Below are 57,671 nucleotides of genomic sequence, written 5' to 3' on the forward strand. Positions count from 1 at the left end.
TTATAGGCGATTGCCCACCGCGGCGCTTTTACCGTATAGCCGATTTCTTCTTGAGCAGCGAATGCATTGACTTTGATGACGATGCCATCGATATCGTATGGCAAATCTTTTCTTTTCGCTGCGATTTCTTCCGTGAATGCCCAGACTTCTTCGATTGAATCGAAAAGTCTGCGTTCCGGATTGGTCCGCAAACCAACTTGAGCCAATCGGTTCAGCAGCGCATCTTGCGTTTCCACAGCCAATTGTTCGAAATTGGTTGCGCTGTACAGATAGATGTTCAGGTTGCGGCTGGCCGCAATACTGGAATCCAGTTGACGCAGACTGCCGGCAGCGGCGTTGCGCGGATTCGCGAAAATCTCCAGGCCTTTTTCATCACGGTCCGCATTCAATTGGACGAATGAAGCTTTTGGCATGTAGCATTCGCCGCGGACTTCGAAAGTCAGCGGTTCATTCATGCGCAACGGGATCGATTTGACCGTCCGCAAGTTCTGCGTGATGTCTTCACCGGTGTTTCCGTCCCCACGCGTCGCGCCTTGGATGAACAAGCCGTTTTCGTACTTCAACGATACGGCCAAACCGTCGATCTTCAGCTCGCATATGTATTGCAAAGGCTGGTCGGTCAATTTGCTGATCCGTTGATGGAATTGCAACAGTTCTTCCTGATTGAAGGCATTCCCCAAGCTCAACATCGGTGAATCATGCTGAACCTTTGTGAAGCCAGGCAGGATGGTTCCACCGATTCGTTGCGTCGGTGAGTCCGTGGTGATCAGCTCAGGATGGGCTTTTTCCAATTTTTCCAGTTCTTGATACTGCTGGTCGTATTCTTTATCTGAAATACTGGGCTTGTCCAGTACATAATACTCGTAACTATAGCGGTTGAGGAGCGTCTTCAACGTCTCGATGCGCTCTTGGGCTTCGGTCAGACTTTCTTTCGCCATGAATGGTTCCCCTCCTAAATTATGCTTTTTCGATCGGTGCAAAGGATGCCAACAAGCGTTTGATGCCGATGTCTTTGAAGGCGATATCCAACGTCAAACCGTCGCCTTCTCCGCTCGTCTGAACGACAATGCCTGTGCCCCATTTCTTATGGCTGGCTTTGTCCCCAACAGCCCAGCCAAGGCTGGCTGCACCGCTGCTTCCGGTTTGCTTGACAGACTGCGTCGTTTTTTCACGCGGTCCGTCCGAAAATGGCTGACTGAAGGCTTTCTCCTGGCGGGTGTCGCTTGCTGTTTTCCAGCGGCCGCCCGAGCTTGCCGGTTTTGAAGAATACATACTTGACGTGGATCCCGAACTGTCCTCGCGGTCCAGAACGGATCCGTCCAATTCATCAAGGAAACGCGATGCCGGGTTGGACATCGTGCGTCCATAAAGCATGCGGGAATAGGCATTCGTCAGGAACAGTCTTTGCTCCGCCCGCGTGATGCCGACATAGGCCAGGCGCCGTTCTTCTTCCATCTGGTCCTCATCCATGAAGGAGCGGGACGACGGGAAAATGCCGTCTTCCATCCCGATGATGAAGACGATTGGAAATTCCAATCCTTTGGCTGCATGCATCGTCATCAGCGTCACTTCGCTCTGCGGTTCTTCCTCGATCTGATCCAAATCGGAAACCAGCGCCAAATCGGTTAGGAAGGAGGTCAGGTCAAAGTCGTCTTGATTCATTTTATCGAACTCCTGAGTTACCGACAGGAATTCATTGATGTTTTCGATCCGCGCTTCCGACTCCAGCGTCTTCTCCATTTCGAGGGCTTCCAGATAAGTCGTCTGGGAAAGCAACTCCTGCACCAATTCCGTGATTGGAAGGAATTCCTGCATTTTATGCAGATTGTCCATTATGGTAGCGAATTTCTTCAATTCCTTCGCGGCTTTTCCGGATACGCTGGACATTGCCACATCATGAGCAGCCTGCAATAAGGTCAGGTCATGCATATTTGCGAATTCGCGCAGTTTTTCGACACTAGCATCACCGATTCCGCGTTTCGGCACATTCACGATCCGGCCGAAGCTCAAGTCATCCGATGGGTTCACGATCAGGCGCAGATAAGCCAAAAGGTCTTTGATTTCTTTGCGGTCGTAGAACTTGCGCCCGCCGACCATCTTGTAAGGGATGTTCGACTTCAGGAGGTTCTCTTCGATAACACGCGACTGGGCGTTCGTCCTGTAGAGCACTGCGAAATCCCCGTACTGGCGTTTGTTTTCTCGGACTTCCTGCTGCATCTTCGAAATGACGTAACGCGCTTCGTCGTGTTCGGATTGGCCCCGGTAATAGACGATGTTCTCCCCGTCCGGATTATCTGTCCACAACTCTTTTTCTTTCCGGTTGACGTTGTTTTGGATCACGTCGTTGGCTGCGCGCAGGATTTTTTTGGTGGAGCGGTAATTTTGCTCCAGCAAGACCACTTTTGCGTCCGGATAGTCCTTCTCGAAGTTGAGGATGTTTTCCATATCGGCACCGCGCCAACCATAGATACTTTGGTCCGCATCGCCGACGACGCAGATGTTTTTGAATTTGTTGGCCAACAGCTGCACTAATTGGTATTGAGCGTAGTTGGTATCCTGGTACTCGTCCACGTGGATGTAATGGAATTTATTTTGGTAGTAGGACAGCGTTTCTGGGTATTCCTGAAACAGCTTGACCGTCAACATGATCAGGTCGTCGAAATCCATCGACTGGCTGTTTTCGAGCGCTTTTTGGTAATCCTTGTAGCACTCGAAGACGATATTGTCGATGTATCCGCCGGCCAGATCGCCGAATTCCTTCGGTGTCTGCAGCTCATTTTTTGCTTGGCTGATCCGCCCCAGAATCATGCGGTGATCGTATTTTTTGGAATCCAGATTCTTTTCGCGGATGATGCGTTTCATCAATGTTTCGGTTTCGCTTTGGTCGCAGATGGTGAAGGAGCGCGAATAGCCGAGCTGTTCGCTCTCTCTTCTTAGGATCCTTACGCACATGGAGTGGAAAGTGGATACCCACATGTCGTTGCCGACTGTTCCGACCAAGCGGATGACCCGCTCTTTCATTTCTTTTGCCGCTTTATTCGTAAAGGTGATGGCTAAGATGTTCCAAGGGTTTACTGATTTTTCTTCCAGTAGATAGGCCATACGATGGGTCAGCACACGCGTTTTGCCGCTGCCTGCCCCCGCCATGATCAATAGTGGCCCTTCCGTCGCCAAAACGGCTTCTGCTTGCCTTGGGTTCATTCCTTTTATGAGATCGTGTTTTTGTTGCACAATTGCCATCCTTTCTTTTGTTGCCTTTGTTTCAGAGTGTGTATGGGTATGTTCTTTTTTGATAGGTTCAAGGCGATGGTGCAGCCTTATCGATTCTGATTTGCATCATGGTTTAGTCTATCATTTTAGAGCCTGTCTATCAATGAATCCCCGGATATTTTAGAGAGTTTTTAACCCTTGTTCCCCTTGGTGCATTTCAGTTTCGTCTCAACCTATTATGCCACTCTTTTCGGCTGTTTATAGCAAAAGAACTTCCTTTTCAAAATGTCAGGGGTTACACAGAAGGCGGTAGTCAGTATTCCGATAGAAGACACCTATTTTATATTAGCCTTTAGTGTGGATTTCATGAAAATAAAAGTCCTGCCACTGAATCATTTGCTTGATTCAGTGGCAGGACTTTCTTTATACAATAATGATGGCTAGCTTCACGGGTTAGCCCTTCGGAAAACGGATGAAGGACCCTCTTGTCTCTACGAGCCAAGACATACTGTTCGACTAACCTGCTGACGCAGGAAGTCTCTCAGCATATTGCGCTCTACGATGCTCAGTCGGCACGATTTCCTAAAATTCTTTCAGGGCTGAACGAACCCGTTCCGCTTTTATTCTACTATTGGGCCAGGATATCGTTTGTGTCTTTCAACGTTTCGAAGAAGAAAACAAGGTATTCGCCCATCTTATCGTAATCTTTAGCACCTATACAGATGCTCACTTCTTGATACAAGGCGAGCAATTTGGCTTCGTTTTGATAACGCGCTTCATCCATCAGGTCACTGTTGTCGGAATAAGTGCCATGGATGTCCCGGGCTGTCGTCAAAATCACTTTCTTCAGGAATTGATTGTCGCTTTGTTCGATGAATGTCTCAAAGAGTCGGTATTCATTCTTGAAGTAACCTGTCGCATCACGGTAATTCAAATACTCCACTTGTTTTTCCAGAATCTCATCAAATTTATTGTGATCCAAGGCGATGTCGTTTTCCTTCAGATATTGTAAGTAATTCATAATGAGACCAGCGATCAGTTCCAGGCGTTCCAATAGACCCTCGTTTGAGATCTTCTTCTCGGCCACGATATAGCCTTTGTAGGGGATGGATTTCACCATCCCTTCTTCCTCCAGCAAAAGCAGCGCAGTGCGAATCGGTGTCCGGCTCATGAACAAGGCTTCCGAAATAAGTTGTTCGGTTATTTTGGTTCCCGGAGGCCAGCAATTGCTGTCGATTTTGTCCTTTATGTAGTCGTATGCCTTATTGAATAGCCTATCCTCCATCAATTGATTCCTTCCTTCATATAAGAGAGCGGACACCTGTTTCCGTTACTCTGTAGATTTCAACAAGCCGTTTTCTTCCAATTCGTTGATGAGGATATCTGGGCTGTCACCCAATAATGTGACGTGTCCCATTTTCCGTTTCGCGCGGTGTTCTTTTTTTCCGTAAAAGTGGAAATGCCAATCTGGTTTGGTCAGCAGCAGAATCAGCGCTTCATCAAGTTTTTCTTCCATGATGTTGAAAGTCACGCTTGTATCGTACAACTGGATTTCCGGAATGGGCAACCCACAGATGCAGCGGACCAGGACCTCATATTGAGAGATGCTGCATCCGTCCAGCGAATAATTGCACGAATGGTGCGGTCGGACGACCAAACGGTTCACATACAGCGTTCCTGAAGAAGTCATGAATGTCTCGATCGTCAAAATTCCGGTCAAATTCATGGCCTTCGCAGCCAGCTTGCCGATATGCTCTAGCTCTTTCTGGAAGGTACCGCCTACTCTTGCTGGCGTTATTGTCTTCACCAGTTTTTGTTCCCGGTAGACTGTTTCGGTGACTGGGAATGAAGTGAACACATTGTTCGCATCCTGTGCGACTGTAATAGCCAACTCCATCTCAAATGGGATCCAAGCCTCCAAAATGCACGTTCCTTTTTTCAGTAAGGCTGACGCCCTTCCGAAATCTTCTTCACTGTACAAAAGATGTTGCACCGGTGTAGCCATTTCAATACGGATCGGCTTCAGCACACACGGGAAGCCGATACTTTTGACTGCCTCTTCCATGTCTTCGATGGTGGTTATCGTCGCATAAGGCGTTACGTTTATGTTCAATGATTCCAGAAACGCCTTTTCGATTAATCGGTCTTGCGTGATGGAAAGGCTGTCCGGATCCTGCGGTATGCTGATATAAGGATTGATTTGCGTCAGCAACATTGTATCCACGGCTTCGGATTCAAAGGTCAGGACGTCCGATTTTGCTGCGAGATCCGTCAGCGCATCAAAGTCCGTATATCTCTTGGTTATCTGCCAATCAGCTATTTGCCCCGCCGGACAGGCAGGGTCGGCGTCCAAGATGCCTATTTGGTAGCCCATTTTTTTGGCTTCCAAAGCAATCATACGGGCGACGTGTCCTCCGCCAATAATACCGATTGTTTTCCCGGGTAAAATTTGATTCGGCATGTGATCACACTACTCTCTTGGATTTTTCATTAGAATTTGTTAAAAAAGTCTTTACCAAATCATTTTATCACTATATTCAACGAATGTCGCCATGCAAAAATTCTCCGTTGGTCGAATTTTCGTAAGAAACCAGAGGGGATGGGGCAAAAAAAGCGCGGACATCAGGCGCCTCTTGAAAAGGGCACAATCTGTCCGCGCGTTTCTGTTTGTATGCTTCAACTATCATATTCATAAAGTGCATTTTGTTCGATGACCGCAATCAATTTGGTCGCGTAATCCGGATCGGTCGCATAGCCACAATCCTGGAGAGCTTGAGCTGCTTCCTGATAAGTGACTGCCTGCAGAACGGGAGCGTATTGATTCGGATCCCAAGTTGTACCGTTGACGAACAGCAACGCATGGTCTTCGACCGATTCTGTCCAGCTGCCGTAGACCCTGAATTTTGCTTGAATGGTGACCCACTGGCCATTGTAATATTCATTGGTCGTCAAAAGAACCGTATTTCCCTGATCCTCACCCTTCATGCCGTAAAGATTGTTGTAGACGGCAGACAGTTCGCTCTCTCCCCAGTCTGATTCGAGTATCGCTTGAGCGATGCTGATGCTAGCGTGAACACCATACGCTGCTTGCATCTGTTGTGCGGCAGGAGCGATGGTGGCGATGAAGTCGGTTCCCTGATTATTGTCGTACTCCGGGATATCCGGTACGATCGGAGCAAAATCGCCGATAAACGACAGACTTGCCATAAAACTGATCGACAAGAAAAATAAAATCTTGACGGCCTTAGCAGATGCTGATTGCGGTTGTTTTCGAGCCCGCTTACTCTTTCGTGCCATATTTTCCTCCATCTATTTGGTTGTGCTGCTTTACCTGCTATTGTTTACTGATCCCTAGTTCTTCATTTTGCTTCAGAATGGCTATGTATTCTTCCAACGTCAGATTCTGTTCAGTCATGTACACAGCATTCTCTACGCCCACATACCGGAAATGCCACGGTTCAAAATTGATGCCGGTGATGTCTTCTTTCGCTTTTGGGAAACGTAAGACGAAACCGTATTTGGGTGCATTTTCTTTCAGCCACAGCCCTTCTGGATAGTTTTCCAAATCCGGGAATAAGCCTGAATTGCCTTCTTGATTGGCTAACGCAGTCGATGTGATATCCACGGCGAGTCCGGTTGTGTGTTCGCTGGCATTAGGCAAGGCGATATATTCTTCCGTCTTTACGCGTGCCTCTTCTTCCGACAAACCTGAGGCTATATAATTTTGATAGTTGACGTCATAGTTTGCTTGCTGTTGCTCGATGGAGCGGTAACCTGAAATCGTCGTGAAATCCATTCCGGCAGCTTTCCCCGCTTCCAATAGTGCCAAGTATGGGTCCTTAATTCTGCTGTCGATCGGATAGCCGCTTTCTGTCACGTATAACTCCATGGCGATTTCTCCAGCAAGCGGATTGTCCCTGTTCACCAAAACCAGATTCCAATCAGCTGATGAAGCGTCAGGGGTCACAACCACTTTGGGCTCATCTTCGTCAACTGCATCTTTGGAAGCGGCTTGCGATTCTCCGGAGTGATTGCTTGTTGAAGAATTCTGCTGACTGATTGCTGGCTCATCATCACCCGTTGTGCATCCTGTGAAAAAGAGCATCGCCAGCAAGAGTCCCGCAAGGAAACGCAGTCTTTGTGCGTACCGCTCAGGTGTATGGGAGTATTTTTTTTTCGTTTCCATCTTCTACCCTCTTCTGGTCTGAAATTTTTTGTTATGCCTATTTTAGCACAAATGCCTGTCAATCCACACTGAAAAAGTAAGCCTAAGCTCGAATCCAAGCGAAAAGCCAAGATACTATCATCTCGGCTTTTCGGTTTATATTAAATTATTCAGTAATTTTTGTGATGGTATCGGGCGTATTCTCATTGAACCATTCCAGCAGATTGGTTTTTTTCGAATCGATCTGATGGCGGATGATGCTAGGCAAGCGCAGGTCGATGATATCTTTGTAACTCCAGAAATCATAATTGCTCTCCAGTCGGAGGGTCGTGATTGCTGGTTTGTGGATCTCTGAATCATGGACCGTCTCATCGGTGGTGTACCATTTGAAATCAGCCAAATCCGTCGCTATCCATTTTTTTGCGACTTGATATTTCAGGAATTGATATTCTCTTACAGGGTTTTCTGCCACTTCAGGAAGAATTTCGGCATTGCGGCAAACTTTCTGGACAAGCATCCACTCATAATCGGTGAACAATTTTGAAATGATCTGCATGTTCTCGGGTTTTAAACCATGCTCTCCTTTTTTCCAGCGATCCCAGCTCTGCGGCGAGATCCCTAGTTGATTGGCATAAAAAGCTTTTTCACTGACATATTGCTCTTTGATCGTAAACAAGACAATTGTTATAAGTGCATTATTCATTTATGTGACCTCCAATCTATCATGTTCTTATTATACACTTATTACGTGATAAAAGAAATCATTTGCCCCAAAAAAACCGCCCACTCCTTTTTGTTAGAGTGAGCGGCTATTCTTTTGCATGATGTCGGTTACTGAATGCTAGCGTTCACGCACTCTAAACTCTCTCAGGTTTATAAATAATCGATCCGATTTCGTAGCCATGCTCTTCGAGTCTGGCGCGGATGCCGTCGATGTCTTTGCTTTCCAACTGAATGACGACTTGGACATAGCCCATTTTGCGGTACGTCGCGATCTGTTGGATGTTGATGTTCTCATCGGAGAAGATATCCGTCAGGTCCTCGAGCACGCCTTTTTTGTCTTCATGGATATTGACGACCACGCGGACGCCCGGTGTGTAGTAACCTAGTACATCGATGAAGGCAGAGAAGATATCTTTTTCGGTGATGATGCCGATCAGGCGGTTGCCTGTCTCGACGACTGGCAATACGCTGATGCCATTCTCACGCATCATTACGGCAGCTTCTTCCAAAAGAGCTTCCTTATTGATCGTTACGACACGTTTTTCCATGATGTCGGCCACTGTCGTTTTGTTCAACAGATAGTTGACTTCATGCATATCCAAACTGGTCATGCTGGAAGGTGTATTGCGTTCAATGATGCCCTCCGTAATCAAACCCACGATAGCCTCGCCTTGAACAACCGGCAGACGGTGGATCTTATGCTCTTTCATCAAATCCAAAGCTTCGATAATTTTTGTTGAAGGTTGAATCGTTACTAAATCCGTTGACATATAGCTTTGTACATCCATTGTTTAGCCTCCTAAGTAAGCTTTCTGAACTTCGTCACTTGCTAATAATTCTTCCCCGGTTCCGGTCAATACGATATTTCCCGTCTCCAATACATAACCGCGATTCGCAATTTTCAGCGCAACGTTGGCGTTTTGTTCGATCAAGAGGATCGTCGTGCCTTGTTTCTGGATATCCTGAATGATATGGAAAATTTCTTTGATGAAAATGGGCGCCAGCCCCATCGAAGGCTCATCCAAAAGCAACAGCTTCGGCTTCGTCATCAAAGCGCGGCCCATCGCCAACATCTGTTGTTCTCCACCGGACAAGGTGGCTGCATCCTGATTTTTTCTTTCGCGCAGAATCGGGAATCGTTCGAATACCGCTTCGAGATCACCAGCAAGGTTCTGCTTGTCTTTGCGGGTAAAGCTTCCCAGGTCAAGGTTTTCTTGAACGGTCAAACCTTTGAAGACATGGCGGCCTTCCGGTACTTGGGCAATCCCTTGTTCAACGATTTTTCTGGTCGCGATATTATGGATGGGTTTCCCCAAATATTCGATTTCTCCTGAAGACGGCTTCACCAAGCCAGAAATCGTACGCAAAATGGTGGACTTCCCTGCTCCGTTGGCTCCGATCAAAGTTACGATTTCGCCTTCATTCACTTCAAAGCTGATATCTTTGATGGCTTGGATCATGCCATAGTGTACGGATAGATTTTTTACTTTCAGCACGTTAGTCGCCTCCTAGATAAGCCTTGATTACGGCTGGATTTTTTTGGATTTCTTCGGGCGTTCCTTTGGCAAGCAGACGGCCATATTCCAACACATAGATTCTTTCGCACACGTTCATGACCAAGGACATATCATGCTCGATCAAAACGACGGTGATTTTGAAATCTTTCTGTATTTTGCGGATCAATGCGGTCAATTCGGCAGTCTCCTGCGGATTCATGCCGGCTGCTGGCTCATCCAGGAAGAGAATTTTCGGATTCGTCGCCAAGGCGCGGACGATTTCCAAACGACGTTGCTCCCCGTAAGGAAGATTTTTCGCTAAAACATCGTATTTCTTTTCCAATTCGAAAATGGCCAACAATTCCAAAGCTTTTTCACGCATTTCAGCTTCCTTGCGATAATAAGTCGGCGTGCGCAGCAAGCTGTGGAAAGTATTTTCACCCATGGTGCTGTGCATCGCGATCAGCACATTGTCGATGACCGTCAGCTCCTTGAAGAGACGGATGTTCTGGAAGGTACGCGCCAAGCCGAGGTCCGTAATTTTGTATGGTGCTTTTCCGTTCAACAACACTTTTTTGTTGTCGATTTCTAATTCGATTGTACCTTCTGTGGGAACGTAAACGCCAGTCAGCAAGTTGAAGAAGGTCGTTTTGCCAGCACCATTGGGACCGATCAGACCGACCAATTCATTTTCTTCGATCGCAAAATCGACATTGGATACAGCGGCCAAACCGCCGAAGTTTTTGGTCAATTCTTTTACTTCTAATAGGCTCATTATTGGACCTCCTTCTTAGCAGAATCTTTTTTCGCAAAGCGCTTCAGCAAAGCGGACATCATGAATTCACGGTTGCCCAACAATCCGCCTGGACGGAATACCATGATGGCGATGATGGCCAAAGCATAGAAAATCATCCGCAGCTCACCGAACGATTGCAGATACGTGTTCAGGACACCCAACACAACGGCTGCTACGACTGTGCCGGTTACACTGCCGATACCGCCGAACACGACGATGATCAGCACGTCGATCGATTTTTGGAAAGTGAAATCGCCCGGAGTGATTACGCTGAAATAAGTACCATATAAGGAACCTGCGATACTGGCAGTCGCTGCACCGATCATGAAGGCGATGACTTTGTAAGTCGTTGCGTTGACACCCATCGACTCCGCAGCAATCTCATCTTCGCGGATGGCGATGGTCGCACGACCAGGGCTGCTGTTGATGTAGTTGACTGTGACGATGGTCGTCAAGATCAAGATCACGAACAAGACCATGATGAAACCAGCATTCGATTCGAAAGGAAAAGAAATGCCGCTGATTCCGCGCGCGCCATTGGTCAGCTCACCCATATTCAGAATCAGAATGCGGATGATTTCCGCTACACCCAAGGTCGCAATCGCCAAGTAGTCGCCTTTCAGACGGAGCGTCGGTATTCCGACGATCAAGGCCACAATGATGGAAATGATCATGCCCACAATCAATCCGACAAAGAAGCCGGCCAAGCCCTCCATCAAATCTCCGATGATGGCGCCGCTATAGGCTCCGATTGCCATAAAACCGGCATGCCCCAGTGAAAACTGTCCGGAAAATCCGATAACCAGATTCAGTCCGATCGCCAGGATGATGTTGATCAAGATAGTGACTAAAGTGATTTGGTAGAAGGGAGAAATCATGTTTGTGCTGACGCCCATGAACAGTACGACAGCCATCACAGCGATAAGAATGAGCCAACCTAGATTTGTTTTATTGAATTGTTTCATTTTTATCACCTACACTTTCTCTTTTGTATTTTTCCCGAAAATTCCGGAAGGTTTAACGATCAGGATGATGATGAGGATTAGGTACACGACTGCATCTTTGAACATTGATCCGCCATAAGCGCTGACCAAAGTCTCGATGATGCCGATGACATAACCGCCGACCATTGCTCCCGGGATGATGCCGATGCCGCCGAATACTGCCGCAACGAAGGCTTTCAGCCCAGGTGTCACACCCATCAACGGGGAGATCGAATTATAATAGATTCCGACCAATACCCCTGCTGCTCCGGCTAAGGAAGAGCCCAGGACGAACGTAAAGGAAATGACGTTATCCACGTTGATCCCCATCAATTGTGCTGCTTCAGGATCGGTACTGACTGCCCGCATGGCTTTCCCCATCTTTGTGTATTTCACGATGACCTGCAAAATAATCATCAGAATGAGCGTCGTCAGGAAAATCAGGATTTGCTGCGAGTTGATGGTCACACCACCGAATGTCCAATTCCGGACTATCAACGCTGTCGGGAAGGCCTTCACTTCAGGCCCCATAATATAGATCATGACATTTTGCAATAAATATGAAACCCCGATGGCTGTAATCAGTGTCGCTACCCTTGTTGCGCCCCGCAACGGTTTGTAGGCGACCTTCTCGATGACCACCCCTAAAATGGCACAAAAAATCATTGAAATCAGAATAGATGGGAAAAGACCAAGACCAACGTTTTGGATCAAAGCATATCCAAGGTACGCGCCCACCATATATATATCCCCGTGGGCAAAGTTAATCAATTTGATGACACCGTATACCATGGTGTACCCTAGCGCAATCAAAGCGTAGATACTCCCCAAAGATATACCGTTTATCAGTTGTTGAACTAAATTTTCCATTTTACACCTCTCTTTTCTTCTGCTGCACAGAAATCTTTCTTTCATTATACTGTATTGTTCGCCTATAGTTTACTATTATTCACATACGATGAGGGATTCCTTAATGATGAGGTTAAACATAAAGAAAGGTGCTAAGCAAATTCTGCCAGCACCTCATTGTGTTACTTTAGAATCAAACGGTCTATTCAGGTTTCAATGCCGCAATTTTTGTGCGCCAGCGTCTTTTTATTTAGCTGGTTCCACAACAGAGTTGCCGACTTCTACACCATCTTGTAATTCAATAACGAAAGCGGATTTGATAGGGTTGTGGTTCTCGTCAAATGAGAATGTACCCGTTACACCTTCGAAATCTTTAGTTGCCGCTAAAGCATCTGTGATTGCTTGAGGATCTGTGCTGTCAGCAGTCGTGATTGCATCGAATACTAATTGCGCAGCATCGTAAGCCAAAGCTGCGAATGAATCTGCAGGTTTGCCGTACTCTGCTTCAAAAGCAGCCAAGAATTCTTGTACTTTAGGGTCTTCACTGTTCGGAGTGAAGTGGCTAGCGTAGAATACATTATCGACATTGTCGGCACCCGCCAATTCAACCAATGTTGAGTTAGCGAAGCCATCCGGTCCAAGGATCGGTTGCATGATACCCATTTCGCGGGCTTGCTTGATGATCAATCCGCCTTCTTCATAGTATCCAGGCAAGAAGATGACATCATAATCCATTTTCGCAATGTTCGTTAAGATTGCTTTGAAGTCTGTATCGCCGGCTGTGAAGTTTTCTTCAGCAACGATGTCTCCAGTGAAGGTTTCTTTGAATGCATCCGACAAGCCGATTGCATAGTCAGTAGAGTTATCCACTAAGATGACAGCTTTTGTAGCTTGTAAGTCTGTTTGAGCGAACTCTGCCAAGGCTTTACCTTGGAAGGAATCTTGGAAGCATACGCGGAATACGTATTCCAACACGGAATCGCCATCCATTGTTACGCTATCCCCTGTAGCAGCAGGAAGGATTGCTGGTACTGTCGCTCTTGTGACTGCTGGAGATTGCGCATTTGCTGCACCTGTTGTAGCTGGTCCCAGGATTGCGACAACATTATCTTCAGTAGCTAAACGAGTCGCAACCGATGTTGATTCTGAAGGCTCGGATTTATTATCGTAAGATATGTATTCAATCTCTTTGCCCAATAAGCCATCTGCAGCGTTCTGTTCTGCAACTGCCATTTTGATTCCTTCGTCCATCAGCGTGCCGTATGCACTCGCACCGCCTGATAATTCGAAGTTACCACCCAATTTGATTGTATCGCTCTCTTCTGTCGTCGCGCCATTGCCGCATGCTGCAAGTACGAATACAGATGCCAAGCCCATCAATAATTTCTTTTTCATCTAAATAATCCTCCCCATCTCACTATATGTTAATAATTAGTTGCAAATCCAAAGAAAAGGCCCTCATCCTTCTCCTTAAAATTTAATGTCATTAGTATAGAATATTCTGACAATTTAAGCAACCCAATTTTGGCCTTTTTTGGCAAAAAGCGAATGTTCTTTTTTTACCCCACTGTAAAAAGGCGCTGTTGCAACAAATCCAACAAAACAGCTTGTCCGAAAAAGGACATTGTTTGTCCAAAAACAGTTGCTCTTTCTTTCTCCTTTTTCAAAAAGTCACACGGAATAAAACCGCAAATGCAGGTGTATTATTTGCACAATAATACGAAAATGACTTGAAATAAATTCTGAAATGCTTATGATTGAGATATTATTTGTTTTCGAGAGGAAGTGCAGTACTTACTATGTTTCATTTGGATAAGGAGAAGTTCCGCGTAGGCATGCGTACGATCAAGTCCGGCGTTGCTGTCGGGTTTTGTGTCCTGCTGTTCAAATTATTGGACCGAGGTTCTCCGATGTTGGCCGGCTTGGCGGCAGTCTTTGCTTTGCGTGAAGATTGCTCACAGTCACTCCACCATGGAATCCGTCGAATCGGAGGCAATACTGTCGCCGGTATCCTGGGAGTTACCTTGATTGCTGTCAAAGATTTTCTTGGACTGGATTTTTCTGTGGATTTCTTTGGCACGATCATCGCTGTCATCACCCTGATCATGGTCTGCAACATCTTGGACATGTCCACAGCTATCGTCGGCGCGACAGCTACCTTCCTTGTTGTTTTCTACAATATTGACGATACCGAAAAAATCACCTACGCCATCCAAAGGGTACTGGACACAGTCATTGGCACGTCCATCGCCATAGGGGTCAACTACCTGTTGCCTGGCGCGCCTCAAACACCATCCGAAAACTGATCAACTGCAGAATAAAAACGCGCAAGCCGCCATTTTTTGGCCGCCTGCGCGTTTTTTCATTCTATTCGACTGATTTGAGTGCTTCGATCATGTCCACTTGTTTGAGTTTGCGGTGCATGATCAGCATGACGACGCTTGAGAACAATAACGACAACAATCCTGAATATAGGTAGCTGATCGGCATGATGGTCGGTGGGAACATCATAAAGTCGATTTCCACCATTTTAAGAACGACTGTACTCAAGATCTTCCCGAGAACAAAACCGAACAAAATGCCCAGCAAGGTTAAGATTAAGGACTCCCTGTAGATGTACATGCTCACTTCCACATCATAGAACCCCAAAACTTTGATGGTCGACAATTCCCTGATCCGCTCCGATACGTTGATATTCGTCAGACTGTAAAGGACAACAAAAGCCAAGGCGGCTGCTGACACGATCAATACCAAGGTGACGATATCGAGACTCCCTAAGGTTTCAGCGAAGCTGCGGTCGACGGAATTGATGAACGTCACCAGTGCGACGGCTTTTTCTCCCATCGCTTCGGATCCGAAGCTCCGCTCCCAACTTTCCGGTTCGTCAAACAGCAACAGATCCGTTGTCGGTTCCGCGGCTTGGATGAAAACTTCTTCGTAAAGGGTTGGCGTCAAGTAAATATAATGGTTGACGTAGTTTTCGGTGACAGCCTGGATCGGAACCAGGTAGGTCTGCATTTCATCATTCCGGATTTCGATGCTATCCCCCGGCCCGACGCCTGCCAAGTTCGCCAATTTTTCCGAGATGACGGCTCCCTCATCCGTCAAAGCGATCGGTTCTTGCGTCGCGCGGTCACGCAGGCTGACAAAATCCGACAGATTTTCGGTGTCTAGCGGAGAAAAAACCGTGACATTTTGCAGGTTCACACCTTTTTTATCCAATTTATAGCTCTCTTGGACCACTTTGAGATGATCCGTTATTTCAGGAGTCGCAGCAATCAGCTCATCATACGAAGTGGTTTCTTCCTCGCTTGCTTCCGGACGCATTGCCGTGATTGCGTTGTAGCGCATCACGTCGTTGAATTGTGTGTCCGCCAATCCAGAGATGGAATTCTTGATGCCGTATCCGGTCAAGATCAAGGCAGTACATCCCGCGACACCCAGAATCGTCATCATATTGCGCGCTTTGTAGCGCAGCAAGTTCCGTACTGTGATCTTCGAATTGAAACTCAGGCGATCCCAAACGAATGTCAGTCGCTCCAAAAGCACACGTTTGCCGTTCTTCGGCGCTTTCGGACGCATCATCGCAGCAGGATTTTCCCGGAGTGACGTATGGGCGGCCCATGCTGCCGGCCCGATAGTGCAAAGCATTGCGATAGCTATGGAAATCAGTGCGTAGGACAGGTAGTAGGTGATTTTTACGGAAGGCAGGCTATACATGGACCCGTAGGCATCAAAAATGACTGCAGGGAAAATATTATATCCGGCCACCAAACCGAGGGATGTCCCCACGATGCAGGCGATCGCTGCATAGATCAAATATTTTTTTGCGATATCGAAATCACTGTAACCGAGTCCTTTCAACGTACCCATCTGCTGGCGCTGTTCATCCACCATCCGAGCCATCGTCGTAAAGCTCACTAGGGCCGCAATCAGGAAGAAGAACACCGGAAAAATTTCTGCGATGGCCGAGATGCGGTCAGCATTATCGCGGAATTCCTGATAACCAGGATTGCCGGATCGATCCGTCACATAGTAGACCGGTTCAATCAGATCGGTCAAAGCTCGCTTCGCTTCCTCGACCTGCCATTCTCCGTCAGCTATCTCCAGTTCGGCATCGGCGCGTTCAGCTGTGAAGGTGCCCCAGCCCTCTTGATACTCTGCTTCGCCCTGCTGGATTTTCTGCCAAGCTTCCGCTAGGGCCTGTTCACCACTCGCGCGTTGGCTTTCCAACTCAGACCAGCCGTTGTTGATCTGTGCCTGTCCGTCCTCCAGTTGGGCCAATGCCGATGCCAATTCCAATCTACCGTTCTCCAAAGCCGCTCCTTGCTCGGCGAATTGGGCGTCTGCAGCCTCGATTTGAGCTTCGGCATCTGCCATGAATGCCGCAATCTTTTCTTCCAGCAGTTGTTGCTGCTCCAGCAATTCTTCCCCTTTGGCAGCCAACTCGGCACCGGCTTCCTCCAAGAGGCGCTGTTCATCCAATAGAGCAGCCTCTTCACTGGCCCGTTCCGTTTGGAAAGCCGCGCCAGCTGCGGTTAAGGCTTCTTGCCGGCTCGCTAAGGAGGCGCCCTCTTGCTCAAGTTCGCTTTGACGGCTTGCCAAATCCGCTTCATTTTGCGCCAGAGCGGCCTCTTCCGCATCCAAAGTAACCTGTTGATCGGCCACAACAGCTAAGCGATCTGCCACACTCGGGTCCGTTTCCGGATCCAAAGCTGCCAAGGTGTCCCTTTCTGCATCGATGGCGGCTTGGCGTGCCGAAAATTCCGCTTGTTTGACTGCTTTTTCCGTTTGGAAGGCTGTCATGTCAGCAGTGAAAACAGTCAGTCCGTTCTGATAATCAGCGCCATCCGTCTCCAGACTCGTTTGTTCAGCCAAAAGCAGTTCGCCTTTTATCGCTAAGGCGGTTGCCCGTTCCTGCAACTCCACAGCTTTGGCTTCCAGTGAGGCTTGGGTCGCTTCAATTTCGGCTTGCCCATCGAGTAATCCTTGCGCCAACTCAGCTATTTCGCGGCCTTCCAGTGTGTCGGGCAGGCTCGCCAACAACACGTCCAACGAGGCATCCGAACCGGTTTGCCCTTGCAGGGAGTCTTTCTGCGCTTCCCAAGCTGCTTTCGCCTCGTCGTAGAGCGCTTTGTTTTCGAGATAGGTCGAAAAGCCCGCGCGGTATCCGGCCATGCCAGCATCAATTTCGGATTGACTGGCGGTTAAGGTATTCTCGGCTGCTGCTATTTCGTCCAGAAACAACTGGCGATTTTCTTCGTAAGCCGCTGTTCCCTCATCCAATTGTTTACGGGCATCCCGAAGTTCTTGCTCGGCTTCCGCAAGCTTTTTTTTCCCTTCCTGCAGTTCATCTTCAGCGTCTTTGATCTTCCGCTGCCCTTCTGCACGGATTTCGTTGATGCGTTCCAACGGTCTCCCGTTCAAGGCGAGTTCCACGTCATTAGCCAAGTTGTCCACCTGATCGTCATAGCTGTCCGTATAGCCGGTTTCCGCCACATCAGGAGCGATTGTGAGGTAAGCCTCCGTGTAGATGCTGCCGAGGATGTCCGAATCAGGCACGACCACGAAAGCATCCAAACTGCCTTTCCCGACGTTCGTAGAGCCGCGCATCATCGTTTCGATGTACATCGGCGAGTCTACGAAACCGACGACCGTGTATTCCTGCTCTTTCAAGGAAATGCGGTTTTCCTTTTCTTCCTCAGTGAGCCCTTCTTCGGATTCATGGCGGAAGATGACGGTATCCCCAACTTGATAAGTGTTCATCAAATTCTGTTTCGCATCCAAGGCGATTTCCCCGCTTGCCTCCGGCAGTCTGCCATCGACGACCGCATATTCATTGACCGGATCCGCGCCGCTTTGCAACGGGAAGACTTTTACGAGGAAGTCACTGCCTTCCATTTCGATATCCACCGTACGCATCGGATGAACAGTGGTATCGGCCGTTTCCGCCAAAATGGCGATGTCCGCTTCTTCCAATCCATACGTGGACAACACCTTCAAGTCATACAGGTTGTTTTCTTCATAATAGTGATTGGCGGTATCCAGCATATCCGGACCCGCCGCTTTGATGCCGGCAAAGAAGGCCACACCCAACGTGATGATGGCCAATAACGCGAGGAAGCGCGCCTTACTTTTGCCTATCTCTATCCAAATGTCTTTCCGGAGCGCCTTTTTCTTCATCATCGACTCCCCCTCCTACCATTCGATTTCTGATACTGGTTTGGGATTCGGATTTTCATGGACGGCCCTTACTTTGGCGTTGTTGATTTCGATGATCCGGTTCGCCATGGCTGCGATGGCTTGGTTGTGCGTGATGACGATGACGGTCGTTCCGGTATCGAGGCACGTATCCTGCAGCAACTTGAGCACTTGTTTGCCCGTTTCGTAATCCAGTGCCCCTGTTGGCTCGTCGCAAAGCAACAGTTTGGGCTGCTTCGCCAAAGCGCGAGCAATGGCGACGCGCTGTTGCTCGCCTCCTGAGAGTTGCGCCGGAAAGTTGTCCATGCGCTCGCTCAAACCTACCTCACGCATGACTTCGGCAGCGTCGCGGGCATGGGGTGATATTTGCGAGGCAAGCTCCACGTTCTCCTTCGCGGTCAGGTTAGGCACCAGGTTATAGAATTGAAAGACAAAACCGACATCACGCCTTCTGTAGGTCGTCAATGCTTTTGAAGTGAACTGGGAGATGTCCACCCCATCGATGCTGATGTGCCCTTCATCGGCATCATCCATCCCTCCAAGAATATTCAGAACAGTGGATTTCCCGGCTCCACTGGGCCCCAATATCACGACAAACTCTCCTTCGTTGATGTCGAAGCTGATTTTGTCGTTGGCTGTAATCCGTGTCTCGCCCATCTGATAAAATTTACTGACATTCTTTAAGGAAATGTATGCCATTATGTATCCCTTCATTTCTTGATTGATTTGTATTTTGAAGCTTTCCGGAATAATTATCCGCAATATACTTACCTATTGTAATAGTACAATCTTATCCAAACTGGCGCAGAAATGCAATTGGTTCCTTACTGCTGTATTTTCCCAATCACAGATAAGTATACAAAAAACGACCCGGGAAAACTGAACGTTTCTCCTGAGGTCGTTTCTCATTGCCTGAACCGTCCTATTCGACGATATTGCTGGCGATTTTTTCCAATGTGCGCGGCCGGTCATGCAGATAGCCATGCGGGTAGCCCGCCACCATCCCCGCGACAGGAGTGAATCCTTCCGGAATCCCCATTTTTTCGCGGATTCCTTCAGCGTCCAGCGTGCCGTCCATGATGACTCCCATCACGAAACAACTGCCCAACAGTTCAGCGGTTGCCTGCAGGTGCATATTTTCTACGATTGCGGCTGCGCTTGCGATGCTGCCTGGTTTAGCCGGTTCCTTGGCGGAAACAACGAAAAAGGCAGATGCTCCGTACAAGGGGTCTCTGTCCATATTGCCGGTCACTTCCTTCGCAGCAGATGTAATCGCTGCCAAAATTTCCGAATTTTTTATGACTGTGATGTGATAATCCTCAAAGCGACCGCGGCTGATCGGTGCATTTTGCCCAGCCTGCAGCATAATTTCGATTTGTCCTCGGGATAGCCCGAACGTTTGGTAGCTTCGTGTTGTTTGTCTCGTATGCATTACTTTCATGAAATCCATTTCTATTCCCTCACTTCTTCAAAAATAACTGTACTATACGGCTATTATACCCTTTCAGGCAAAAAAAATGAACGGAAATCAAGGCTTACAGAAAAAAATCATTCTGCAGGATTGCTGATTAGCATTTCAGCAATCAAAGCCCCGTTTCCGTCCAAGAGGGAGGAGTTCTTCTGCGGGTACAGAAAAGGAAAAAGAAACGATTATCTTTGGGTATGAACACAGTATAGCCGCGATCTTTGAATATTTAATGAAGGAAAGCCTGTTTTTTCGTGATCATTCTGAAAAGAAAGCCATTTTCAGATGGACATATCTGTGATAAAGTAAGTGCAGCAAAAGAACGGAGAAATTATATAATATGAAAACACGCATCATTATTGTCGGTGGAGGTTCGAGCGGTCTGATGGCGGCATGCACAGCTGCCGAAGCAGGGGCTGAAGTGACGCTCCTCGAACAAAATCCAAGTCTCGGGAAAAAATTGCTTTTGACAGGCGGCGGACGCTGCAACGTCACCAACAATCGTCCCGAAGAGGAAATCATCCGGCATATTCCCGGAAACGGAAAATTCCTGCACAGCAGCTTTACTCAATTCAGTCAATATGACATCATGACCTTCTTTATCGAACGCGGCGTCGCCCTGAAGGAAGAGGATCACGGCCGGATGTTCCCTGTCACGGACAAGGCCAGGACAATCCTCGAAGCATTCATCGAGGAACTGAAGCGGCTGCAGGTCCAGATACGGACCAACATAAAAGTGGAACGCATCCTGATCGAAAACGGACAGGTGACCGGTGTCCTTTTGGAGGATGGCGAAATCCTCCCGGCGGATCGGATCATTCTGGCAACCGGCGGGAAGGCTCTACCGCGCACAGGATCCAAAGGCGATGGCTACAAGTTCGCCAAAGCAGCTGGACACACCATCACCGAATTGTACCCGACCGAAGCACCAATCACATCCGATGCAGACTTCATCCGTTCAAGCGAACTGAAGGGGCTGTCCTTGCGCAACGTTGCCCTCAGCATTAAAAATAAAAAAGGCAAAACAGTCGTGTCCCACCAGATGGACATGATCTTCACCCATTTCGGCGTGTCCGGTCCCGCCGCTTTGCGTTGTTCGATGTTTGTCCATCAGACAATGAAGCGCGACAAAACCGAGACTGTAACGATGTCCTTGGATGTCCTGCCGGAACTTTCATTGGGTGCCGTCGAGCAACAGTTGCAGAAGCTCATCAAGGCCCAACCGGAAAAGAGCGTTAAAAACGGTTGGAAAGACCTGATGCCAGAGCGTTATCTGCTGTTCGGTTGCAGCCAAGCCGCTATCGATCCGCAGAAGTCCCTAAAGGAATTGACGCCGAAGGAAATCAAAGCTTTCGCCGACTTCTCCAAAAATTTCTCCTTCGAAGTGAACGGCACGCATCCATTGGATAAGGCCTTTGTCACTGGCGGAGGCGTCTCCACGAAGGAAATCAATCCGAAGACAATGGAAAGCAAACTGACGCGGGGGCTTTATTTCTGCGGCGAACTGATCGACTATAACGGCTACACAGGCGGCTACAACATCACCGGCGCCTTTGTTACAGGGCACACTGCCGGGCAGCATGCGGCTGCAGATTGGGAAGAATAAAAACATCCATTCGCAAAGAGAACGGAGCCACCTCATTTAGAGGCAGCTCCGTTCTCTTTTCTCTATATTGTAGGAATAATATAAATTTCTCTGTACTCAAAAGTGCGTCACCATAGGTGCTTCCCAAAATTGCAAAATGTTCCATGCCATCCAAAGCGTTGGCTAGCTTCACGGGTTCGCTCAGCTTTTCCTATCTCGCCAGTTTCTTGATGATGAAGACCTTCAGGTAATCGCTGGTCTTGCTGCCTGCAGGAACAGCGAAGTCGCTCGGCAGATGGAAGGTTTCCAGTATACGATAGTCACAATGGCTGTTCTTGAAGGCTTGGTCGATGTCCTGTTTGAAATTCTTTTCCTTGTAGTTGGCGGCGTTGGAAGAAACGATCAGTGTACCATCCGGTGCGGTGATCTGGATCAGCTCCTCCAACAACTGGGTGTAATCCTTCGTGACCGAGAAAGTCCGCTTTTTGGTGCGGGCAAAGCTCGGCGGATCGATGATGGTCACGTCATACTGCAATTCTTTGCGGATGGCGTAGCGGATGAAATCGAAGACATCCATGACATAGATTTTTTGCGCCTCGCCATCCAGGTTGTTGACGGCGAATTGTTCTTTGGTCCGTTCCAACGAACGGTTCGCAACATCGACACTTGTTGTTTCGATTGCTCCACCCATGGCTGCAGCGACAGAGAAAGCGCCCGTGTAGCTGAAAGTGTTCAATACCCGTTTTCCTGCCGCATAACGCTCCGTCAGAGCACCGCGTACGTCGCGCTGATCCAGGAAAATACCCGTCATCAGCCCATCATCCAGATACGTCGCATAGTTGATGCCGTTCTCCTTCACGATCAGAGGCGTCGGGGCTGCTTCACCCGTGACGAAGCGGCTGATCAGGCTGTCTTTCCGTTGGTAACGGAATTTTTCATAGATGCCCTTCGTTTCCGGGAAGACCGTTTGAAAGGCAGCGATAATGGCGGCTTGGTAGCGGAAAATGCCTCCGCTGTACCAGGATACCACCGCAAAGCCGTCATAATGGTCGATGGTGACACCAGGAATGCCGTCACCCTCCGCATTGAAAATCCGATAGGTAGTCGTTTCCGGGTCCGATTGCAGATCCGTGCGCTTGCGTTTCGCATTTTCAAACTGTTTTTTGAAGAACGCTTCATTGAAACTATCCGCGTTATCCAACGAAAACACCCATCCGACGCCTTTGTTCTGTTTGGCCAAATAGGCTTTTGCTACGAATGCTTGGCGAGAATCGACCAGTTCGACGATTTCGCCTTCAGAAAAGCTGAGTTCATTCGGAAAATCCTCGAACTGCAGCAAGGGATTCCCTGCCTTAATTTTTTTTTCGCTTATTTGCGTAATGATTATTTTTTTCATTGTTTTCTTCCTTTATAGTCAATTGTCCGTTCTGCACTACTGTGTTTTTTTGAAGATACCCAGATGCCGTAGCCGATTGCTGCACCCAACGTATTGAAGAAGACATCATCGATATGCGTCACGCCCGTCTGAAAGATGAGCTGGAGAAACTCGATCGTGGCGGAAAAAAGAAAGCCGACCGCCGTCACTTTGAGGAAACTGCATTTTTTCCTGAACAGATACGGACCCACGAAGCCCAACGGCATAAACCAGACGACGTTCCCCCACGAATTATACCAGGCCGAAAAACCGGAGTCCCCGTAAAAGAGTTTAACCGTATCCACCAACGGCAGCCAATGGATCGCCGACCAATCGATTTTGTGATACTCGACAGTCCAGAAGGTCTCTTCGTTGCGAAAAACCGTCAGTTGAAGCAGCAGCACGATGTAGATAAACAGAGCATGCAACAATCCTTCCTTATATAAGGAGATTTTCTTGCCCGTCTTGCGGTGCCTGTGCAGCAGATAGGCTACCCGCAGGACCAGAAAAATCAAATAATACAGTATAGTCTTGTCCACGCTGTTGAAAACTAATTGTATGAGCGGAAAATGATTGACGGATGATTCCAGCGAAGCAGCCACCCACTCATACAGTCCTTTTAAAAATATCATAATCTATGCTCACCTTTGTCAGTTTTGTTCCTTTAATCAGATACATGGAAAGACCCATTTTCTCGAAAAATCCTGAAAAAAGCAACCGTTCTTGTTAAAAACTTAGGAAAAACTTTACGGTGCTTCGATTGACTATCAAAAGCATTCAGAATATAATAACACTAGCTCATTTTACATAAAATTCACAAACAACACACATTACCCTTAAAAATTCACATGAAATTTACATGTGTTCCACAAGATATCATAGGAGGTCTCTTTTTTGAAACAAAAATTATCTGAACAGTTGCAGACGCGATTCGGGTTTTTCCTGTTCGCCGTCGTCCTTTTCTGGCTGAAGACCTATTTCGCTTACCACACAGCGTTCTCTTTAGGCGTAGACGGCTGGTTCCAGCAGCTGATTCTTTTTATCAACCCGATTGCAACGACTTTATTGATTCTGGGGATTTCCCTTTTTGTAAAGAATCCTAAAAAAGGTTACCGGAGTCTTATCGCCCTGTATTTTTTCAATTCCTTTCTGCTGTTCGCCAATGTCGTCTATTATCGTGAATTCACGGATTTCTTGACGCTTAAGACCATTTTCGGTTCAGCCAACGCAACCAAAAACTTGGGTTCGGGCGTCATCGCCATGATGCAGCCGATCGACCTGTTCTATTGGATCGATGCTTTCGTCCTCGTCTATGTCTATAAGAAATTCGTCAGCAAAAACCGCGACGAACGCAACTTCAAGAAAAGATGGGCATTTGCGACAGTTGCAGCCTCGATTGCGATTTTCGCCGCTAACCTGGGTCTGGCTGAAATAAGCCGCCCGCAATTGTTGACCAGAACATTTGACCGCAACTATATCGTCAAATACTTGGGAATCAATATCTACACCCTCTATGACGGAATCAAGACAGCCCAAGCCAACCAAGTGCGCGCAAGCGCGGACAGCTCGGATATGGCTAGCGTCCTTGATTATCTGGGTGAACATTACGCCGAACCAAATCAAACATACTTCGGACAAGCGGAAGGCAAAAACGTCGTCTACATCCATCTGGAAAGTATGCAACAGTTCCTGATCGATTTGTCGCTTACCGATGAAACAGGCACAACTGCGGAAGTGACACCGTTCCTGAACAGCTTGTATCACAGTAGCGATTCCTACAGTTACAGCAACATTTTCCACCAGACTGGACAAGGAAAAACGAGTGATGCCGAACTGATGCTGGACAATTCACTGTTCGGACTGCCTCAAGGATCAGCCTTCACACAGATTGGTGCGGACAATACATTCCAATCGGCACCGGCCATCTTGAGCGAAACCTTTGGCTACACATCAGCCGTTTTCCACGGCAATGTCGGCTCTTTCTGGGATCGCGATAATGTCTATAAATCTTTTGACTATGATTATTTCTTTGATGCCGACAGCAGTTACACGCTGACGGATGAAAATTCAGTCGAGTACGGTTTGAAGGATAAATTGTTCTTCCAGGAATCGGCTCAATACTTGGAACAATTGCCGCAGCCTTTCTACGCGAAGTTCATAACTGTATCAAACCACTTCCCGTTCCCCGAAGACGAGATGAACAACACCTTCGCCTTGGATACCGGCGACGAAACGGTTGACGGTTATTTCAATACCGTCCACTATGCCGATGAGGCCTTGGCTGAATTCTTCCAATATATGAAGGATGCAGGGCTTTATGATAATACGATTTTCGTATTGTATGGCGACCACTTCGGAATTTCCAGCTCACGCAATGAAACGGTCGCGCCTCTCATCGGAGGGAATGCAGACTTGTGGGGTGCCTATGACGACGCCATGATGCAAAAAGTGCCGTTCATCATTCACAACCCTGGTTCCGGTACCGGACAGATCAGCGATGTCTATGGCGGTCAGATTGATATCTTGCCTACTGTGATGCATCTACTTGGTGTCGATACTTCAGCCTATGTGCAACTGGGGCAGGATCTGTTGTCAGCGCAAAATGAAGGAATCGTTGTTTTCCGTAACGGCAGCATCGTAACAAGTGAATACACTATTTTAGGAAATACTGTTTATCATACCCAAACAGGTACGCTTGCTTATCAGACTGAAGAAGTAATCCAAAAGGTTGCTGAAATCCGGGCCCAAGCTGAACTGCAGCTAGCCATCTCCGATCAGATCATCAATGGCGACTTGCTTCGCTTCTACACTCCGGATGGATTCATGCCGGTCGACAAGAGCTTGCACAGCTATGTGGATTCTCCAGCCGAACTGGAAGAGGACATCGCGGAATTGGGCGATCTGAACACTTCCTTGTACTACACGAACAACGGTGTCTCAAGCGTTCCGCTTTATCAGACGGATGCCCCAGAGTTTCCGGCCAACCAAGCCGCTACTGAAGGAACCGTAACGGAAGAACAACCCGCTTCTGAAGAAACCCCAGCAGAAGAACAGACAGAAACAGTTGAATAATCAAAAGATCTGCCGGAATTTAAAATTCCGGCAGATCTTTTTTTAACTATTTTTTTCGAGTGCTGTTTTGGTGGGCAAGGTAATCGTGAAAGTCGTTCCCTCGCCGGGATTGCTCTCTACGTCGACAGTTCCTTTATGGTTCATCACTAAAGATTGAACAACTGCCAATCCGATCCCCGACTCGCCAAATTTCGTGTTCTTCCTGGAAACATCCACTTTATAGAATCTTTCCCAGATGCTCGTGATATCCTTCTTCTCGATGCCGATCCCCGTGTCCTTGACCTGGATGACTTGCTGTTCCCCATCTGGGAACGACGACAGGGTAATCGTGCCGTTTTTCGTGAATTGGATAGCATTCTGTGTGAGGTTCACCATGATCTGGATAAAGCGATCATAGTCCGCGTAGATTCGGTCTGCTTGATCCACATGCACAATCATCAGGTCATCCTTCGCCTGTGCTTTTGCCCGCATCTGCTCCGCGACATTCTCCAATGCCTCCTTCGCAGAAAACTCTTGCTTCACTAAAACGATCTGATTAGAGCGAATTTTTTCATAGTCCAAGTTTTCATTCACCAAACGGATCAGCCTTTTGGTTTCTTTCTGCATCAGTTGCATGCTCCTGTCCCGCCGTCCTTCTGGAATCATGTGGTGCTGGATCCCTTCAAGAATGCCATTGATTGTCGTGAGCGGCGTGCGCATCTCGTGGGCAACATCCATCATGAACTGACGCCGCAAATTCTCTTGGCGTTCGACTTCTTCGTTGGAGGCTTTCAAAGACCTTGCCATTTGGTTGAAATCCTCCGACAGCTCATCAAATTCATCTTTGTGATGATTCTCCAGCGAGATATCAAAATTGCCTGACGCAATCTCATGGGTGGCCCTCCGCATGCGTTTGATGCGCCTGGTCAGATAGTTGGCGATGCCGAGGCTCAATACAATCGCGATGCCCCCGGAAGTCAGCACTGCGACAAGCAGGTTGTGCTCAATTTCGTTGATTTCGTCCTCTATGCCTTTTACCGGCGAGCCTACCGCTATGAAGCCTGTGAACTCGGCCGTAGTCGCATTAAATAGCGGGAGATAAACCGTCAAGAAACGTTTTTTTTCATTCAGGAAGCCGCGATCCCGCTCCGTCAAAGAAATCCGTTCCCCTTCTGAGAGCCTCTCAAAATCCTTCGTGCTGATTCCGCTCGTATACAGATCTGTCGCTTGCGGATAGACCATATGATCCTCCGCATCAAAGATGGCAAACGAGACATCCTGGTTGGACACCAAGGTAGAGCCGCTCTCCAGTTGCTGGATCGTCATGTTCTGATCGATGATCGATTCGGCATAGCCATACAGCTGCGCCTCTTTCTCGTCGTAGATATTACTGGTGACGTATTGGATGATCAGGATGCCGGTCGTACTGACAGTTATTAGAATCAATGCGAAAAAAGCAAGGGTTTGTTGATAGACGTACTTCATTTTTCCTCTACTCCGCTGTCGTCGAATTTGTAGCCGACTCCCCAAACCGTTTGGATCACTTGTGGTCCGACCGCTTCTATTTTTTGTCTCAATTTCTTGATGTGGGCATCGATTGTCCGTTCATCCCCGTAATAAGGATCTTCCCAGATCCGAGTCAAAAGATGTTCCCTCGAAAATACTTGTTTCGGATGTTCGGCCAATAACGCGAAAAGTTCGAATTCTTTCGGCGTCAAACTTTCTATTTGGTTCCCGTCAAGATAAGCTTCACGCGTGATCGTGCTGATTTTAACATGATCAGTGAGCACATCGAAATCATCCGTGGCCTGCACTTGCGAGTGATCGACCGAAGCGCGACGGTGCATCGCTTTGATGCGGGCTATCAGGGTCAGTGGGCTGAACGGCTTCGTGACGTATTCATCCGCACCGATTTCCAGACCGATGACTTGGTCGCTTTCCGAATCGCGCGCCGTCAGCATGATGATCGGCACAAACTGGGAAATTTTCCTTATTTCACGGCAGACCTGCATTCCATCCATGCTAGGCAGGTTCAGATCGAGGATGATCATATCCCATTTTTTGTCTGCAGCCGCGAATGCCTCCAGGCCCTCTTTCCCGTCATGTTTGAATGCAGCTTCCCAGCCTTCATTCTCAAAAAACATCGCCATCATTTCGCAGACGGCTTCATTGTCTTCTATCATCAAAATTTCCATAGCGATTCCCCTTTTCATTTCTTTCATTATATCTTTTTTTCCGATAAGCGGCATCATTTCCCGTCTACGATACCACGTACCTTTGAATTTTCTATGAATAAATAAGGAAATCGCCGTTTAAAGCACAAAAGCCCCGGAATCCGGGGCTTTTGTGCGGAAGCATCAGACTGCTTCCTGTTCTCTTTTCGCTTCAACAAAATACAATTCTTCCACGACCAATTCGATGACATAGACGTGTTGCTCTTGCTTATTGACGTAGGAACGCGAAACCAAATGGCCGTTGACACCTATCTGGTTCCCTTTGGCGCAATACTGTTCAACCAGATTGGCGGTTGCTCCCCAAAATACGACCGGGATGAAATCCGCTTGCGGTTGGCCTTCATCCGCTTTCCTTAGGCGCTGCACCGCCAGCGTATTGTTGCAGACTTGCCTTTCCCCATTCACCTGTTGCACTTGGATGGGCCGCACCAGCCGCCCGATCAATGATACTTGATTCATCTTTTCATTCCTCCTTCTGCTTGACTTACTGTCTATACTATCCGCAAAAAAGAAGGCTTGATTTTTTATAAAAAAATAAACCAGAAGACTTTTCTTTGTCTCCAGGTTTATTTGTCTGTATCATCGAACGGCTTTCCCCATCCGCAGCGAATCTGCATAATCATTGATTTTTCGCAAACGGTGATTGATGCCGGATTTGGAGATGACACCGCTCGGGATCATTTCGCCAAGTTCCTTCAGGCTGATGTCGGGATTCTCCAACCGGATCACGGCGATTTCCTTCAGCTTGTCAGGCAATCTCCCCAACCCTACAGTTGCTTCGATGAATTCGATGTTGGCGATCTGTTTTGCAGCCGCATCGATCGTCTTGTTCATATTCGCGTTTTCGCAATTCACCAAGCGATTGACGGAATTGCGCATGTCACGGATAATCCGCACGTCCTCAAACTTCATCATCGCATTATGGGCACCGATCAATGCCAGAAAATCGGCGATCTTCTCGGCTTCCTTCAGATAAGTGATGAATCCGTTGCGGCGCTCGATCGTCCGCGCGTTCAGGTCAAAGTGATTCATCATATCGCAGATGTCCTGATTGTGGTCCTCATAATTGGAATAGATTTCCAGATGATAACGGCTCGTTTCCGGGCTGTTCACCGATCCACCGGCCATAAAGGCCCCGCGCAGGTAAGAGCGTTCCTTCTGGTTATTGTTCATGATGTCATCGGAAACCTGCGTCTTGAAGGACAGCCCGTCGAAAATGCTCAGATCGCTCAGCAATTCCGTGACGCCCTGTTTCAGGCGCACAATATAGACATTATTCTTCTTCAGCTTCATTTTGCGGCGCACCAACAGTTCGCTTTCGAATGAGTAGTGATCCTTCAAGAGAACGTACATCCGTCTGGCGATTGCCGCATTTTCTGTCTGGACATTCAGGACAAATGACTGATTATAGATGCTGACCGATCCGCTCATCCGGATCAACGCGGTCAATTCGGCTTTCGCATGTTCGCGGTGCACTTCCAATGTTGTTAATTCTTTTTTTACTTCAGATGCAAAAGACATATGTGCCTCCTTTCCGACAGCTTCTTTCAATCAGAAAAAAGGTCAACAGATTGTTTTGATATTGGAAATCAGATTGATCAGTTCCGAAACGACTTTATTGCCGTCATGATACACGCCGCCGTTTTTCATATCCAAGAAGTCCGCTGAAATGACCCGGCAGTTTTCTTCGCGCAATCCTTTGAAATCGTGCCGTACCTGCAACAGATATTCCTCGTCCGCCTGTTGGTTGAGGTACTCATCCGGCACTTTCTCCGTGTTCACCAATACGGTGTCGATGAATTTCGCTTTCAGATGATTATGCAATACCTTGATATGATCAGCATCGGTGAAACCCTCTGTTTCGCCCAATTGCGTCATGATATTGCAAATATATACTTTCTCGGCTTTGGTGTCGATGACTGCTTGACCCAGATCAGTGATCATCAGGTTAGGCAAAATGCTCGTATACAGGCTTCCCGGTCCGAGGACGACCATATCCGCCTCCAGAATGCTATTGATGACGTGACGGGAAGCTACGGCCTCCCTTGATTCATCCAACGGTTTGACATACACCCGTTCGATTTTTTTGCGGCCATTTGCGATTTTCGACTCGCCCTTGATGACCGTACCGTCCTTGAACTCTGCGTAGAGCGAGAGCGGCTCGTCAGCTGCGGCGTAAATTTTGCCTTTTACGCCCATCATGACCGACAACAACCGAATGGCATCAAAAATGTTCCCTTTCATTTCAGTCAGAGCCACGATAATAAGGTTTCCGATTGCGTGCCCGGAAACGAAGGAATCCTTTGAATCGAAACGGTACTGGAAAATGTCCTTTTCTAATTTAGGCATATCGGAGAGCGCAATCAGACAGTTGCGGATATCCCCGGGAGGTACAATGTTGATATGATCGCGGATGATGCCGCTGCTGCCGCCGTCATCCGCCACCGTGACGATGGCGGTGATATCCGTATTGTGGTTCTTCAGTTCTTCCAGAATAACCGGCAAGCCCGTTCCGCCGCCGATAACGACGATTTTCTTCGTTCTGCTCGGATTTTGACTCATGACCGATTCACCGTCTCTTTGCGTTTATTCCGATCGCGGTGGGTTGTATTGACTTGATAGCCCGCGCTCTTCAATTGCAGGCTGGTGCGTTCCGACAACGCGACAGAGCGGTGTTGGCCGCCTGTGCAGCCGATGGCGATATTTACGCTGGTTTTGCCTTCTTTTTTGTAGCCGGGAATGATGTATTCCAACAGGTCGATGAATTTTTTGTAAAAAATTTCCGTCTCCGGTTGCTTCATAACATAATCATAGACCGGCTTATCCAGCCCCGTCAACGGACGCAGTTCATCTACGTAATGCGGATTGGGCAAAAAGCGGACATCCATGACGATGTCGGCATCAATCGGTAAGCCATACTTGAACCCGAAAGATACGACTTCGATATGGAAAACATCTTTATCGTCGACTTTGAATGTATCCAGCAGCCGTTCCCTTAATTGGCGCGGTGTTGTTTCGCTCGTGTCGATGACCAACTGCGACCGATTGCGGATGTCCTCAAGCAGTTCCCTTTCTTTGTGGATTCCTTCCAGTACGGTTCCGCCTGATTGTGTCAGGGGATGGCTTCTTCTCGTCTCTTTGTATCGGGAAACAAGCACATCGTCCTTCGAATCAAGGAAGATGACTTTGGTTGTGATGAAGGAAGTATTGTCCAAACTGTCCACAGCAGACATGATTTCATCAAAGAATGCCCGGGAGCGCAGATCAATCACTAAGCAAATCCTGCTTATTTTACCCGATTCCTTTACAAGCTCCCAAAATTTCGGTAATAAACTTGGGGGCATATTGTCTATACAGAAATAGCCTAAATCTTCAAATGTCTGTAGGGCCACCGTTTTCCCGGCGCCGCTCATCCCCGTAATGACTACCAATTCGAGAGTGTCTGCCATTATAATTCCTCCAGTTCAAAAAGTCTTTACAATCATTATAACATACCGGGTGTATCATTTGTCTATTTCTGAACATTTTATCGATTCTTACGTTTTGGCTTAGGTATTCAAGCAGAAAAGCTTCCTTAGTTTGCTCCGCTAACGAAAGTCATGCTCTTAAACGTGTTCTGATTTGCAGGGGATTCCGTCTAATCTGGCTAGCCTTCATGGGCGAAAACAGACCCATTACGGCTAGCCCGTTCAATGCTCACCCCCTACCGCAGACCATCACGCTCTTTCTTAAACGCGTTCTGAATCCCAGAAATCTGTGCCTAAGCTGACTACCACACACGGACACAAAGCGTCCGCTTTGTGTTAGTCCTCTTAGTGCTCGAATTCTACCCGGGATTTGTCATGGCTCTTGCGATTTTTAATCGCTTAGAGACATGATACACTTGGGCGTTTGCGCCCACAGTGCTTCCTTTAAAATCTCTTGGATTTGTGTTTGAAGTGGCGGGCGGCGGCTACTGCGTTTTGCCAGCCGGCGTAGAGGTCATCGCGCACTTCAGTAGGCATATTCGGATGGAATTCGCAATCAGGTTCCCAATTTTTGATGATGTCATCGGTATCCTTCCAGAATCCTACTGCCAAACCCGCCAAGTATGCAGCACCCAGTGCGGTTGACTCCATCACTTTGGATCGCGTCAAAGTTGTTTTCAGAAGGTTGCTTTGGAATTGCATCAGGAAGTTATTGTGGGCTGCTCCTCCATCGACTCGCATATTCGTGATGACCAGTCCGGAATCCTTCTGCATTGTGTCCACGACATCCTTTGTCTGATAAGCCAACGATTCGAGCGTCGCACGGATCAGGTGCGCTTTCGAAGTCCCTCTCGTCAATCCAAAGAAAGCACCACGCACATCCTGATCCCAATAGGGTGCCCCCAAGCCAACAAACGCAGGAACCATATAGACGTTCTCGTTCGATTCAAGCAATTCAGCATATTCTTCCGACTCGGCTGCCGTCCGGATCAACTGGGCTTCATCGCGCAGCCATTGCAGAGCGGATCCGGCCACAAAGATGCTCCCCTCAAGGGCATAAGTCACTTCGTCGTTCAAACCGTAGGCGATCGTCGTAAGCAAGCCATTTTCCGATTTCACCGCTGTAAGGCCTGTGTTCATAACAATGAACGCGCCGGTACCGTAAGTATTTTTCACCATCCCTTGTTCAAATCCGGTCTGCCCAAAAAGAGCGGCTTGTTGATCGCCGGCGATTCCGGCTATCGGGATGCGCGAACCGTAAAAATCATTTTCTTCGGTGTAACCATATATTTCCGATGAAGAACGGACTTCTGGCAGCAGTGTTCGCGGAATATCCAGCAAATCCAGGATTTCCTGATCCCATTTCAAGTCGTAAATATTGAACAGCATCGTTCTGCTGGCATTGGAAACATCCGTTACGTGCACTTTTTTACCTGTCAGTTTCCAAACGATCCACGTATCAATGGTGCCAAAAAGCAGTTCGCCCTTTTCGGCCCGATCACGAGCATTCGGGATATGATCCAGCAACCATTTGATTTTAGTGGCGGAAAAGTAGGAATCAATGATCAGTCCGGTCTTGTCTTTAATGAAATTATCATAGCCCGCTTTCTTAAGACTATCCGCAATTTCCGAAGTCTGACGGGATTGCCAAACGATCGCATGGTGGATTGGCATTCCGGTCACGCGGTCCCATATGACTGTCGTTTCGCGCTGATTCGTGACCCCGATGGCCGCGATTTCCTCCGGCCTGATGGCGCCTCTGATCAAGGCATCCGCTATGACAGACTGGACACTGATCCAAATTTCATTCGCATCATGCTCCACCCAACCAGGTTCGGGGTAATATTGCATCAATTCTCTTTGCGAAGATGAGATGATTGTGCCTTTCTTATCCCAGATCACTGCGCGCGTACTGGTCGTGCCTTGATCTATCGACATCACATATTGTTTTTCCATTTACCTTCACCTTTCTTGTTTTCCATCTGATTTCGGCAAATTCACCAGCAAACGTTTTCATTCTTCTGTATGCATCCTGTTTGCCTATACTTCTATCCTAGCATTCTTTATTAACGAATCCCAATTATTTTTCTTCGCTTCAATCCTGATCTATCACTTAGAACCAATTATATTGAACATGCAACTTATCAATTTAACAATATTAATAATAGACGAATTTTTAAATATAAAAATTTATCAAAAATATACCGTCATCCCAATGATGTACACCCTCTCATTTACGTACGTTTTTCACAAAGTTTTAGCCTTGTCATTTGCAAAATGGCTTCCTTGCGCGGTAAGGTAGAGTAAGGAATTTGTGAAACTAAAATAATTAAGAGGTGAAACCATGATAGAATTCAAAAATTTAACCAAGCGATTCCCGGGCGGGAAAATTGCAGTGGACTCCCTTAACCTGACATTCAATGATGGAGAGTTCATTGTATTCATCGGAACAAGCGGCAGCGGCAAAACAACCTCCATGAGGATGATCAATCGCATGATCGAACCTTCTTCGGGTGAAATCCTGATCGATGGAAAAAACATCAAGGACATGAATGCGGTGGAATTGCGTCGCCAAATCGGCTACGTCATCCAACAAATCGGTCTGATGCCACACATGACCATCTTCGAAAACATCGTCATGGTTCCAAAATTACTGAAATGGTCTGTGGAAAAACAAAAAACAATTGCCGAAGAGCTGATCCAAAAAGTCGATCTTCCATTGGATTTTTTGGAACGCTATCCATCTGAACTATCCGGGGGCCAGCAACAACGTATCGGTGTTATCCGTGCTTTGGCAGCCAATCAGGACATCATTTTGATGGATGAACCTTTCGGAGCACTGGATCCGATCACCCGTGATTCGCTGCAGGAACTTGTCAAACAACTGCAGCAGGAATTAGGCAAAACAGTCATCTTCGTCACCCACGATATGGATGAAGCTTTGAAACTGGCAGACCGGATTGTCATCATGCAGGAAGGAAAAGTCGTCCAATTTGATACTCCCGACAATATCCTGATGGACCCTGCGAACGAATTCGTCGAAAACTTCATCGGCGAGGAACGCCTCAGCCAAGCACGCACGAATTTCCGCACAGTGGAACAAATCATGATCCGTGGCCCGGTATCCGTTTCGACTGATCAAAATCTATCAGAAGCCATCAAACTGATGCGCACGCGTCGTGTCGACAGCTTGTTTGTGACCGATGCTGACGATGTCTTGTTGGGCATGTTGAGTGTCGAAGCGATCAACCAGAACCGCCGCAGACCGGTCACTGCAGGCGAGATCATGAGCGAAGTTTCTTTTGTCCGCGAAGGCACGCTCGTTCGTGACGCTTTGCAGCGGATCCTGAAATTGGGTTACAAAAACATTCCTGTCGTGGATGCAAAAAACCATCTGATCGGCTTGATCACCCGTACTTCCATTGTGGATATGGTATACGATACGATATGGGGAGACATAGAGCCTGAAATGCCCGCTGAAGAAGTAATCGAAACGACCGCAGACATTGAAACGGTTAAGGGGTGATGACAATGGACTTTTTGACAACGAACGGTTCCGAGTTACTCTTCAAAACAGGGGAGCATTTCTACATCTCGGCCTTAGCTCTGATACTTGGCGTTCTGGTTGCCGTTCCTTTGGGCATTGCCTTGACCCACTTCAAGCGTTACTCCGGTTTTATCATCAGTTTTGTTTCGATTCTCCAGACGGTCCCTTCCCTGGCGTTACTTGCCTTGATGATCCCCCTTTTCGGGATCGGAAAACTTCCTGCGATTGTAGCTTTATTCATCTATTCCTTGTTGCCGATTCTGCGCAATACGTTCATCGGCATCTCGAATGTGGACAGCAATATCATCGACTCAGCAAAAGGGATGGGGTTGACCGACAACCAGATCATTCTGCAGGTGAAATTGCCTTTGGCAGCTCCGGTCATCATGTCCGGAATCCGCTTGGCGGGAGTATACGTCATCGCCTGGGCGACACTTGCTTCGTATATAGGAGCCGGCGGTTTGGGTGATTATATTTTTAACGGATTGAATGTATACGATCAGGAAATGATCATTTGGGGAACTTTACCGGTGACCGTATTGGCTTTATTGGCTGATTTCCTTCTTGGAAAGCTTGAACGATTCGTTTCTCCACAGACAACATCTGCAAAAGGAGGAAACTGAGCATGAAGAAACACATGAAGAAATGGTTGCTGTTTCCACTGACGGCACTTTTATTGGCAGCCTGCTCCTTGCCTGGCCTTGGGGCATCGGTGAACAATGAAGGCATCGTCATCACTGGTGGGACAACGACAGAAATGCAAATATTGAGTTATATGGTCAGAGGGATGGTCGAACATTACCTGCCGGATGCTTCTGTCGATATGGTCAATAATCTCGGCTCATCAACCCTGAATCATCAAGCTATGATCGGCGGGGATGCAAATATATCGGCTGCCCGCTACACAGGGACGTCACTGACCGGTGAATTGGGCATGGAGCCTCTTACAGATCCGGCATTGGCGTTCAAGACAGTCGTCGAGGGTTTCGATGAACAATTCAATCAAGTCTGGTTCCCATCCTATGGCTTTGCCAACACGTACGCTTTTTTGGTGACACGTGAATTTGCCGAAGAAAATAATTTGGAGACCATCAGCGACCTCGCGACATTGGCTCCGAATCTGAGAGCCGGCGTCGACAACTCCTGGATGGAGCGGGAAGGTGACGGATATGAAGCATTCAAAACGACATACGGCTTTGATTTCCAACGCGTTTATCCGATGCAGGTCGGTCTCGTCTACGATGCTTTGCAAGCGGGCGAAATGGACATCGTTTTGGGCTATTCCACGGACGGCCGGATCGCGAGCTATGATCTGGTCGTTCTCAAAGACGATCTGCAGCTGTTCCCGCCTTATGACGCTAGCCCTGTCGCCACTAAAGAGATTTTGGAGGCTTATCCTGAACTGGAGACCATCCTGCTGAAATTGGAGGACACGCTGACTGACGAGATGATGCAGGCGATGAACTACGAAGTCGATAACGACTTGGTGGAAGCCCAAACAGTCGCCCAAAATTTCCTGGAAGAGAACAGCTATTTTGAAGATAAAGAAGTCACATCCTTAAAGGAGGGAAAATGATGAACCTCAGCGAAATGAATATGCTCCAGCAGCTGCTCTACTATTATAGAGAAAATGGTAGCTATGTCTTCGAACAGTTCACCCGCCATTTTCTGATTTCCATTTATGGGGTCCTGTTCGCCGCAATTGTAGCTATTCCGCTCGGTTTCTGGATCGCACGCAATAAAAAACTGGCGGATTGGATCATCGGCGCCGCCAATGTCATCCAGACCATCCCTTCTCTGGCCCTGTTATCCATTTTGATGCTGGGACTCGGACTCGGTTCGGATACCGTCATTGCCACTGTCTTCCTGTATTCGCTGCTGCCGATCATCAAAAACACCTACACTGGTGTGCGAAATGTGGATACCGCTCTGATGGATACGGGTAAAGGCATGGGAATGACGCGGATGCAATTGACTTATCTGGTCGAATTGCCGTTGTCGCTTTCCGTCATAATGGCCGGCTTGCGTAATGCCTTGGTCGTTGCAATCGGCATCACCGCCATCGGCACTTTCATCGGCGCCGGCGGTTTGGGGGATATCATTTCCCGCGGCGTCAATGCGACGAATGGGACAGCCATCATCCTTGCTGGCGCGATTCCAACCGCCCTGATGGCAGTTCTTGCCGATTGGCTGCTGGGTCTGATGGAAAAACGTCTGGATCCCTCCAGCAAAGTTAAACGTACCCGTTGAGTGCTCAAAATACGCAGTGAAGTCGAAGGACAAGGCCATTCCCTACAAAGTGGATTGCCTTGTCCTTTTGATTTTTGGAAATGCCGCCAAGCTTTCCGATCGGATAATTTCTTTAAATGATTTTCCATTTGTGATAGAATAGATTGGACTCTAGACGGACAGAAATTCTGATCTAGCAAGAGATACTTAAGGAGTGGTATAAATGTGTGGTTTTGTTGGATATATCCATGGATCGACTGCATGGAACCATCAGGCTGTAATTGAAGGTATGATGAACAGGATCGTCCACCGCGGACCAGACAGCGGCGGCATGTATTCTGATGATAAGGTAACGTTAGGCTTCCGCCGCTTGAGCATCATCGATCTTTCCGATAACGGGAAGCAACCGATGTACAGCGCCGACGGAAATTTGGTATTGGTGTTCAACGGCGAGATCTTCAACTTCCAAGAGTTGCGCGAAGATCTGAAGCAAAAAGGACACGTCTTCCATTCCAAAACGGACAGTGAAGTTTTGATTTACGGCTACAAAGAATACGGTTATGACTTCGTGAAACAATTGCGCGGCATGTTCGCGTTCGCAATCTGGGACAAAGTGAACGATACGATGTTCATCGCCCGTGATGGCTTCGGCATCAAACCGTTGTACTATACGACAAACACAACCGACGGCAGCTTGCTTTTCGGTTCTGAAATCAAGTCATTTTTGGCTCACCCTGCTTTCATCAAAGAAGTGAACAAGGATGCTTTGCGCCCTTACTTGACTTTGCAATATTCTTCGATGGGTGAAACCTTCTTCAAAGGCGTCCACAAATTGAAACCGGCGCATTATATGGTGCTGAAAGGCAACGATATCCATACGGTCGAATATTGGGACAAGAAATTCCATGCCGAAAACGGCACTTTGGAGAGCTATGTGGAAGAAGTCAAAGCAACAATGGCCGATTCTGTCCGCGCCCACAAAATCAGTGACGTAAAGACAGGCGCTTTCCTGTCCGGCGGCGTCGATTCCAGCTTGGTAACAGCCTTGATGAAACCGGAAAAATCCTTCTCGGTCGGCTTCTCCGAATATGAAAAAATGTTCAACGAAACCAACCAGGCTGCCGATCTTTCCGAAATCTTGGGCATCGAGAATGTCCGCAAGTACATTTCTCCTGAAGAAGCTTTCCATGCCCTGCCTACCATCCAATACCATATGGATGAACCGCAATCAAATCCGTCTTCCGTTCCATTGTATTTCTTGGCTGAATTGGCGAAGAAAGACGTGACGGTCGTGCTTTCGGGTGAAGGCGCAGATGAAATTTTCGGCGGCTACTCTTGGTATGAACCATCCAAGAAAATGGAGACTTATGAAAAAGTCCCTTACAGCCTAAGAAAAGGCATCGGCAAATTGGCCCACAAACTACCGAAGAATACCCTGACAACCTTCTTGGTCAAAGGCGGCCAAAAAGTGGAAGAACGCTTCATCGGCCAAGCCATCGTCTGGGACGAAGAAGAAGCTGTGGATATCCTGAAGCCAGCATACAAAAACGGCCCGGATATCCGCACAATCACCAAACCGATCTATGACGAAGTCAAAGACCAGGATGAAGTGACGAAGATGCAGTATCTCGATCTGAACCTTTGGATGCCTGGGGATATCCTGTTGAAAGCCGACAAGATGAGCATGGCCCACTCGTTGGAGCTGCGCGTACCTTTCCTGGATAAAGAAGTCATGGAATTGGCGAAACGCATCCCTTCCGATTACCGCGTCAACGAAATCGATACGAAATATGTGCTTCGCAGAGCGGCTGCCGATGTCCTGCCGGAAGAATGGGCGAAACGTCCGAAGTTGGGCTTCCCTACTCCGATCCGTCACTGGTTGCGTGAAGAAGAATTCTATAATGAAGTCAGAAAAGCGTTCGCTTCCGACTATGCGGCAGAATTTTTCGACACCGATAAGCTCGTGCAGATCCTCGATGACAACTATACGAAGAAATTGGATTACGGCCGTCAGATCTGGACTGCCTACATCTTCCTCGTCTGGTACAAACGTTTCTTCATCGATGAAACGCCTCTGTCTGCGGAAGCTTTCGTAGCTTAATATTGCTGATTCAAAATACAAATGAGAGTTGCCCGACAAGGGTGACTCTCATTTTTGGCCTACTTCTCTCATTGGCAGGTAATGGTTATGCTTTATCATCTATGCATGTAAATGGTATCATGTAGGTATAACAAATTGGAAAGAAGGTTATTCTATGGCCAGAGTTTTAGTTGTGCGCGCGCATCCATTCGACAGCAGCGTCTCCCGTTCCATGAAAGTCCTGGATGCATTTTTGGAAGAGTACAAAGCTGTGAATCCTTACGATCGCATCAAGGACATGAATCTTTATGAAGTCGCCATCCCTGAAATCGATCGGGATCTTTTGACTGCTTGGAAGGAATTGTCGAAAGGCGTGCTATTCGATCAATTGACTTCCCGCCAACAGGAAAAAGTGACGCTCTTCAATCACTACACCGATGATTTTTTGTCCATGGATAAGATCATCATCGCCAATCCTTTATGGAACATGCATGTACCTGGGCGCCTAAAAACGTGGATCGATACCATCACGGTCGCCGGACAAACGTTCCGTTACACGGAATCGGGAGCAGTCGGAATGGTCCCGGATAAAAAATTGTTGCATATCCAAGCCAACGGCGGAATCTTCGACGGAAGCGACCCTGCCAGCCAGTACATCAAGAGCATTTTCCGCTTCTTGGGAGTCGGAGAAATCTCGCAATTGTTCGTTGAAGGTATGGACACATATCCAGACCGTGCCGATGAAATCGTTGCAGATGCGATAGAAAAAGCCAAACAATTGGCCAAAACTTTCTGATAAACCTTCAAACAAAAAAGAAGCCCGTGGGCTTCTTTTTTTCTTGTATTCCTTATTCAGCGGTCAACGTACGGATGCTTGCCTCGAAAGCAGCGACTTTTTCGTCGACTGCAGCTTGGCTCTCAGCCTTCGCACCGATATAGAATTTGATTTTTGGTTCTGTTCCGCTTGGACGGATAGCGATCCAGCTGCCATCCTCAAGGAAGTATTTCAGCACATTCGAGCTCGGCATATCGATGCTTTCTGTGGAGCCGTCAGTGAATGTCTTCGTTGAGTTGCCGAAGTCTTCCGTGATCGATACGGCGATGCCTGCGAAGTCTGCTGGTGCTTCCGAACGGAATTTGGCCATCAGTGATTTGATCTTTTCTGCTCCGGTGATGCCGGACAGCGTGACGGAAATCGTCTGTTCTTTATAGTAGCCGTGCGTTTCGAAGATTTCTACCAAGCCATCATACAGCGTTTGGCCTTTTTTCTTGTAGTAAGCCGCTACTTCAGCAATCAATACTAGGGCTTGGATAGCGTCTTTGTCGCGGACGAAAGGTTTTGCCAGATAGCCGTAGCTTTCCTCGAAACCGAACAAGAATTCCTTGCTGTGGTCTTCTTCGTACTGTTTGATTTTTTCTGCGATGAACTTGAATCCAGTCAGAACATCCACCATATCCGCACCGTAAGATTTTGCGATTGCGGTCGGCAACTCACTGGATACGATCGATTTAAGGGCTGTACCGTTGGCAGGTAATGTGCCGGCTGCTTTTTTCGCGCGCAACAAGTAATCCAGCATCAATGCAGCGATTTGGTTACCAGTCAAAACAACGTACTCGCCTTTTGCTTTGCGGACGGCCGCACCCAAGCGGTCAGCATCCGGATCGGTCGCGACCAAAATATCAGCATCCAGTTCTGTACCCAGCTTGATGGCGTATTCGAATGCGCCTGCTTCTTCTGGATTCGGTGATTTCACGGTGGAGAAGTTTGGATCGGCGACTGCCTGTTCCGGCACGAGGTAGATGCCTTCAAAACCGGCGTTCTTCAAGGCACGTTCACCCATCATCTGCCCGGTGCCGTGCAGGGGAGTGAAGACCAATTTCATTTCTTTGCTCATTTCATGGACAAGGGCGGGATCGACAGTCACTGTTTTGACTAGATCAAGGTAAGTTGCATCGATCTCTTCCCCAAGCATTTTGATTAAGCCGGCTGCCTTCAGCTCTGCTTCATCGCCCACTTGGATCGTCAGTGGATTTTCGATTGCTCTTACATATTCAGTCAAAGCGTCTGCATCGTCAGGAGTCATCTGGCCGCCGTCGTCTCCATATACTTTATAACCGTTGTAATCAGCCGGGTTATGGCTCGCTGTTATCATGATCCCCGTTAGCGCATTCAAATGTCTTACCGCAAAAGACAACTCGGGTGTTGGTCGCAAGCTTTCAAAAACGAAAGCCGGAATACCGTGCGCACCCAATGTTTTCGCTGCCTCCATCGCAAACTCCGGAGATTGGTGTCTGGAATCGTATGCGATCGCGACGCCGCGTTTTTTCTCTTCTTCACCTTTCGCCTCCATCAAACGGGCCAATCCTTCGGTGGCTTGACGTACTGTGTAGATATTCATCCGGTTGATGCCGACTCCCAGGATGCCGCGCATACCTGCAGTCCCGAATTCCAGCGGAGCAAAAAAAGCATCTTTCAGCGCTTCTTCATTTCCCTCCAAAGACTTTAGTTCTTCTTTTAATGTAGATTCTAATAAGGCAAAATTATTCCATTGTGCGATGGTTTCTTGATAAGACATTTTCATCATCCTTCCCATATTAGTTTAGCTATATTATAACATTATTTGCATGCCATTTGAGTGAAAAGATGGAATCTACAAAAAAAGTTCACGCTCTGAAATCAGAGCATGAACTTTGGTGCTTTTTATCGATTGGACAACAAATTTACTGTTCCACTGATAATCATTCAGTCAGCGGTCTCGGCAGCAGCTTCAGCAGCTGCCAGACGATCATGCAAGCCTTCAATGTAAGAAAAAGCACGGTTCCCGGCTTCCCCACCATCTCCGACAGCAGTCGTGATTTGGCGCAGAAGCTTCTGACGGACATCCCCGATGGCAAATATGCCCGGTACGGCCGTTTCCATATGCTCATTCGTGATGATCCAGCCTTCTTCATCCGTGATGCCCAGATCAAGGAAGGCATCCGATTGCGGCAAAATACCGACGTAGATGAAGACACCGTCCACGGCATTTTCCGTGATTTCGTTGGTGTGCTTGTTCCTGATCACCACACCCGTGACTTTTTGTCCGTCTCCCTTAATTTCTTCCACAAAGGAATCCCACGTAAAGGAAACTTTCTCATTCTTGAAGGCACGGTCCTGGATGATTTTTTGGGCGCGCAAGGCATCCCGTCTGTGCACGATGTTAACTTCCGCAAATTGCGTCAAGTAAGTCCCTTCCTCCACGGCGGAATCTCCACCGCCTATCACTGCTAATTTTTTGCCTTTAAAGAAGGCACCATCACAGACGGCACAATAGGAAACGCCGCGGCCGTTGTACTGCTCTTCTCCGGGAACTCCCAATTTGCGGTGGTGGGAGCCGGTCGCGATGATAATGGCACGCGTTTTATAGGATTTCTTGCCTGCTTCCACGATGCGGTAATCGCCGTCGATGACAATGCGTTTCACATCTCCGTAAGCGTGCTGGGCTCCGAATTGCATGGAGCTTTCGTACATCCTTTCAGCCAGTTCCGGACCCAATATCGATTTGAAGCCAGGATAATTTTCAATTTCGGCCGTATTGATCATTTCGCCGCCGGGCACGCCGCGTTCCAGCATCAAGGTACTCAAATTCGAACGGGAGGCATAAAGAGCCGCAGTCATTCCGCCTGGTCCGGCTCCGATGACGATGACGTCGTAAATTTTTTCAGTTTGTTCCATGTTTAGTGTATCTCCTTCTGGTGTTAAGTCTGTTCCGGGCTGGTTCCGGAATCTGGTTCCTATTCAGTTTACTCTGACTTTATTTTTTGTGCCACAATTCTGCTCAGGGCGCCGAATTAATGGAGAAGAAGCCGAGCCATGAATCGCAGAACGATTGATGGCCCGGCTTCTCTTATTTTATTCAAAAAACAATTGGCTTTGGATTGCCTAAATGACTACTTGCCTTCGTCCTCGGCAGTCAACTTTTCGCCCAGCTCCACCAGATAATTTTTCAATTTATCCTTTATTTCCGGATGGGTCAGACCGTAGGAAATACTAGTCGTCAGGAAACCGAATTTGTCTCCGACATCAAAGCGTTTGCCGTCGAAGCGTTTTGCGAAGACGCGCTGCGTTTGGTTCAGCGTATCGATAGCGTCGGTCAATTGGATTTCTCCGCCGGCTCCCGGGTTCTGATTTTCCAAAATTTCAAAAATTTCCGGAGTCAGTAAGTAGCGGCCGATGATCGCCAAATTGCTCGGCGCGTCTTCCGGATTCGGTTTTTCGACGAATCTGCGGACGTTGAACAAGCCAGGCTCCAATTCCTGATCCGGATCGATGATGCCGTATTTGGATGTTTCCTCATGCGGCACTTCCATCACGGCGATGTTCGAAGCATGCGTGCGCTCGTAAGCATCCATCAACTGCTTGGTCAACGGCACTTCATCTTCCATCAGATCATCCCCAAGCATGACCACGAAAGGCTCATCGCCGACAAAAGCTTTTGCCTGCAGAACCGCATGGCCCAATCCCAACGGATAAGATTGACGGACGAAATGGATGCGCAAACCGGTCGTTTCCTGCACCAATTCAAGCAATTCATTTTTGCCTTTTTCGCGCAGATTCGCTTCCAACTCGATATTCGAATCAAAATGGTCTTCGATCGGACGTTTGCTTTTTCCGGTTACGATCAGGATATCTTCGATCCCTGATGCTATAGCTTCTTCGACGATGAATTGAATGGTCGGCTTATCGACTATTGGCAACATTTCTTTTGCCATCGCTTTCGTTGCCGGTAAAAAACGCGTTCCGAATCCCGCAGCAGGAATCACTGCTTTTCTGACTTTCTTCATATTGACTGGCTCCCCTTTTCCACATTTTGAGAAGATTGTTCCGCTTTGCCTTCGCGCAGCATCAATTCCTCGATTGCTTTTTTGACATCGACTTTCTCGTACAACACTTTATAGATGGCTTCCGTGATCGGCATTTCGATGCCTTTTTCTTTAGCCAATTCATAAGCGGCTTTTGTTGTCGCCACGCCTTCAACGACCATTCCCATATTGTTCAGCACTTCATCCAAGTCCTGGCCTTTACCAATCAGATCCCCGGCTCGCCAGTTCCGTGAGTGGCGGCTTGTGCCGGTAACAATCAGGTCGCCTACCCCGCTCAAACCGAAGAAGGTCATTGGATCGGCTCCAAAGGCTGTTCCGAGTCGGCTGATCTCAGCCAATCCGCGCGTCATCAAAGCCGCTTTCGCGTTATCGCCATAGCCCAATCCATGGAGCGCTCCCGCACCTACGGCGATGATGTTCTTCAAAGCAGCGCCCAACTCAACACCGATGACATCGGTGTTCCGGTAAACCCGGAAATAGGGATTCATGAACAGTTTTTGCACATACCCTGCATCCTCTTCGCTCTCGGATGCGGCAGTGATTGTTGTGATGTCTTTTTTGGCCACTTCTTCCGCATGGCTCGGTCCGGAAAGGACGACCAAGCTATCGTACTTTTCAGTCGGAATCTCTTCCTGGATGATCACGGAAATCCGCTTATGCGTATCCTGCTCCAAACCTTTGCTTGCATGGATCAGATGCGGCTTCGTTTGTCCGTCCAACAGCGTTGCGACTTCTTTCGCGACCACGCGGATCGCTTTTGTCGGAAGTACGAACAAGAGCGCGTCTGCTTCGTTTATGGCGGCTTTCAGATCTGTGTATGCCACAATCGCTTCACTCAACTTGGCACCCGGCAAGTAATGCTCATTCGTGTGTCGTTCGTTGATTTCTTTGATTTGTTTCGGGTCATTCCCCCAAAGGCGGACATCATGCCCATTCTCATCCAATACCATGGATAAGGCTGTACCCCAAGATCCTGCCCCCAATACGGCGACTTTTTGTTTCATTTTGCTCGCTTCCCCTCGATTAAACTCTCACGCCGGAAAGAATGTACTCTTCCAACTCCTGTGGATCTTTGACTATTTTTGTTGGCCGATATGGTTGGATGAAGGCAGTCGTTTTTTCGGACCAGCCCACAAAAATGCTTGTTACACCCGCATTATTGCCTGCGACTATATCGTGGTGATTGTCCCCGACCATTACGCTGGTTTCCCTTTCGGCGTCCAGACGATCCATAGCCAGAAAGAGCGATTCGGGATCGGGTTTCGGTTGCGAAAAATCGCCTGAGCCGAGGATCGTATCAAAATAATCCGTGATGCCAAGGATCGAAACTCCACGTTTCAGCACATCGCTGCGCTTCGTCGAAACAACGCCCAAGCTGAGGCCTTCCCGTTTGAGGTTCTCAAGCACTTCTTTGATTCCCGGAAAAATGCCGATCATTTCATCATGTTTCTCCAGCATGACTTCCCTGTAGCGGGCGACCAGTTCATCCTGTCTTCCTTGATCAAGATTCCCGTATATTTCTTCTAAACTAGGACCGTTGAACTGGGACATTTCCTCTTTTTTGAACCGGCCCGGAAAATTTTCCTCCATGACGACAAAGTGGCTTTCGCTGATGAGTTTGTTCGTGTCGGCAATCGTGCCGTCAAAATCAAATAATACTGTTTTGAATTTCATTACTCTATTATGCTCCCTTTCTGGTGATGTCTGTGTAGTAGGGATCAGGTGGATAATTATTTCTGCGTCTGTAAGCCCAGATTCCCATCGCTCCAAGGAACAGCAGGATGGACAGCGCCTGTGAAACCCGGATAGGCCCGAATAGATACAGGCTGTCCGTGCGCATGCCTTCGATGAAGAAGCGGCCGAACGAGTACCACATGACATAAGTGAACATCACTTCCCCGACACGCAACAGCTGTCCTTTTCGGCGCAGGAACAGGATCAGCACAAAACCGGCCAACGACCAAAGTGATTCATACAAGAAGGTCGGGTGGTAATATATTCCGTTGATGTTCATCTGTTCAATGATGAATTCGGGCAGGAACAAATTCTCCAAAAAGGCGCGGCTGACTTCCTCACCATGCGCTTCCTGGTTCATGAAATTCCCCCATCTGCCGATGGATTGCGCAATCAGGACAGCGGGTGCCAGAATATCCATCGTCAATGCAAAAGAAATCCCTTTTCGTTTCGTGTACCAGTAAATTGTCAAAATACCGGCTATCAATGCCCCATAAATGGCGATGCCACCATTCCAGATCTGAATGATTTCGCCTGGGTTCTGTAAATAATAATCCAATTCAAACAATACATAGTAAATGCGGGCGCCGATGATTCCAAGCGGTATCGTCCAGAACATCATATCGACAATAAAATCCGGATCCAACCCTTTTTTCTCGGCCTCTTTCGTCGCCAATGTCATGGCAATGAGGATGCCTACCGCGATGATGACACCATACCAACGGATTTCCAACCCACCGAACGACAATGCGACAGGATTCAATGCGGCTATCAAGTTATTCATTTATCTACTCCTTCATTCATGCCTAATCATTTTTTTGAACATTCTCTTTTATCAAAGCTTCCAAATTTCTTTCGAAAGTCTCAGCGGCGTTGTAGCCCATTGTTTTCGCACGGAAATTCATAGCCGCCACTTCGATGATGATGGCAAGATTTCGCCCTGTCTTTACCGGAATCGTAATTTTAGGGATGCCGACACCCAGAATGTTCACAATCTCCTCCGTGCTGCCCAGACGTTCAAATTTTTTGTCTTTGCTCCAAAGCTCCAGGTTGACGATCAGGTTGACTTCATTGGTCTGTTTGACTGCCCCGGCTCCGAACAGCGTCATCACATCGATGATGCCGATTCCGCGGATTTCGATCAGATGGCGTAGGATGCCCGGTGCCTCACCGATCAGCGTATTTTCATCATGTTGATACAGATCAACGCGATCGTCAGCAACCAGACGGTGGCCTTTTTGGATCAATTCCAAAGCCGTTTCCGACTTCCCGACGCCGCTGTCCCCTGTAATCATGACGCCCATTCCAAAAACATCCACGAAAACCCCGTGCATAGAAACCCGTTCGGCCAACTGCGCTTCAAGGAAATTGGTGATGTTACTGGATACTCTTGTCGTTCTGGACTGCGCCGAAAGAATCGGTATGCCGGCTTCCTGCGCGGCTTTCGTCAATTCTGCTGGCGCCTGCAGCTTGCGTCCGATGACGAAGCAAGGTGTCTCTTTGCTGCATAGTCGCCTCATGACGATCAAGCGCTCTTCAGCGGTCATCCTCTCGATAAATGTCAGTTCCGTTTTCCCCAACAACTGGATACGGGCCGACGGGTAGAAATTAAAGAAACCTGTCAACTCGACGCCGGGTCTGGAGATTTCGCTGGTCGTGATTTTGTTGTCCAAAAATTCTTCTCCGCTCAGTACAATATAACCTGAAGAATTCACTAATTCCTTTACAGTAACTGTATTCGCCATTCTTATCCCTCGCTCTATCATTTAATTTCCTGACCCTGATCAGGCAGGATTATTTTACATTTTCGTCTTACCGCAAACAATGATTGCATCGCTTGTGGTTTATTGTATTCCTATCCATCATAACATTTTATGGGTGCATACGAAAGAACAAAAAGGCAGCTGAAACAATCGTTTCAGCTGCCTTACTTTATGTTATTTGGTGCTAAGTGCCGTAGTGGAACCCTGTTGGCTAACGCGCATCGTCCCTGCTCAGGAACATATGCACAACCGACATGATCAAAGCCACCAGGAACGCTGTGCCGTAGCTCGTGAAGTGAAATCCGGGACCGATCAACCAAGACGTAAGATACAGCATAAAGCCATTGATGACGAAGCTGAACAAGCCGAACGTAAGGATCGTAATCGGGAACGAGAGGATCGAAAGCACCGGCTTGATCAAAAAGTTGACGATGCCCAAAATGATGCTGGCCCAAAATGCCGTCCAAAGGCTATGCACATAGAACGAAGGTGCCATGAAATAAGCCAGAGCGATGAACACCAACGAATTGACGGCCGCTTTCTTCCAAAATCCCATCAAAAATCACTCCAGTCGTCCTCTTCTTGTTTTTCCACTGGTTTTGCTTCTTTTACAGATCTAGAGGCATCGGAACTGCGACGGGAAGACGAGGAACCATACGTTCCGCCGAACGATTGTCCGCTATCGTTTCGGCCTGGTTCAGGCATCAGTACAGCCATCAGGATGTAAAGCAACACGGGCGATCCGACACCCGCAAATACGGAAATCAGAAATACCACCCTCACAATTGTCGAATCGATGCCGAAGTATTCGGAAATACCTCCCAGAACACCGCTGACTTGTCTGTCTGTAGCAGATTTAGTTAATTTTTTCATGTTCGTTCTCTCCTTATATATGCCATTTATTGTCGCTATTTTTAGTTATTTTTTAAGAATATGTTTCCTGTTGTTGTCTTTAATTCTACCATAACCGGCGCTTCCTCGTCCATTCGTCTGAATTCCAAGTACTTGTTGGTGTGTTCATTTTTTTGACGGATGATTTCAATATTTTCCATCCGATTCATGATTTTGCCCAAAGAGCTGCTGGCTTTCACTTCTGCACTTTTGGAAGCCGGCAAGGACAGTTTGACGGAACCGTTGACGGAGCTGGCTTGAATTTGTTTTGCGTTGGTTCCTGGATAGGAAAGTTTCACATCGCCGTTCACAACGGAAACAGTTGCGCTGATGACATCACTCTTGATCGTCAGACTGCCGTTTATGGTCTTCGCCAGAACATCAACGATTGTACTTTCTGAAACATCCAGATTCCCATTGACGCCATCCGTCTCCAACATGATGGCCTTGAGACCTGAGATGACCATATTGCCATTGGTGGATTTGATGTAAAAATCTTTTCCTTCAATGTTCTTCAAGCTTGCATTCCCGTTCAACATCTTGATTGCGACGTAATCGTATTCACGTTTCGGCAAGGAGACGATGATATCGCATTTCACTCTTTTGTTCGGAACGCGGAAAGTAAATTTATCCTCATCCATCACCAGCGTACTCCGCGCATCGAATGCTTCCTTCGCTGTCGCTTCTTCGGTTTTCCCATAGATTTTCACATCCGCGGCGACCGAAATGGTTTCGTTATCCCAACTCTGCAACGTCACGTTGCCGTTGGCCAGTTGAAAATCAAGAATCGTCGCTGTATTTTGATCAAATGTGAATTCATGCTGGAATTTGCTGGTGATCAACCCAGGGATCTTGATGTTGAAATCAGTGTCTTTCCAATCGACATTCTCTACGACCGTTTGCACCGTGTCGGTCAAAAATTTACTCAGTTGTGCGCCTGCTTTTGTGAGGCGATCTGTGAAATTGGTGGCTGTGTCTTTCCATTCCTCTTTATTGCCCAGTTTCTCCCCAAAGGATTTCACGCTGTTTTCCACATGCTCCTTCTTGAGGTTGCGCATTTTTTGTTCCATCTCAACTTTTTCGGCTTCCAGTGCGGCAGCTTGCCCGCGCAGACCATCCAGCTCTTCATCCAAGCGCATCAGGGTGATTTCTTGTTCGCCCGTCAAATCGCCCAGTTCATCGGCTGTCGCCAATTCTTGCCTTTTTTCGGCTTTGTCGTTGATCTGTTTTTTCAGCGATTGCAACGCTTCGCCCTTCGCATCGATCTGAGAGGAGAAATAGGAAATTTCACTAGCCAGTTCATCCAAAATCTTTTCCAAATTTTCACGGTCTTCCCGCTCTTGCTCAGATGCTTGATCGGTTTGCTCTGTGTACTCTGATGCAGCATCAGGTTTATCGGTAAAATCTTGCTGCTGATTCAATTTCACAGCATCTTTTCCTTCGCGCTTCGCCAAGTTTTCCAAAAGTACCAATGCTTCTTCTGTAGTGATGATGCCTTCCTTTACCAACGCCAAAATACGGTCTCTTTCATTCATGGTAGTTCCTCCTTGATGGTTATCCATTTATCTATTCACTGACATGGGACAGTTTGCCTGTTTTCTGATTATCTTTTGCTTATGTCCTTATTATGCCTAATTTCCTTTCCCTTGTCATAGGTCTAAAGATTGATTTTCCCTTCAGCAGAAATGACTAGAGAATTGTAAGAAAAGCGGAACGGGTTCGTTCAGCCCTGAAAGAAATTTAGGAAATCTGACCTCGCAACGTTCCCTACGGTCACCTTATACTGGGAGTCTAAGGGATGAATCCCTAAGACTCCCATGCAAATGAGCATGGTAGAGCGCAATGGGTCAGATTTATCTAATTTCCGAAGGGCTAACCCGTGAAGCTAGCCAACGCTTTGGATTGCAAGGAACATTTTACAATCCTATAGAGAACACCAACGGTGATGCACTTTTGATTCCAATTAATTTTATACTTTCCTAGTATTACGAGGAAAAAAGGCCAACCGGAATCGGCTGGCCTTTCGCTATCTATTTTGTCTTTTTGTTTCTTGCTTTATCCCGTTCCAGAATGGGTTTCAGGAATTGGCCGGTGTAGCTTCCCTTCACTTCGGCAATTTCTTCCGGAGTTCCGGTCGCGAGTACGGTTCCCCCGCCGGCTCCGCCTTCAGGTCCCATATCGATGATGTAATCGGCCGTTTTGATCACGTCGAGATTGTGTTCAATCACGACAATCGTATTGCCGGCTTCCACCAAACGGTCCAAAACCTGCAACAATCTGGCGATATCGTGCGTGTGCAACCCCGTGGTAGGTTCATCCAGTATATAGAATGTCTTCCCGCTGGATACGCGTTGCAGTTCACTGGCCAATTTCATCCGCTGGGCTTCCCCGCCGGATAGAGTAGTGGCTGGTTGTCCTAATGTAACATAGCCAAGGCCGACATCGACGATAGTCTGCAATTTGCGCCTGATTTTAGGGATGGCTTCAAAATAGGCCAATGCTTCCTCAATCGTCATATCCAACACTTGAGCGATATTTTTGCCTTTGTATTGCACTTCCAAAGTTTCTGAATTGTAACGCGTGCCATGACAGACTTCGCAAGGCACGTAGACATCCGGCAAGAAATGCATCTCGATCTTCAGAATGCCGTCGCCGCGGCAGGCTTCACAACGCCCGCCCTTGACGTTGAAGCTAAACCGGCCTTTTTTGTAGCCGCGTATTTTTGCTTCGTTGGTGCTGGCAAAAAGGTCGCGCATGTCATCGAAGACGCTGGTATATGTTGCTGGATTGCTTCGCGGTGTACGTCCGATCGGGCTTTGGTCGATGTCGATGACTTTCTCCAGACCTTCGAACCCGCTGATTGTCTTGAACTTGCCCGGTTTTTCTTTCGTACGGGTCAATTCTTTGGCCAAGGCGGTCTTCAGGACATTATTGACCAACGAGCTCTTTCCTGAACCGGAAACGCCTGTGACTGCCACGATTTTCCCTAAAGGAAAGGCAGCATCCACATTTTTCAGATTATTTTCAGCTGCGCCGGTGATTTTCACGGCCCCTTTGTCTGCTGTCCTTCGTGTCTCCGGAACCGGGATGAACAATTTACCTGACAGATATTTCCCGGTCAGTGATTTCCTGTTTTTCATGACTTGCTCAGGCGTACCGGCAGCCACGATTTCACCGCCGAGTTCACCCGCCCCCGGTCCGATATCGATCAGATAATCCGCCTGCATCATTGTGTCTTCATCATGTTCGACAACGATCAACGTGTTCCCGAGGTCGCGCATTTTTTTCATCGATTCGATCAACCGATTGTTATCGCGCTGATGCAGCCCGATGGATGGCTCATCCAAGATGTAGAGAACCCCGGATAGGTTGGAGCCTATTTGCGTCGCCAAGCGTATCCGCTGCGCTTCTCCACCGGAAAGCGTCCCCGCTGTCCGGCTCAAGGTCAAGTAGTCGAGGCCGACGTTCTTCAGGAAAGTCAGACGTGACAATATTTCCTTCAGGATAGGCGCCGCAATCTGCTTCTCTTGTTCCGAAAGGGAAATCCCCTCGAAGAAGGCGACCGCATTTTCGATGGAAAATTCCGTGACTTGACCGATGTCGTGTTGGGCCACTTTCACGGACAGGGCTTGCTCATTCAGACGATAGCCATGGCAAGTATGGCAAGGCAGTTCGGTCATGTATTGGCGCATCGCTTCGCGCGTAAAATCGCTCGATGTCTCTTTGTAGCGTCGGTTGACATTGGTGATGACCCCTTCAAAGGGGATATCGACATCCCTGACACCGCCAAATTCATTCTGGTAATGGAAATGGAACAGGTCGCCTTCAGCACCATAAAGCAATTGCTTCTGGGTATCGGCGCTCAGTTCCGCAAACGGAAGGTCCATATCGATTGCGTTCTGTCCACAAAACTGGCGTAGCATTTCCGGATAGTAATTCGAACTGATCGGGTTCCACGGCACCAAAGCCCCTTCATTCAGGGAAAGCTGTTTGTCCTGAACGATCAAGTCGGGATCGACTTCCAATTTCATCCCCAGACCATCACATTCTGAGCAGGCTCCGTAAGGCGCGTTGAAAGAAAACAGGCGCGGTTCGATCTCACCGATCGTAAATCCGCAATACGGGCAGGCATGGTGTTCGCTGAACAAAAGCTCTTCACTGCCGATGACATCAACGACGGCATAACCATCAGCCAGATGCAACGCCGCTTCAATCGAATCGAAGATCCGCGAACGGATGCCTTCCTTGATGACTAGTCGATCGACAACGATTGCGATGTCATGTTTTTTGTTTTTTTCTAATTCAATCTCTTCGGAAACATCAAACAATTCCCCATCGACGCGGACGCGGACGTATCCTTGCTTCTTGATGTCTTCGAACACTTTTTTGTGCTGGCCTTTTTTCCCTTTGATGATTGGCGCCAGTATCTGCAGTTTCGTGCGCTCCGGCAGCTCCAGGACCTGATTCACCATCTGTTCTGGCGATTGGCTGCTGATCGGCGTGCCGTCATTCGGACAAATCGGGTGACCCACACGGGCAAAAAGCAGTCGCAGGAAGTCATTGACTTCTGTAACTGTACCGACTGTCGAACGGGGATTGCGGTTCGTCGTCTTCTGATCGATCGCGATCGCCGGGCTCAGTCCATCGATGCTGTCCACATCCGGTTTATCCATCTGGCCCAAAAACTGGCGCGCATAAGCGGAGAGGCTTTCCACGTACCGTCTTTGTCCTTCCGCGTAAAGCGTATCGAAGGCCAGCGAGCTCTTGCCCGATCCGGAAAGACCGGTCATGACGACAAGCTTGTCCCTTGGGATGGTGACATCTATATTCTTCAAATTGTGCGAACGGGCTCCCCGTACGATGATTTGGTCTTTTGCCATAATTTCAGATCCTTCTTTGACTTATTCTTTGGTTTTCGTCTACTTCCTGATTGTCTGTAGTATACCATATCCCAGGTTAAAAAGAACATTAGTTCGCACGGGTGTTCATGGATTTTTCTTGTCTGCTGCGACTGTATCGGCCTCTTTATGTCCATCGTCCCTGCCGTGTTCGGCATGTTCGACAGCCAAATGCAGAATTGCGTAGACATGCTGATCATCTTGACTGTAGAGGATATTTTTTCCGCTTCTTCTGCTCTTCACTAACTTCGCTTCGCGCAGCTTTTTCAGTTGGTGCGACACCGCCGATTGCTCCAAGTCCAGTTCCTCCGCGATGGCATTTACGTTCAGTTCCCGATTTTCCAATACATGGAGAATCAAAAAACGGGTCGGATCGCCTATCAATTTGAAAATTTTCGTCACAGCTGCGATTATATCCGGCCTTACTTCGCTTGTTTTTCCTGCCCCCATAGCTTCCCCCCACATTTCCTTTTATGTAGTGCCTATTTCTGTTGCTTTATGCTCATTCTATCAAATTATCGTTGATTCGCGAAAGTTTAAGAATCCGTGCATACAAAAAGAAGGCCTCCACCGTATCACGGGAAGGTCCTTCTCTAGTGGAAATGCCTGTTTAATTTAGTTCTTCCAATTTTCCGGTTTGCAGATACAGGATGCGTTCACAGATGTTGGTTACGTAGTCTCCGATTCTTTCCAGATAACCGGCAACAAGAATGTAGTCGGCTCCACCGAAAACAACTTCCGGATCTTTTGCCATCTCTTTCAGGCAAAAGCGGTTGATGCTGACGAAATAATCATCCACGATGCTGTCTTTTTCAGCGATTTCTTTTGCGTGTTGGACATCTTGTCTTACATACGCATCGATCGATTGCTCTACCATCAATTTGACAACCTCAGCCATTTCACCTATTTTCACTTCAACTTCAGGGATGCGCTTGCTGTGCTCCTCTTTTACGCGGATGACAGAACGGGCGATACTTACTGCGTGGTCACCCATTCTTTCCAGATCCGAGCTAGCTTTCATGACCGTGATGATGGATCGCAAGTCAGCCGAAACTGGTTGCTGCAAAGCAATCAATTGGAAACAGAATCGTTCAAGATCGACTTCCATCGCATTGATGTCTCTATCGTTGTCTTTTACTTCAGTCGCCAAGGTTCTATCATGATTGATGAATGCTTTTACTGCTTTCAAAATGGATTCATTGACTTTAAAACCCATTTTTGTAAATTGGGCATTCATTTGATTTAATTCATCGTCAAAAATTCTTCTCACAGTACCCCACCTCACTCCAATATTTCAATTAACAATAGTATAACATATTTTGATGATTTAGCCGAATCTTCCTGATACGTAATCTTCCGTTCTCTTGTCTTTTGGATTCGAGAAGATTGCTTTCGTGTCACCCATTTCAATGATTTCTCCAGTAAGGAAGAAGGCCGTTTTATCAGATACACGAGCAGCTTGTTGCATGTTGTGCGTAACCATGACAATCGTGTAATCTTTTTTCAGATCCTGGACCAAGTCCTCTATCTTCGCTGTAGAAATTGGATCCAAGGCTGAAGTCGGCTCGTCCATCAAAAGTACTTCCGGCTCGACTGCCAAAGCGCGTGCGATGCAGATACGTTGTTGTTGACCACCTGAAATGCTTAAGGCGCTCTTATTCAGGTTGTCTTTCACTTCATCCCAAATGGCTGCGCCTTTTAAGCTGCGTTCAACAATTCCGTCCAATGTCTTTTTATCCTTGACTCCATGGGTTCTTGGGCCGTAGGCAATGTTATCATAAATGCTCATTGGGAATGGATTCGGTTGTTGGAATACCATACCTACACGTTTACGCAACACGTTCACATCGTAGTCGCCATCGTAAAAGTTTTCTCCATCCAAAAGCAGGCTGCCTTCGATCCGGCATCCTGGAACCAAATCATTCATACGGTTCAGGCTCTTCAAGAAAGTGGATTTCCCGCAGCCTGATGGTCCGATGAATGCTGTGATTTCATTTTTTTCAATTTCAATATTGATGTTTTTCAAAGCCTGGAAATCTGTATACCACAGATTCATATCCTTTATGCTGATTTTACTCATATTTATTTTGCCCCCTTGGTCAATCGGTTACTGAAGAATGTTGAAATAGCATTGATGATCAGTACAACTATGATCAATACTACCCCTGTAGCATAGGATTCATCCACGTGCATGCCCTCACTTGAAAGTACATACATATGCAAAGCCAATGTACGGCCGGACTGCATAAAACTTTGCGGAAGATTGGTGGATGTACCTAATGTGTACATCAAAGCCGCCGTTTCTCCGACGATCCGTCCTACACCCAAAATCAAACCTGACAAGATACCCGGCATCGCAACAGGAAGAACTACCCTGAAAATGGTTCTGAGTTTTCCGGCTCCTAAGGCAAAACTGCCTTCACGCAACGAGTCCTTGACGGATATCAAAGCTTCTTCAGTGGATCGGATGATGACCGGCAATACCATGATGACTGAAGTCAGAACCCCAGCAATCAAGGAATATTGGAAATTAAGGAAGATTACAAAGAAAAGCATCCCGAACAAACCATAAACAATCGATGGGATCCCGGACAGCGTGTCGGTAGCGATACGGATGACATCCAACAATCGATTGTCTTTATCCGCATATTCGACCAGATAAAACGCCGTGAAGACTCCGATCGGTGCAGCAATCAGCAACGCCGAAATGACCAACATGAAGGTGGTGAGGATGGCCGGCATCATCGATACATTGCTCGTCTTGTATTCCCAGGCAAAAATTTCAAGCGACAGGTTCGGTACCCCGTTCCATAAAATGAAGCCGATTATGAAGAACAAAGAACCGAATGTCAGACAGGAAAAGAAATAGACTAAGAATTTGATGATTTTCGATTCCATTTAGTTTCCCCTCCTTTTAACGACTGAAAAGATACCATTGATGACCAGAATGAAGATGAAGAGTACAACTGCAGTGGCAATCAATGCGTCTCTGTGCTGCCCGGCAGCATAAGCCATTTCCAAAACGATATTGGTGGTCATCGTACGAACCCCTTGCGTGACGCTCTCTGGAATACGCGGCTGGTTTCCGGCAATCAAAATCACAGCCATCGTTTCACCGATTGCACGCCCAATTCCCAAAATGACGGAAGAAAGGATTCCTGATTTAGCTGCTGGCACAACAACACGCATTACCGAACGTTCATGTGTAGCACCCAATGCGATGCTTCCTTCGTAGTAGCTTTTAGGAACAGCCACAATAGAAGCTTCTGACATCCCGATGATTGTCGGCAAAATCATGATTCCCAATAAGATGGAGGCCGTCAAGATATTCATCCCTGTTCCTCCGACAAGTTGTCGCATCAACGGAACAATCAGTTGGAGCGCGAAGAAACCATAGACGATAGAAGGAATGGCGGCCATCATATTGACTGCCGGCTTCAGAAATTGATGCAACTTAGGCGGACAGAATTTAGCCATAAAAATCGAAGTGAATATGCCGGTTGGAACTCCTAAAATAATCGCACCGATCGTGATGACGATCGAACCGAATATCATCGGTAGGATGCCGAAGCTCGGTGTGCTGTTTGAAGGCGCCCATTTTGTTCCGAACAGGAAGTTACCGAGTCCATAATCGAGCATGAAAGGTATTCCACCCTCAAATATGAAATAACAAATCACAATAATCGAAATGACAGAAACAAGTGCTGATGCAAAAAATAGCCATTTCATGAAATTTTCCAAAAAATACTTCTTTTTCATAAGTTCCCCTTCCTTTTTTTAACCAGAATCTGATTGAAGGTCTTTCCTTTACATTATAATACATTTTCTATACTTTTATATCATTAATGAAAAAAAAAGGCCAGATTAATCTGGCCTTTTCATACAGTCTGAGTGAAATCTAATGTTAGTTTATTGAACGTCTGCCCATTCAGTTGTTTCACCAGTGAAGATTGCTTTTACTTGCTCAAGCGTCAAGCCAGCAAGAGTGTTTTCTTTGTTGACGACTACTGCGATACCATCAACTGCG

Annotated in this window: 51 protein-coding genes (2 of these 51 running past the window's edge); 9 read left to right on the forward strand and 42 right to left on the reverse strand. The window is 47.6% G+C overall.

Annotated elements, in window-relative coordinates; genetic code table 11:
- The 13 genes from ligA to AC0J5I_RS01885 all read right to left on the reverse strand — a co-directional run.
- On the reverse strand, positions 1–938 hold the start of the coding sequence (gene ligA, locus AC0J5I_RS01825; RefSeq protein ID WP_475302818.1) for an NAD-dependent DNA ligase LigA. Its footprint begins 1,093 nt before the window's first position; only the first 938 of its 2,031 coding nucleotides appear in the window; its start codon is at positions 936–938; its stop codon lies beyond the left edge, outside the window.
- Positions 939–957: 19 nt separating this feature from the next.
- Complete coding sequence (gene pcrA, locus AC0J5I_RS01830; RefSeq protein WP_475302822.1) at positions 958–3,240, reverse strand: DNA helicase PcrA; 2,283 nt, start codon at positions 3,238–3,240, stop codon at positions 958–960.
- 598 nt (positions 3,241–3,838) lie between these two features.
- Positions 3,839–4,495, reverse strand: coding sequence for a GntR family transcriptional regulator (locus AC0J5I_RS01835; RefSeq protein ID WP_475305449.1), 657 nt, complete (start codon positions 4,493–4,495; stop codon positions 3,839–3,841).
- Between the two features lie 45 nt (positions 4,496–4,540).
- On the reverse strand, positions 4,541–5,671 hold the full coding sequence (gene purK, locus AC0J5I_RS01840; protein ID WP_475302826.1) for a 5-(carboxyamino)imidazole ribonucleotide synthase: 1,131 nt from the start codon (positions 5,669–5,671) through the stop codon (positions 4,541–4,543).
- A 215-nt stretch (positions 5,672–5,886) separates the two neighbouring features.
- Entirely contained in the window at positions 5,887–6,507 is a 621-nt protein-coding gene (locus AC0J5I_RS01845; protein WP_475302829.1) for a glycoside hydrolase family 73 protein, read from the reverse strand.
- Positions 6,508–6,544: 37 nt separating this feature from the next.
- Complete coding sequence (locus AC0J5I_RS01850; protein ID WP_107995540.1) at positions 6,545–7,396, reverse strand: M15 family metallopeptidase; 852 nt, start codon at positions 7,394–7,396, stop codon at positions 6,545–6,547.
- 145 nt (positions 7,397–7,541) lie between these two features.
- Positions 7,542–8,078, reverse strand: coding sequence for a hypothetical protein (locus AC0J5I_RS01855; protein WP_107995539.1), 537 nt, complete (start codon positions 8,076–8,078; stop codon positions 7,542–7,544).
- Positions 8,079–8,232: 154 nt separating this feature from the next.
- The gene (locus tag AC0J5I_RS01860) at positions 8,233–8,886 is read right to left on the reverse strand and encodes a CBS domain-containing protein (RefSeq protein ID WP_107995538.1); all 654 of its coding nucleotides are present in this window, start codon (positions 8,884–8,886) and stop codon (positions 8,233–8,235) included.
- Positions 8,887–8,889: 3 nt separating this feature from the next.
- Positions 8,890–9,558, reverse strand: a complete 669-nt coding sequence (locus AC0J5I_RS01865) for an ABC transporter ATP-binding protein (RefSeq protein WP_107995771.1) — start codon at positions 9,556–9,558, stop codon at positions 8,890–8,892.
- A 37-nt stretch (positions 9,559–9,595) separates the two neighbouring features.
- Positions 9,596–10,369: an ABC transporter ATP-binding protein gene (locus tag AC0J5I_RS01870; protein ID WP_106449282.1), complete on the reverse strand. Its 774-nt coding sequence runs from the start codon at positions 10,367–10,369 to the stop codon at positions 9,596–9,598.
- Positions 10,369–11,355, reverse strand: a complete 987-nt coding sequence (locus AC0J5I_RS01875) for a branched-chain amino acid ABC transporter permease (protein WP_475305453.1) — start codon at positions 11,353–11,355, stop codon at positions 10,369–10,371. The genes AC0J5I_RS01870 and AC0J5I_RS01875 overlap by 1 nt, the downstream gene beginning before the upstream one ends.
- A 9-nt stretch (positions 11,356–11,364) precedes the next feature.
- Positions 11,365–12,243 carry a branched-chain amino acid ABC transporter permease gene (locus AC0J5I_RS01880; protein WP_107995537.1) on the reverse strand — a complete coding sequence of 293 codons (879 nt, stop codon included), beginning with the start codon at positions 12,241–12,243 and terminating at the stop codon, positions 11,365–11,367.
- 225 nt (positions 12,244–12,468) lie between these two features.
- Positions 12,469–13,617, reverse strand: a complete 1,149-nt coding sequence (locus tag AC0J5I_RS01885; RefSeq protein ID WP_107995536.1) for an ABC transporter substrate-binding protein — start codon at positions 13,615–13,617, stop codon at positions 12,469–12,471.
- 404 nt (positions 13,618–14,021) lie between these two features.
- Between AC0J5I_RS01885 and AC0J5I_RS01890 the strand changes: the two genes are divergently transcribed.
- Entirely contained in the window at positions 14,022–14,528 is a 507-nt protein-coding gene (locus tag AC0J5I_RS01890; RefSeq protein ID WP_107995535.1) for an FUSC family protein, read from the forward strand.
- 61 nt (positions 14,529–14,589) lie between these two features.
- On the opposite strand, the gene AC0J5I_RS01895 is transcribed toward AC0J5I_RS01890, so the two are convergent.
- The 3 genes from AC0J5I_RS01895 to AC0J5I_RS01905 all read right to left on the reverse strand — a co-directional run bounded on the left by AC0J5I_RS01895 (position 14,590) and on the right by AC0J5I_RS01905 (position 19,873).
- Positions 14,590–18,408 (reverse strand): FtsX-like permease family protein, encoded by a 3,819-nt coding sequence (locus AC0J5I_RS01895; protein WP_475302850.1) that lies wholly within the window; start codon positions 18,406–18,408, stop codon positions 14,590–14,592.
- Positions 18,409–18,420: 12 nt separating this feature from the next.
- A complete protein-coding gene (locus tag AC0J5I_RS01900) occupies positions 18,421–19,122 on the reverse strand; it encodes an ABC transporter ATP-binding protein (protein WP_086985590.1) in 702 nt (233 codons plus the stop codon).
- A 223-nt stretch (positions 19,123–19,345) separates the two neighbouring features.
- Complete coding sequence (locus AC0J5I_RS01905; RefSeq protein WP_475302857.1) at positions 19,346–19,873, reverse strand: nitroreductase family protein; 528 nt, start codon at positions 19,871–19,873, stop codon at positions 19,346–19,348.
- Between the two features lie 355 nt (positions 19,874–20,228).
- On the opposite strand from AC0J5I_RS01905, the gene AC0J5I_RS01910 reads away from it, so the two are divergent.
- Positions 20,229–21,494 carry a BaiN/RdsA family NAD(P)/FAD-dependent oxidoreductase gene (locus tag AC0J5I_RS01910; RefSeq protein ID WP_107995531.1) on the forward strand — a complete coding sequence of 422 codons (1,266 nt, stop codon included), beginning with the start codon at positions 20,229–20,231 and terminating at the stop codon, positions 21,492–21,494.
- Positions 21,495–21,684: 190 nt separating this feature from the next.
- On the opposite strand, the gene AC0J5I_RS01915 is transcribed toward AC0J5I_RS01910, so the two are convergent.
- Together AC0J5I_RS01915 and AC0J5I_RS01920 are read right to left on the reverse strand one after the other, a co-directional pair.
- Positions 21,685–22,869, reverse strand: a complete 1,185-nt coding sequence (locus tag AC0J5I_RS01915) for a class I SAM-dependent rRNA methyltransferase (RefSeq protein ID WP_475302863.1) — start codon at positions 22,867–22,869, stop codon at positions 21,685–21,687.
- On the reverse strand, positions 22,866–23,519 hold the full coding sequence (locus AC0J5I_RS01920) for a VanZ family protein (RefSeq protein WP_475302868.1): 654 nt from the start codon (positions 23,517–23,519) through the stop codon (positions 22,866–22,868). Before AC0J5I_RS01920 ends, AC0J5I_RS01915 begins: the two co-directional genes overlap by 4 nt.
- A gap of 262 nt (positions 23,520–23,781) precedes the next feature.
- On the opposite strand from AC0J5I_RS01920, the gene AC0J5I_RS01925 reads away from it, so the two are divergent.
- On the forward strand, positions 23,782–25,959 hold the full coding sequence (locus AC0J5I_RS01925; RefSeq protein ID WP_475302872.1) for an LTA synthase family protein: 2,178 nt from the start codon (positions 23,782–23,784) through the stop codon (positions 25,957–25,959).
- 42 nt (positions 25,960–26,001) lie between these two features.
- Here the strand turns inward: AC0J5I_RS01925 and AC0J5I_RS01930 are convergent, their stop codons facing one another.
- The 7 genes from AC0J5I_RS01930 to glpK all read right to left on the reverse strand — a co-directional run bounded on the left by AC0J5I_RS01930 (position 26,002) and on the right by glpK (position 33,595).
- A complete protein-coding gene (locus AC0J5I_RS01930) occupies positions 26,002–27,423 on the reverse strand; it encodes an ATP-binding protein (RefSeq protein ID WP_475302876.1) in 1,422 nt (473 codons plus the stop codon).
- Positions 27,420–28,133 (reverse strand): response regulator transcription factor, encoded by a 714-nt coding sequence (locus AC0J5I_RS01935; RefSeq protein ID WP_475302880.1) that lies wholly within the window; start codon positions 28,131–28,133, stop codon positions 27,420–27,422. The genes AC0J5I_RS01930 and AC0J5I_RS01935 overlap by 4 nt, the downstream gene beginning before the upstream one ends.
- A 162-nt stretch (positions 28,134–28,295) precedes the next feature.
- Positions 28,296–28,631 (reverse strand): single-stranded DNA-binding protein, encoded by a 336-nt coding sequence (locus AC0J5I_RS01940; protein ID WP_068560913.1) that lies wholly within the window; start codon positions 28,629–28,631, stop codon positions 28,296–28,298.
- A 120-nt stretch (positions 28,632–28,751) separates the two neighbouring features.
- Positions 28,752–29,693 (reverse strand): DNA-binding protein WhiA, encoded by a 942-nt coding sequence (whiA, locus tag AC0J5I_RS01945; RefSeq protein ID WP_475302887.1) that lies wholly within the window; start codon positions 29,691–29,693, stop codon positions 28,752–28,754.
- A gap of 42 nt (positions 29,694–29,735) precedes the next feature.
- Complete coding sequence (locus AC0J5I_RS01950) at positions 29,736–30,734, reverse strand: gluconeogenesis factor YvcK family protein (protein WP_107995525.1); 999 nt, start codon at positions 30,732–30,734, stop codon at positions 29,736–29,738.
- Positions 30,731–31,621 carry an RNase adapter RapZ gene (gene rapZ / locus AC0J5I_RS01955; protein WP_086985581.1) on the reverse strand — a complete coding sequence of 297 codons (891 nt, stop codon included), beginning with the start codon at positions 31,619–31,621 and terminating at the stop codon, positions 30,731–30,733. The genes AC0J5I_RS01950 and rapZ overlap by 4 nt, the downstream gene beginning before the upstream one ends.
- Before the next feature lie 462 nt (positions 31,622–32,083).
- Positions 32,084–33,595, reverse strand: coding sequence for a glycerol kinase GlpK (gene glpK, locus AC0J5I_RS01960; protein ID WP_475302895.1), 1,512 nt, complete (start codon positions 33,593–33,595; stop codon positions 32,084–32,086).
- Between the two features lie 388 nt (positions 33,596–33,983).
- Here glpK and AC0J5I_RS01965 point away from each other — a divergent pair, with 388 nt between their 5' ends.
- The 6 genes from AC0J5I_RS01965 (at position 33,984) to AC0J5I_RS01990 (ending at position 40,291) form a co-directional block, all read left to right on the forward strand.
- Positions 33,984–35,165 carry a betaine/proline/choline family ABC transporter ATP-binding protein gene (locus AC0J5I_RS01965; RefSeq protein ID WP_475302898.1) on the forward strand — a complete coding sequence of 394 codons (1,182 nt, stop codon included), beginning with the start codon at positions 33,984–33,986 and terminating at the stop codon, positions 35,163–35,165.
- Positions 35,165–35,809, forward strand: coding sequence for an ABC transporter permease (locus AC0J5I_RS01970; protein WP_475302902.1), 645 nt, complete (start codon positions 35,165–35,167; stop codon positions 35,807–35,809). The genes AC0J5I_RS01965 and AC0J5I_RS01970 overlap by 1 nt, the downstream gene beginning before the upstream one ends.
- A gap of 2 nt (positions 35,810–35,811) precedes the next feature.
- Positions 35,812–36,762 (forward strand): osmoprotectant ABC transporter substrate-binding protein, encoded by a 951-nt coding sequence (locus AC0J5I_RS01975; RefSeq protein ID WP_475302907.1) that lies wholly within the window; start codon positions 35,812–35,814, stop codon positions 36,760–36,762.
- Complete coding sequence (locus AC0J5I_RS01980) at positions 36,759–37,436, forward strand: ABC transporter permease (RefSeq protein ID WP_475302912.1); 678 nt, start codon at positions 36,759–36,761, stop codon at positions 37,434–37,436. The genes AC0J5I_RS01975 and AC0J5I_RS01980 overlap by 4 nt, the downstream gene beginning before the upstream one ends.
- Positions 37,437–37,638: 202 nt before the next feature.
- Complete coding sequence (gene asnB, locus AC0J5I_RS01985) at positions 37,639–39,516, forward strand: asparagine synthase (glutamine-hydrolyzing) (RefSeq protein ID WP_475302915.1); 1,878 nt, start codon at positions 37,639–37,641, stop codon at positions 39,514–39,516.
- A gap of 154 nt (positions 39,517–39,670) precedes the next feature.
- Positions 39,671–40,291 (forward strand): NAD(P)H-dependent oxidoreductase, encoded by a 621-nt coding sequence (locus tag AC0J5I_RS01990; RefSeq protein ID WP_475302920.1) that lies wholly within the window; start codon positions 39,671–39,673, stop codon positions 40,289–40,291.
- A gap of 52 nt (positions 40,292–40,343) precedes the next feature.
- Here AC0J5I_RS01990 and AC0J5I_RS01995 read toward each other — a convergent pair whose 3' ends face one another.
- From AC0J5I_RS01995 to AC0J5I_RS02075, 17 genes are all read right to left on the reverse strand, one after another.
- Entirely contained in the window at positions 40,344–42,071 is a 1,728-nt protein-coding gene (locus tag AC0J5I_RS01995) for a phospho-sugar mutase (protein WP_107995517.1), read from the reverse strand.
- 167 nt (positions 42,072–42,238) lie between these two features.
- Positions 42,239–43,210 carry a thioredoxin-disulfide reductase gene (trxB, locus tag AC0J5I_RS02000; RefSeq protein ID WP_107995516.1) on the reverse strand — a complete coding sequence of 324 codons (972 nt, stop codon included), beginning with the start codon at positions 43,208–43,210 and terminating at the stop codon, positions 42,239–42,241.
- A 215-nt stretch (positions 43,211–43,425) separates the two neighbouring features.
- The gene (gene galU / locus AC0J5I_RS02005; RefSeq protein WP_106449305.1) at positions 43,426–44,319 is read right to left on the reverse strand and encodes a UTP--glucose-1-phosphate uridylyltransferase GalU; all 894 of its coding nucleotides are present in this window, start codon (positions 44,317–44,319) and stop codon (positions 43,426–43,428) included.
- Positions 44,316–45,362 carry an NAD(P)H-dependent glycerol-3-phosphate dehydrogenase gene (locus AC0J5I_RS02010; protein WP_107995515.1) on the reverse strand — a complete coding sequence of 349 codons (1,047 nt, stop codon included), beginning with the start codon at positions 45,360–45,362 and terminating at the stop codon, positions 44,316–44,318. The genes galU and AC0J5I_RS02010 overlap by 4 nt, the downstream gene beginning before the upstream one ends.
- A 19-nt stretch (positions 45,363–45,381) precedes the next feature.
- Positions 45,382–46,032: an HAD-IA family hydrolase gene (locus AC0J5I_RS02015; protein ID WP_159072165.1), complete on the reverse strand. Its 651-nt coding sequence runs from the start codon at positions 46,030–46,032 to the stop codon at positions 45,382–45,384.
- 7 nt (positions 46,033–46,039) lie between these two features.
- The gene (gene lgt / locus AC0J5I_RS02020; RefSeq protein WP_475302934.1) at positions 46,040–46,876 is read right to left on the reverse strand and encodes a prolipoprotein diacylglyceryl transferase; all 837 of its coding nucleotides are present in this window, start codon (positions 46,874–46,876) and stop codon (positions 46,040–46,042) included.
- Between the two features lie 22 nt (positions 46,877–46,898).
- A complete protein-coding gene (gene hprK / locus AC0J5I_RS02025; RefSeq protein ID WP_107995512.1) occupies positions 46,899–47,837 on the reverse strand; it encodes an HPr(Ser) kinase/phosphatase in 939 nt (312 codons plus the stop codon).
- 229 nt (positions 47,838–48,066) lie between these two features.
- The gene (locus AC0J5I_RS02030; protein ID WP_107995511.1) at positions 48,067–48,411 is read right to left on the reverse strand and encodes a phage holin family protein; all 345 of its coding nucleotides are present in this window, start codon (positions 48,409–48,411) and stop codon (positions 48,067–48,069) included.
- Positions 48,411–48,728, reverse strand: a complete 318-nt coding sequence (locus AC0J5I_RS02035) for a PspC domain-containing protein (protein WP_475302946.1) — start codon at positions 48,726–48,728, stop codon at positions 48,411–48,413. The genes AC0J5I_RS02030 and AC0J5I_RS02035 overlap by 1 nt, the downstream gene beginning before the upstream one ends.
- Before the next feature lie 41 nt (positions 48,729–48,769).
- A complete protein-coding gene (liaX, locus tag AC0J5I_RS02040) occupies positions 48,770–50,281 on the reverse strand; it encodes a daptomycin-sensing surface protein LiaX (RefSeq protein ID WP_475302950.1) in 1,512 nt (503 codons plus the stop codon).
- A gap of 495 nt (positions 50,282–50,776) precedes the next feature.
- Positions 50,777–53,626 (reverse strand): excinuclease ABC subunit UvrA, encoded by a 2,850-nt coding sequence (uvrA, locus tag AC0J5I_RS02045; protein WP_475302953.1) that lies wholly within the window; start codon positions 53,624–53,626, stop codon positions 50,777–50,779.
- 105 nt (positions 53,627–53,731) lie between these two features.
- Positions 53,732–54,094 carry an ArsR/SmtB family transcription factor gene (locus AC0J5I_RS02050; RefSeq protein ID WP_475302957.1) on the reverse strand — a complete coding sequence of 121 codons (363 nt, stop codon included), beginning with the start codon at positions 54,092–54,094 and terminating at the stop codon, positions 53,732–53,734.
- 160 nt (positions 54,095–54,254) lie between these two features.
- On the reverse strand, positions 54,255–54,914 hold the full coding sequence (gene phoU / locus AC0J5I_RS02055; protein ID WP_107995506.1) for a phosphate signaling complex protein PhoU: 660 nt from the start codon (positions 54,912–54,914) through the stop codon (positions 54,255–54,257).
- A 57-nt stretch (positions 54,915–54,971) separates the two neighbouring features.
- The gene (gene pstB / locus AC0J5I_RS02060; RefSeq protein WP_475302964.1) at positions 54,972–55,724 is read right to left on the reverse strand and encodes a phosphate ABC transporter ATP-binding protein PstB; all 753 of its coding nucleotides are present in this window, start codon (positions 55,722–55,724) and stop codon (positions 54,972–54,974) included.
- A 2-nt stretch (positions 55,725–55,726) separates the two neighbouring features.
- Positions 55,727–56,542: a phosphate ABC transporter permease PstA gene (gene pstA / locus AC0J5I_RS02065; RefSeq protein ID WP_107995504.1), complete on the reverse strand. Its 816-nt coding sequence runs from the start codon at positions 56,540–56,542 to the stop codon at positions 55,727–55,729.
- Positions 56,543–57,403: a phosphate ABC transporter permease subunit PstC gene (pstC, locus tag AC0J5I_RS02070; protein WP_107995503.1), complete on the reverse strand. Its 861-nt coding sequence runs from the start codon at positions 57,401–57,403 to the stop codon at positions 56,543–56,545.
- A 150-nt stretch (positions 57,404–57,553) separates the two neighbouring features.
- Positions 57,554–57,671: the 3' end of a substrate-binding domain-containing protein gene (locus AC0J5I_RS02075; protein WP_107995502.1), read on the reverse strand. Its footprint extends 773 nt past the window's final position; 118 of the gene's 891 nt are visible here — the last part of the coding sequence; its start codon lies beyond the right edge, outside the window — the gene reads right to left on this strand; the stop codon is at positions 57,554–57,556.

Source organism: Trichococcus sp. TS_SC_9, from assembly GCF_056156325.1.

Coding starts and splice junctions, on each gene's coding strand:
- pcrA (WP_475302822.1), bottom strand. CDS start 3,240: ATGGCAATTGTGCAACAAAAACACGATCTCATAAAAGGAATGAACCCA.
- AC0J5I_RS01835 (WP_475305449.1), bottom strand. CDS start 4,495: ATGGAGGATAGGCTATTCAATAAGGCATACGACTACATAAAGGACAAA.
- purK (WP_475302826.1), bottom strand. CDS start 5,671: ATGCCGAATCAAATTTTACCCGGGAAAACAATCGGTATTATTGGCGGA.
- AC0J5I_RS01845 (WP_475302829.1), bottom strand. CDS start 6,507: ATGGCACGAAAGAGTAAGCGGGCTCGAAAACAACCGCAATCAGCATCT.
- AC0J5I_RS01850 (WP_107995540.1), bottom strand. CDS start 7,396: ATGGAAACGAAAAAAAAATACTCCCATACACCTGAGCGGTACGCACAA.
- AC0J5I_RS01855 (WP_107995539.1), bottom strand. CDS start 8,078: ATGAATAATGCACTTATAACAATTGTCTTGTTTACGATCAAAGAGCAA.
- AC0J5I_RS01860 (WP_107995538.1), bottom strand. CDS start 8,886: ATGGATGTACAAAGCTATATGTCAACGGATTTAGTAACGATTCAACCT.
- AC0J5I_RS01865 (WP_107995771.1), bottom strand. CDS start 9,558: ATGATCCAAGCCATCAAAGATATCAGCTTTGAAGTGAATGAAGGCGAA.
- AC0J5I_RS01870 (WP_106449282.1), bottom strand. CDS start 10,369: ATGAGCCTATTAGAAGTAAAAGAATTGACCAAAAACTTCGGCGGTTTG.
- AC0J5I_RS01875 (WP_475305453.1), bottom strand. CDS start 11,355: ATGAAACAATTCAATAAAACAAATCTAGGTTGGCTCATTCTTATCGCT.
- AC0J5I_RS01880 (WP_107995537.1), bottom strand. CDS start 12,243: ATGGAAAATTTAGTTCAACAACTGATAAACGGTATATCTTTGGGGAGT.
- AC0J5I_RS01885 (WP_107995536.1), bottom strand. CDS start 13,617: ATGAAAAAGAAATTATTGATGGGCTTGGCATCTGTATTCGTACTTGCA.
- AC0J5I_RS01890 (WP_107995535.1), top strand. CDS start 14,022: ATGTTTCATTTGGATAAGGAGAAGTTCCGCGTAGGCATGCGTACGATC.
- AC0J5I_RS01895 (WP_475302850.1), bottom strand. CDS start 18,408: ATGATGAAGAAAAAGGCGCTCCGGAAAGACATTTGGATAGAGATAGGC.
- AC0J5I_RS01900 (WP_086985590.1), bottom strand. CDS start 19,122: ATGGCATACATTTCCTTAAAGAATGTCAGTAAATTTTATCAGATGGGC.
- AC0J5I_RS01905 (WP_475302857.1), bottom strand. CDS start 19,873: ATGGATTTCATGAAAGTAATGCATACGAGACAAACAACACGAAGCTAC.
- AC0J5I_RS01910 (WP_107995531.1), top strand. CDS start 20,229: ATGAAAACACGCATCATTATTGTCGGTGGAGGTTCGAGCGGTCTGATG.
- AC0J5I_RS01915 (WP_475302863.1), bottom strand. CDS start 22,869: ATGAAAAAAATAATCATTACGCAAATAAGCGAAAAAAAAATTAAGGCA.
- AC0J5I_RS01920 (WP_475302868.1), bottom strand. CDS start 23,519: ATGATATTTTTAAAAGGACTGTATGAGTGGGTGGCTGCTTCGCTGGAA.
- AC0J5I_RS01930 (WP_475302876.1), bottom strand. CDS start 27,423: ATGAAGTACGTCTATCAACAAACCCTTGCTTTTTTCGCATTGATTCTA.
- AC0J5I_RS01935 (WP_475302880.1), bottom strand. CDS start 28,133: ATGGAAATTTTGATGATAGAAGACAATGAAGCCGTCTGCGAAATGATG.
- AC0J5I_RS01940 (WP_068560913.1), bottom strand. CDS start 28,631: ATGAATCAAGTATCATTGATCGGGCGGCTGGTGCGGCCCATCCAAGTG.
- whiA (WP_475302887.1), bottom strand. CDS start 29,693: ATGTCTTTTGCATCTGAAGTAAAAAAAGAATTAACAACATTGGAAGTG.
- AC0J5I_RS01950 (WP_107995525.1), bottom strand. CDS start 30,734: ATGAGTCAAAATCCGAGCAGAACGAAGAAAATCGTCGTTATCGGCGGC.
- rapZ (WP_086985581.1), bottom strand. CDS start 31,621: ATGGCAGACACTCTCGAATTGGTAGTCATTACGGGGATGAGCGGCGCC.
- glpK (WP_475302895.1), bottom strand. CDS start 33,595: ATGGAAAAACAATATGTGATGTCGATAGATCAAGGCACGACCAGTACG.
- AC0J5I_RS01965 (WP_475302898.1), top strand. CDS start 33,984: ATGATAGAATTCAAAAATTTAACCAAGCGATTCCCGGGCGGGAAAATT.
- AC0J5I_RS01970 (WP_475302902.1), top strand. CDS start 35,165: ATGACAATGGACTTTTTGACAACGAACGGTTCCGAGTTACTCTTCAAA.
- AC0J5I_RS01975 (WP_475302907.1), top strand. CDS start 35,812: ATGAAGAAACACATGAAGAAATGGTTGCTGTTTCCACTGACGGCACTT.
- AC0J5I_RS01980 (WP_475302912.1), top strand. CDS start 36,759: ATGATGAACCTCAGCGAAATGAATATGCTCCAGCAGCTGCTCTACTAT.
- asnB (WP_475302915.1), top strand. CDS start 37,639: ATGTGTGGTTTTGTTGGATATATCCATGGATCGACTGCATGGAACCAT.
- AC0J5I_RS01990 (WP_475302920.1), top strand. CDS start 39,671: ATGGCCAGAGTTTTAGTTGTGCGCGCGCATCCATTCGACAGCAGCGTC.
- AC0J5I_RS01995 (WP_107995517.1), bottom strand. CDS start 42,071: ATGTCTTATCAAGAAACCATCGCACAATGGAATAATTTTGCCTTATTA.
- trxB (WP_107995516.1), bottom strand. CDS start 43,210: ATGGAACAAACTGAAAAAATTTACGACGTCATCGTCATCGGAGCCGGA.
- galU (WP_106449305.1), bottom strand. CDS start 44,319: ATGAAGAAAGTCAGAAAAGCAGTGATTCCTGCTGCGGGATTCGGAACG.
- AC0J5I_RS02010 (WP_107995515.1), bottom strand. CDS start 45,362: ATGAAACAAAAAGTCGCCGTATTGGGGGCAGGATCTTGGGGTACAGCC.
- AC0J5I_RS02015 (WP_159072165.1), bottom strand. CDS start 46,032: ATGAAATTCAAAACAGTATTATTTGATTTTGACGGCACGATTGCCGAC.
- lgt (WP_475302934.1), bottom strand. CDS start 46,876: ATGAATAACTTGATAGCCGCATTGAATCCTGTCGCATTGTCGTTCGGT.
- hprK (WP_107995512.1), bottom strand. CDS start 47,837: ATGGCGAATACAGTTACTGTAAAGGAATTAGTGAATTCTTCAGGTTAT.
- AC0J5I_RS02030 (WP_107995511.1), bottom strand. CDS start 48,411: ATGGGATTTTGGAAGAAAGCGGCCGTCAATTCGTTGGTGTTCATCGCT.
- AC0J5I_RS02035 (WP_475302946.1), bottom strand. CDS start 48,728: ATGAAAAAATTAACTAAATCTGCTACAGACAGACAAGTCAGCGGTGTT.
- liaX (WP_475302950.1), bottom strand. CDS start 50,281: ATGAATGAAAGAGACCGTATTTTGGCGTTGGTAAAGGAAGGCATCATC.
- uvrA (WP_475302953.1), bottom strand. CDS start 53,626: ATGGCAAAAGACCAAATCATCGTACGGGGAGCCCGTTCGCACAATTTG.
- AC0J5I_RS02050 (WP_475302957.1), bottom strand. CDS start 54,094: ATGGGGGCAGGAAAAACAAGCGAAGTAAGGCCGGATATAATCGCAGCT.
- pstB (WP_475302964.1), bottom strand. CDS start 55,724: ATGAGTAAAATCAGCATAAAGGATATGAATCTGTGGTATACAGATTTC.
- pstA (WP_107995504.1), bottom strand. CDS start 56,542: ATGGAATCGAAAATCATCAAATTCTTAGTCTATTTCTTTTCCTGTCTG.
- pstC (WP_107995503.1), bottom strand. CDS start 57,403: ATGAAAAAGAAGTATTTTTTGGAAAATTTCATGAAATGGCTATTTTTT.